The organism is Chthoniobacterales bacterium (genome assembly GCA_036569045.1).
In the GTDB taxonomy this organism is placed as follows: Bacteria; Verrucomicrobiota; Verrucomicrobiia; order Chthoniobacterales; family JAATET01; genus JAATET01.
Window position 1 is genome coordinate 1 of record DATCRI010000065.1, and the last position, 50,402, is coordinate 50,402.

47 protein-coding genes are annotated in these 50,402 nt (G+C 64.8%); 18 read left to right on the forward strand and 29 right to left on the reverse strand.

Annotated features, from left to right (window positions below; genetic code table 11):
- The first annotated feature begins 320 nt into the window (after positions 1–320).
- Together VIM61_12305 and VIM61_12310 are read left to right on the forward strand one after the other, a co-directional pair.
- The gene (locus VIM61_12305; protein ID HEY8901185.1) at positions 321–2,504 is read left to right on the forward strand and encodes an autotransporter outer membrane beta-barrel domain-containing protein; all 2,184 of its coding nucleotides are present in this window, start codon (positions 321–323) and stop codon (positions 2,502–2,504) included.
- 64 nt (positions 2,505–2,568) lie between these two features.
- Positions 2,569–3,408: a class I SAM-dependent methyltransferase gene (locus tag VIM61_12310; GenBank protein HEY8901186.1), complete on the forward strand. Its 840-nt coding sequence runs from the start codon at positions 2,569–2,571 to the stop codon at positions 3,406–3,408.
- A gap of 11 nt (positions 3,409–3,419) precedes the next feature.
- Here the strand turns inward: VIM61_12310 and thiH are convergent, their stop codons facing one another.
- Together thiH and VIM61_12320 are read right to left on the reverse strand one after the other, a co-directional pair.
- Positions 3,420–4,544, reverse strand: a complete 1,125-nt coding sequence (gene thiH, locus VIM61_12315; GenBank protein HEY8901187.1) for a 2-iminoacetate synthase ThiH — start codon at positions 4,542–4,544, stop codon at positions 3,420–3,422.
- Between the two features lie 67 nt (positions 4,545–4,611).
- On the reverse strand, positions 4,612–6,363 hold the full coding sequence (locus tag VIM61_12320; protein ID HEY8901188.1) for a hypothetical protein: 1,752 nt from the start codon (positions 6,361–6,363) through the stop codon (positions 4,612–4,614).
- 129 nt (positions 6,364–6,492) lie between these two features.
- Between VIM61_12320 and VIM61_12325 the strand changes: the two genes are divergently transcribed.
- Positions 6,493–7,764 (forward strand): valine--pyruvate transaminase, encoded by a 1,272-nt coding sequence (locus tag VIM61_12325; protein HEY8901189.1) that lies wholly within the window; start codon positions 6,493–6,495, stop codon positions 7,762–7,764.
- Positions 7,757–8,830, forward strand: coding sequence for an OpgC domain-containing protein (opgC, locus tag VIM61_12330; protein ID HEY8901190.1), 1,074 nt, complete (start codon positions 7,757–7,759; stop codon positions 8,828–8,830). The genes VIM61_12325 and opgC overlap by 8 nt, the downstream gene beginning before the upstream one ends.
- On the opposite strand, the gene VIM61_12335 is transcribed toward opgC, so the two are convergent.
- From VIM61_12335 to tmk, 7 genes are read right to left on the reverse strand one after another with little or no spacing between them, the layout of a single operon-like run.
- On the reverse strand, positions 8,827–9,774 hold the full coding sequence (locus tag VIM61_12335) for a glycosyltransferase family 9 protein (protein HEY8901191.1): 948 nt from the start codon (positions 9,772–9,774) through the stop codon (positions 8,827–8,829). The genes opgC and VIM61_12335 overlap by 4 nt on opposite strands.
- 10 nt (positions 9,775–9,784) lie before the next feature.
- A complete protein-coding gene (locus VIM61_12340) occupies positions 9,785–10,507 on the reverse strand; it encodes a metallophosphoesterase family protein (protein ID HEY8901192.1) in 723 nt (240 codons plus the stop codon).
- A gap of 9 nt (positions 10,508–10,516) precedes the next feature.
- The gene (locus tag VIM61_12345; protein HEY8901193.1) at positions 10,517–11,290 is read right to left on the reverse strand and encodes a hypothetical protein; all 774 of its coding nucleotides are present in this window, start codon (positions 11,288–11,290) and stop codon (positions 10,517–10,519) included.
- Positions 11,287–12,183 carry an ABC transporter permease subunit gene (locus tag VIM61_12350; GenBank protein ID HEY8901194.1) on the reverse strand — a complete coding sequence of 299 codons (897 nt, stop codon included), beginning with the start codon at positions 12,181–12,183 and terminating at the stop codon, positions 11,287–11,289. The genes VIM61_12345 and VIM61_12350 overlap by 4 nt, the downstream gene beginning before the upstream one ends.
- The gene (proB, locus tag VIM61_12355; GenBank protein HEY8901195.1) at positions 12,180–12,965 is read right to left on the reverse strand and encodes a glutamate 5-kinase; all 786 of its coding nucleotides are present in this window, start codon (positions 12,963–12,965) and stop codon (positions 12,180–12,182) included. Before proB ends, VIM61_12350 begins: the two co-directional genes overlap by 4 nt.
- Positions 12,962–13,918 carry an AAA family ATPase gene (locus VIM61_12360; protein ID HEY8901196.1) on the reverse strand — a complete coding sequence of 319 codons (957 nt, stop codon included), beginning with the start codon at positions 13,916–13,918 and terminating at the stop codon, positions 12,962–12,964. The genes proB and VIM61_12360 overlap by 4 nt, the downstream gene beginning before the upstream one ends.
- Positions 13,890–14,552, reverse strand: coding sequence for a dTMP kinase (gene tmk / locus VIM61_12365; protein ID HEY8901197.1), 663 nt, complete (start codon positions 14,550–14,552; stop codon positions 13,890–13,892). Before tmk ends, VIM61_12360 begins: the two co-directional genes overlap by 29 nt.
- Before the next feature lie 60 nt (positions 14,553–14,612).
- Between tmk and VIM61_12370 the strand changes: the two genes are divergently transcribed.
- Both VIM61_12370 and VIM61_12375 read left to right on the forward strand, forming a co-directional pair.
- Positions 14,613–15,638, forward strand: a complete 1,026-nt coding sequence (locus VIM61_12370) for an NAD(P)-dependent oxidoreductase (GenBank protein HEY8901198.1) — start codon at positions 14,613–14,615, stop codon at positions 15,636–15,638.
- Positions 15,639–15,642: 4 nt separating this feature from the next.
- Positions 15,643–16,062, forward strand: coding sequence for an EVE domain-containing protein (locus tag VIM61_12375; GenBank protein HEY8901199.1), 420 nt, complete (start codon positions 15,643–15,645; stop codon positions 16,060–16,062).
- Positions 16,063–16,066: 4 nt separating this feature from the next.
- On the opposite strand, the gene VIM61_12380 is transcribed toward VIM61_12375, so the two are convergent.
- The 10 genes from VIM61_12380 to VIM61_12425 all read right to left on the reverse strand — a co-directional run bounded on the left by VIM61_12380 (position 16,067) and on the right by VIM61_12425 (position 25,317).
- Positions 16,067–17,110: a S1C family serine protease gene (locus VIM61_12380; GenBank protein ID HEY8901200.1), complete on the reverse strand. Its 1,044-nt coding sequence runs from the start codon at positions 17,108–17,110 to the stop codon at positions 16,067–16,069.
- Positions 17,088–17,510, reverse strand: coding sequence for a hypothetical protein (locus VIM61_12385; GenBank protein ID HEY8901201.1), 423 nt, complete (start codon positions 17,508–17,510; stop codon positions 17,088–17,090). The genes VIM61_12380 and VIM61_12385 overlap by 23 nt, the downstream gene beginning before the upstream one ends.
- A 9-nt stretch (positions 17,511–17,519) precedes the next feature.
- The gene (locus VIM61_12390) at positions 17,520–18,107 is read right to left on the reverse strand and encodes a sigma-70 family RNA polymerase sigma factor (protein HEY8901202.1); all 588 of its coding nucleotides are present in this window, start codon (positions 18,105–18,107) and stop codon (positions 17,520–17,522) included.
- Positions 18,108–18,182: 75 nt separating this feature from the next.
- Positions 18,183–18,974 carry a purine-nucleoside phosphorylase gene (locus VIM61_12395; protein ID HEY8901203.1) on the reverse strand — a complete coding sequence of 264 codons (792 nt, stop codon included), beginning with the start codon at positions 18,972–18,974 and terminating at the stop codon, positions 18,183–18,185.
- 48 nt (positions 18,975–19,022) lie between these two features.
- Positions 19,023–19,829, reverse strand: a complete 807-nt coding sequence (eutC, locus tag VIM61_12400; GenBank protein HEY8901204.1) for an ethanolamine ammonia-lyase subunit EutC — start codon at positions 19,827–19,829, stop codon at positions 19,023–19,025.
- Positions 19,826–21,220, reverse strand: a complete 1,395-nt coding sequence (locus VIM61_12405; protein ID HEY8901205.1) for an ethanolamine ammonia-lyase subunit EutB — start codon at positions 21,218–21,220, stop codon at positions 19,826–19,828. The genes eutC and VIM61_12405 overlap by 4 nt, the downstream gene beginning before the upstream one ends.
- 138 nt (positions 21,221–21,358) lie before the next feature.
- Positions 21,359–22,093 (reverse strand): DNA alkylation repair protein, encoded by a 735-nt coding sequence (locus VIM61_12410; protein HEY8901206.1) that lies wholly within the window; start codon positions 22,091–22,093, stop codon positions 21,359–21,361.
- On the reverse strand, positions 22,083–22,994 hold the full coding sequence (locus VIM61_12415; GenBank protein HEY8901207.1) for a 2-dehydropantoate 2-reductase: 912 nt from the start codon (positions 22,992–22,994) through the stop codon (positions 22,083–22,085). The genes VIM61_12410 and VIM61_12415 overlap by 11 nt, the downstream gene beginning before the upstream one ends.
- Positions 22,991–23,911, reverse strand: coding sequence for a histone deacetylase (locus VIM61_12420; protein HEY8901208.1), 921 nt, complete (start codon positions 23,909–23,911; stop codon positions 22,991–22,993). The genes VIM61_12415 and VIM61_12420 overlap by 4 nt, the downstream gene beginning before the upstream one ends.
- 104 nt (positions 23,912–24,015) lie before the next feature.
- Complete coding sequence (locus VIM61_12425) at positions 24,016–25,317, reverse strand: NAD(P)/FAD-dependent oxidoreductase (GenBank protein ID HEY8901209.1); 1,302 nt, start codon at positions 25,315–25,317, stop codon at positions 24,016–24,018.
- A gap of 80 nt (positions 25,318–25,397) precedes the next feature.
- On the opposite strand from VIM61_12425, the gene nuoD reads away from it, so the two are divergent.
- Entirely contained in the window at positions 25,398–26,645 is a 1,248-nt protein-coding gene (nuoD, locus tag VIM61_12430; GenBank protein ID HEY8901210.1) for an NADH dehydrogenase (quinone) subunit D, read from the forward strand.
- A 12-nt stretch (positions 26,646–26,657) separates the two neighbouring features.
- Here nuoD and VIM61_12435 read toward each other — a convergent pair whose 3' ends face one another.
- A complete protein-coding gene (locus tag VIM61_12435; GenBank protein ID HEY8901211.1) occupies positions 26,658–26,858 on the reverse strand; it encodes a hypothetical protein in 201 nt (66 codons plus the stop codon).
- 30 nt (positions 26,859–26,888) lie between these two features.
- Positions 26,889–27,041 (reverse strand): hypothetical protein, encoded by a 153-nt coding sequence (locus tag VIM61_12440; GenBank protein ID HEY8901212.1) that lies wholly within the window; start codon positions 27,039–27,041, stop codon positions 26,889–26,891.
- A gap of 243 nt (positions 27,042–27,284) precedes the next feature.
- Between VIM61_12440 and VIM61_12445 the strand changes: the two genes are divergently transcribed.
- The 7 genes from VIM61_12445 to VIM61_12475 all read left to right on the forward strand — a co-directional run bounded on the left by VIM61_12445 (position 27,285) and on the right by VIM61_12475 (position 37,736).
- Entirely contained in the window at positions 27,285–27,824 is a 540-nt protein-coding gene (locus tag VIM61_12445; protein HEY8901213.1) for an NAD(P)H-dependent oxidoreductase subunit E, read from the forward strand.
- A 6-nt stretch (positions 27,825–27,830) separates the two neighbouring features.
- On the forward strand, positions 27,831–29,177 hold the full coding sequence (nuoF, locus tag VIM61_12450; GenBank protein HEY8901214.1) for an NADH-quinone oxidoreductase subunit NuoF: 1,347 nt from the start codon (positions 27,831–27,833) through the stop codon (positions 29,175–29,177).
- Positions 29,178–29,376: 199 nt separating this feature from the next.
- Positions 29,377–30,954, forward strand: a complete 1,578-nt coding sequence (gpmI, locus tag VIM61_12455) for a 2,3-bisphosphoglycerate-independent phosphoglycerate mutase (protein ID HEY8901215.1) — start codon at positions 29,377–29,379, stop codon at positions 30,952–30,954.
- 190 nt (positions 30,955–31,144) lie between these two features.
- Positions 31,145–35,143, forward strand: a complete 3,999-nt coding sequence (locus tag VIM61_12460) for a S8 family serine peptidase (GenBank protein ID HEY8901216.1) — start codon at positions 31,145–31,147, stop codon at positions 35,141–35,143.
- Between the two features lie 84 nt (positions 35,144–35,227).
- Positions 35,228–36,679: a lysine--tRNA ligase gene (gene lysS, locus VIM61_12465; GenBank protein HEY8901217.1), complete on the forward strand. Its 1,452-nt coding sequence runs from the start codon at positions 35,228–35,230 to the stop codon at positions 36,677–36,679.
- 8 nt (positions 36,680–36,687) lie between these two features.
- Positions 36,688–37,110: a hypothetical protein gene (locus tag VIM61_12470; protein ID HEY8901218.1), complete on the forward strand. Its 423-nt coding sequence runs from the start codon at positions 36,688–36,690 to the stop codon at positions 37,108–37,110.
- Positions 37,107–37,736 carry a phosphopantothenoylcysteine decarboxylase gene (locus tag VIM61_12475; protein ID HEY8901219.1) on the forward strand — a complete coding sequence of 210 codons (630 nt, stop codon included), beginning with the start codon at positions 37,107–37,109 and terminating at the stop codon, positions 37,734–37,736. The genes VIM61_12470 and VIM61_12475 overlap by 4 nt, the downstream gene beginning before the upstream one ends.
- A 9-nt stretch (positions 37,737–37,745) precedes the next feature.
- Here the strand turns inward: VIM61_12475 and can are convergent, their stop codons facing one another.
- On the reverse strand, positions 37,746–38,405 hold the full coding sequence (can, locus tag VIM61_12480) for a carbonate dehydratase (GenBank protein HEY8901220.1): 660 nt from the start codon (positions 38,403–38,405) through the stop codon (positions 37,746–37,748).
- Positions 38,406–38,442: 37 nt separating this feature from the next.
- Between can and VIM61_12485 the strand changes: the two genes are divergently transcribed.
- Both VIM61_12485 and ilvB read left to right on the forward strand, forming a co-directional pair.
- Positions 38,443–38,646, forward strand: coding sequence for a hypothetical protein (locus tag VIM61_12485; GenBank protein HEY8901221.1), 204 nt, complete (start codon positions 38,443–38,445; stop codon positions 38,644–38,646).
- Positions 38,647–38,721: 75 nt separating this feature from the next.
- On the forward strand, positions 38,722–40,500 hold the full coding sequence (gene ilvB / locus VIM61_12490; protein ID HEY8901222.1) for a biosynthetic-type acetolactate synthase large subunit: 1,779 nt from the start codon (positions 38,722–38,724) through the stop codon (positions 40,498–40,500).
- 42 nt (positions 40,501–40,542) lie between these two features.
- Here the strand turns inward: ilvB and VIM61_12495 are convergent, their stop codons facing one another.
- From VIM61_12495 to dltC, 7 genes are all read right to left on the reverse strand, one after another.
- Positions 40,543–41,043, reverse strand: coding sequence for a hypothetical protein (locus tag VIM61_12495; protein ID HEY8901223.1), 501 nt, complete (start codon positions 41,041–41,043; stop codon positions 40,543–40,545).
- A gap of 1 nt (position 41,044) precedes the next feature.
- Positions 41,045–42,448: a M12 family metallo-peptidase gene (locus VIM61_12500; protein HEY8901224.1), complete on the reverse strand. Its 1,404-nt coding sequence runs from the start codon at positions 42,446–42,448 to the stop codon at positions 41,045–41,047.
- Between the two features lie 451 nt (positions 42,449–42,899).
- Complete coding sequence (dltB, locus tag VIM61_12505; GenBank protein ID HEY8901225.1) at positions 42,900–44,195, reverse strand: D-alanyl-lipoteichoic acid biosynthesis protein DltB; 1,296 nt, start codon at positions 44,193–44,195, stop codon at positions 42,900–42,902.
- Complete coding sequence (gene dltA / locus VIM61_12510; protein HEY8901226.1) at positions 44,192–45,658, reverse strand: D-alanine--poly(phosphoribitol) ligase subunit DltA; 1,467 nt, start codon at positions 45,656–45,658, stop codon at positions 44,192–44,194. The genes dltB and dltA overlap by 4 nt, the downstream gene beginning before the upstream one ends.
- Positions 45,659–45,662: 4 nt before the next feature.
- A complete protein-coding gene (locus tag VIM61_12515) occupies positions 45,663–45,797 on the reverse strand; it encodes a hypothetical protein (GenBank protein ID HEY8901227.1) in 135 nt (44 codons plus the stop codon).
- Positions 45,769–47,001 carry a D-alanyl-lipoteichoic acid biosynthesis protein DltD gene (gene dltD, locus VIM61_12520; GenBank protein HEY8901228.1) on the reverse strand — a complete coding sequence of 411 codons (1,233 nt, stop codon included), beginning with the start codon at positions 46,999–47,001 and terminating at the stop codon, positions 45,769–45,771. Before dltD ends, VIM61_12515 begins: the two co-directional genes overlap by 29 nt.
- A gap of 8 nt (positions 47,002–47,009) precedes the next feature.
- Entirely contained in the window at positions 47,010–47,285 is a 276-nt protein-coding gene (gene dltC / locus VIM61_12525) for a D-alanine--poly(phosphoribitol) ligase subunit 2 (GenBank protein HEY8901229.1), read from the reverse strand.
- 167 nt (positions 47,286–47,452) lie between these two features.
- Here dltC and priA point away from each other — a divergent pair, with 167 nt between their 5' ends.
- Both priA and VIM61_12535 read left to right on the forward strand, forming a co-directional pair.
- Positions 47,453–49,654 (forward strand): primosomal protein N', encoded by a 2,202-nt coding sequence (priA, locus tag VIM61_12530; protein HEY8901230.1) that lies wholly within the window; start codon positions 47,453–47,455, stop codon positions 49,652–49,654.
- 30 nt (positions 49,655–49,684) lie between these two features.
- Positions 49,685–50,402: hypothetical protein (locus tag VIM61_12535; protein ID HEY8901231.1), on the forward strand; the 718-nt coding region annotated here is incomplete at its 3' end.

The window sequence follows — 50,402 nt, forward strand, 5'->3', positions numbered from 1 at the left end:
GGCCGGCGCCGATCTCCGCGAAGGTGCCGTAGATCCGGCCGTCCATGTTGATCTGGAAGGCCTTCTTGTTCGTTTGCAGATCGAGTTTTCCGTCCATCGTGTCGCAGAATGGCCGAGGATTTCGAACGGATGAAGACCCAAATGCGCGTCGACTGGCTTATCCGGGCTTGCCGTCGTCGAGAGGCGGCTCATGAGGAGGTGAGGGGCGGAAGATCGAGGGCAAATGGAAACGGAGTGCAGGAATTTTATCCTGCTTGCCAGTGAGAAAGTGGGCTTCTAATGCATCGGGCATGCGAAGAGTTGCGAGAGTTGCGGCGTGGGTGGGATTGGTGATTGGAGCGGGTAATCCGCTTCCGGCCGTCACGATCTCGGGTGAAGGAAGTTTTTCCAGTAATGGCGGTCTGACGATCTCCGGCACAAATGACCAATACGGCATTCTTGCGGTGAACGGACCGCAGGTGAACATCACGGGAGCCGTCATTTCGGTCCGCAATCCCGGCGGCCCAGGCCCCATCGGTCTTGTCGCGAGAGACGAGGGAACGGTCGTTCACTGGAACGATTCGCGTATCTTTACGCCGGGTGCGACGAGCGGCGGCGCCTTCGCCGACACGGGAAGCGTGATCGCGCTGCGCGGAGGGTCGATCCGGACGGATGGCTATGGGTTGAAAGTGCGCGATGCTACCCTGTCCGCGACGAATGCCGATATTCGCGCGGCGACGGGAGTCGGGGCGACGATTTTCGACACGCCGGCCAGTCGACCAGCGAGTCTGCGCATCTCTGGGGGAAGTCTCTCGGCCGGTGACGATGCCTTTCGCGTGGTGAACGCGGCGGCCACTATCATCGTCGAGAACGGGGCTCGAATTTCCCCCGGAGCGGGAAGCGACCTGCTCGACGTGCGATCCACGGACACGAAAAGTGCCGTCCGATTCGTGGCGAGAGCCGTGAACCTTTCCGGAGATGTGGTCTCGGACACCAAGAGCGCGACCGCCGTGAGCCTGGCAGATCGATCGGTGCTGACCGGGCGCGTCCAGGAGGCCTCGCTCCAGATCGACGGGACGAGTGCATGGACGATGACGGGGGCGTCGGTGCTCCGCTCTCTCGCGGTGGCGCCGGGCGGGTCGGTGCAGTTTGCACGGCCGACGGGAGGCGGGTTTTCACGTGTCGTGGTGAAGGATTCGCTTTCCGGGCAGGGACATTTCGGAATGAATGTCGACCTCGGCCGCGGTCGCGGAGATGAGCTGGTCGTGGAGGGTAAGAGCTCGGGGACGCACACCCTGGCGGTGACGAATCGCGGTTCGGCGGCTGCGGCCGGTAGCGCTCTTCGGGTGGTCGACACCGTGGATGGCGGGGCGCGGTTCAAGCTGGCGGGGGAAAAGATCGAGTCCGGCATGTTTACGTATCGGCTGGTGCAGGGGAATGGCGGGACGTCCACGGAAAGCCCGGCCGACTGGTATCTGGCCAGCCTGGCGAAGGGCGCAGGTTCCGGCGAGGCGACCGCGCCAGAGTTGAGCGCAAGTGGCCGGGCAATCGTGAATACCGCCGGAGCTCAGGCGCTGACCTGGCTGAGCGAGCTGGACACGCTGAATCAGCGAATGGGAGAGCTGCGTCTGGATCTGGCAATCCCGCGGGAGATGTCGGCGGAGGTCTCTGCGAAAGGGGCTGCCGAAGGGAAGGCCAAGGCGCCTGTCGAAGCCGAGGCGAAGCGAACCGGCGACGTGTGGGTGCGGGGTTTTGGTCGACGGATGAATGCGGACACTGGCCTCACCGGCGAGGGCTTCTCCCAGTATGTTTACGGAGTCGATCTGGGCTTCGATCGAGGCTTCCGTCTCGACGGCTCCTGGCTGGTGACGGGTCTCTACGGCGGCTGGGGCGGGGCCAGCCGGTTTTTCGACGCGGGCGGCACGGGATTGACGGAGAGCATCCACGGCGGCGTGTATGCGACATGGGTGACCGATTCCGGCTGGTATCTCGATGGCGTGGGCAAGCTCAACTATTTCGATAACCGCTTCGACGCGGTTTCGAGCTTCGGCGAGCATTCGAGAGGGCATTACGGGAACTGGGGCTTTGGTTTTTCCCTCGAAGGTGGCAGGCAATTCGAGCTTGGAAGAGGGTGGTTCCTCGAGCCGCAGGTGCAGGCAGCCTACACGCATCTCTCCGCGGCAAACTATGACACGAGCGACGATGTGTCGGTGGGATTGGGCGCGACCGAGGTCTTTCAAATGCGGGCCGGTTTGTCGGCGGGGCGCCGGTTTATGACCGCCTGGGGAGTCGTGCAACCCTATGTGAAAACGTCCTTCGTCGAAACCCTCAGCGACGGGGGAAAACTCGACGCCCAGGGGTATTCCGAGCGACCGAACCTCGACGGGGCCGGAGTCGAGGCCGGGGCGGGCGTGATGATGCAAGTGAGCGCGCGGGCCCAGATCTACGGGGAGTATCAATTCGCGGCGACCGAGAAATACACGCAGCCGTGGAGTGTCAACGGAGGCTTCCGCTGGCAGTGGTAGTGGCGCAAATGAGTTGCGAGGCCGAAGGGGTGGGCGAACGTTGGCGATGCCTCGAGCCTCCTCCATGCCCCAAGCGGAAATTGCCTCGTTCCAATCCCTGTGGCCGGGAGGGTATTACGAAGGCGACCCGCTCGATCCGCATCGCGCCGGATCGACCTATCGCGGCACGGGATTTGTAAGCGCGCTTTACGCGACGTATCTGGCGTGCATCCGGCCCTACATCACGCCGGAGACCGTGGCGTTGGAGATCGGTCCCGGCCGCGGGGCGTGGACGCGCACGATGCTCGACGCGAAGGAGGTGTGGGCGCTCGACGCGCTGTCGGCCGAACACAACGGCATCCGCGAGTATCTCGGCGATCCGGCGAATCTCCGTTACCATCAGGTGGAGGATTTTTCCGCCTCCATGCTGCCGGACAACCATTTCGACTACATGTTTTCCTTCGGCTGCCTATGCCATGTGTCGTTCGAGGGCATCACTGCCTACGCGAGGAATCTCCGGCCGAAGCTGAAGCCGGGTGCGCAGTGTTTCTGGATGGTCGGCGACGAGGAGAAGTTCAACGCCGCCAATCGGGACACGAGTCCGGAGGGATGGTGGGACAATGTGATTCCCAATCGCCCGCGTTATGCCCTGTTCAAACGGCTGTTCCTGGAACTGGCGAGCCGGCACCGGCGGGGGCCGGTCAAGCTGAGCGCGAGCAGGAAGCCGAGCCCCGGTCGCTGGTATCACGCGGGCGCTCAACGCACGGCGGAGATGCTGACGGAGCTGGGCTACCGCGTGCACGCCGTGGATGTGGGCTCGTGCCTGCGCGACCCGATCGTGCATTTCCAGCGGCTGGTGATCGCGCTGGCCGTGTGGGGAATGGGCCTGGCGGACTGGGGAGCGTTCGGCGCCGGTGTGGCCTGACCGGTTGCCGATCAACCCGGCTGGCCGGTAATCGCGGGGTCCCAGTCCTTCCAGACGGGATCGAGCCCCAGGCGAGCAAGGCGATGGGCGACTTCGGCGGGAGAGCGATCGTCGGAGATGGAGAATTGCTCCGTGGCAGCGGTGGCGGGGCCGTCGCAGGCGACCTGCCGGCCCTTGACCGTGAGGTGCAGGCTTTCCGTGCCCTGGCCGGTGTAGCCGCCAGGTTCCGTGTGGCTGCCGGCGCTCATCATGGTGATGCCGATTCGCGCGGCGGCGTCGCGCAGCGGGGCGGGCTCGCGGGTGCTCATCACGATGCCGATGTGCGGGAACGTGAGTCGCAGCGCGCAGATGAGCTGGAGAAACTCGCGGTCGGGCAGCGGCTGGCGGGGCTCGAAATCTCCCGCGGCGGGTTTCAGGCGCGGCAGGCTGACGGTGATCTGGGCCTTCCAGCAGCGCTTCATCAGGTAGTCGATGTGCGTGGCGAGGGCGACGGCTTCATCGCGCCAGTCCCAGAGCCCGAACAAGGCGCCGACGCCGAGACGGCGGAAGCCCGCGTCGTAAGCGCGCTCGGGGCAGTCGAGTCGCCAGTCGAAATTCTTCTTTGGCCCGTGGACATGCATCTCCGCGTAGGTCGCGCGATGGTAGCTTTCCTGATAAACGACGAGCCCCTCGGCGCCCGCGGCGACAAGCGGGAGATAATCGGCAGTTTCCATCGGGGCGACCTCGAGCGAGATGCCCGGGACGATCGGGGCGAGGGCGCGAATGCAGCGCTCGAGGTAGCCGTTCGAGACGAACTTCGGATGCTCGCCGGCGACCAGCAGGATGTTGCGAAAGCCCTCGGCCGCGAGGTGGCGCGCCTCGGTGAGCATCTCGTCGATCTCGAGCGTCACGCGCAGGATGGCGTTCTCGCGCGAGAAGCCGCAGTAGCTGCAGGAGTTAATGCACTCGTTCGAGAGATAGAGCGGCGCGAAGAGGCGCATCGTGCGCCCGAAAAACTTGCGCGTGGTCGCGGCGGACTCGGCGGCGAGCCGGTCGAGCTGCGCATCGCTGACGGGGTCGAGCTGGCGGCGGAAACGCGCGGCGAAGGGCGATTCCAGGCTGGCTTCGAATTGGGACGAGAACGACATCGCAGTCATTTTAACGGCGATTTTTCGAATGAACAGGGGGAGAAATTTTCTCCCGATGAGGGGCTCGATTCCGGAGCTATTTGCCCAGCGGGAGAGGCTGGCCGGGTTGGAAATGCGAGAACGGGCTGTCCTTCAACGCGAGGACGGTCTCGCCGGTGGCGTTTTGCGCGCGAATCTCCACCTGCCCGGGCTTCACGCCGTCGGGCAGCGTGGCGCTCCAGCGGTAGTCCTCGACGCGGGCGTCGATCGGTTTGCCGCCGCTCACGATCGTGACCTTCGAGCCGGGGGTGACTTCGCCGGAAATGAGCTGCCCGTCCTGACCGACCCAGGCGATGAATGGCTTCAGGTCGTAGAGGCTCTGGTGGTAGGCGACCTGAGCGGCGAGAGCCTTTTCGGAGAGCGGGGCATCGCTTGGGCCTTCGGCCATCTGTTTGATGTCGGCCGCGAGGACGGGATAGGGATGGTAGGACCGCTTGCCGTAGAATGATCCGAAGGGGCCGTGGCAGCGGGCGCAGTTGGCGTTGAAATAGCTGATCGCGGCGAGTTCGGGGAGTTCCGGAGCCTTCGATGTCGGGGCGGACAATGTGGCGGCGGCGCGCCGCGGCGTCGAGGCCGGCACGGGAGTCCCGGGATTGGCCGGAGCGCCCGTCCAGGTGATCCGATAGATCCGCTTGCCGGAGTCACTGCTGAAAAGCACGGAGCCGTCGGGCGCTTCGACGCAATCCACGGGGCGATCGAGGACATTGGTGCCGTCCGGGGCAAGCGTGCTGACGATGCACTGCGCGCCGCAGGGATCGCCGGTGAAGGGGTCGAACATCACGCGCTCCACGCGGTAGCCCACCTTCACGCTGCTGTTCCACGAGCCGTGAAGGGCGACGAATGCGTCTCCTCGTTGAGCGGGAAAGGTGTCCTTCGTGAGAAACGTGAAGCCATTGGGCGCCCAGTGCGCGCCGAAGGACCAGGCCGGCGGGATGGTCTTTGCGGCGAGTTCGAGGATGTCCGGACGTTTCTGGAATTCGATCCGGGGAACCCGGTTGCCGACGATGAACGGATGCCCGTAAAAGCCGCCCAGAACGTAATGATTGAACTCGCAGGGCGGGTTGAAATCGGTGACGGGTTGAAACTTCTGGCCCTTTCCGACTTTCTCGCCCAGCGGGCCGCCGAAATTGTCGGAGCCGTGATCCACTCCCCACACCTCGTTCGTGCCCGGGCGCAGGCGGAGTTTCTCGGTGTTGCGAATGCCGGAGGCGAAGAGCGCCTTGCTGCCGCCTTTCAAATCGTAGTGCCAGATCTTCTGGCGGTCGGTCGCGGATTCGTCGTTCGTGTTGCCGGAATCGCCGATCGATGTGTAAAAGCCGTCGTCGGTGACAAGCAGCGAGCGCCACCAATGGCCGCCGCCGCTGGGAAGATTGGCGAGCACCGTGACGACTTCGTCTGCCTTGCCGTCGCCATTCGTGTCGCGAGCCTTGAGGATGGCGCCCGTTTGCGCGAACCACAGCCAGCCGTCGTGGAAGGACATCGCGTGCACCTTGGGCAGGTTCGTCACGAAGGGAGTGACGGTCTCGTAAACGCCGTCGCCATCCGTGTCGCGCAGGGCCTGGATCGCGCCGGCAGCCGGTTGCGAGAGATAGAGCGTTCCCTTGTCGTCGAATTCCATCGCGCGAGCCTCGCCGAGCTTTTCTGCGGCCAGAGTCACGCGATAGCCGGGACGCACCGAGAACGGAGGAACGCCGGGGCCGACCTCGCCGCCGCTGGGGAGATTCTCCGCGCCGAGATTGCAAGAGGTGAGGGCGAGGATCGCGGCGACCAGAGTCTTCCGGGGGGACATGACGGAAAACAGAGCCGGGGAGGATCGAGTTGTCCATTCGGATTTCGCGGAACATCCGCCTCTGGCTCTCGTCGGGGGCATGTGCTTTGATGGCGGAAGGTTGTCATCGTCGTTTCGCTCTCCTCTTCCATGCCTTTTGAAAAATCCCTCTTCGCGGAGCGCCTCACCGGCGGCAGCGGCATCGAAACCCTCATGGACGATCTGGGCCACGCCCTGGCCGAGGGCGGCGCGGGGATTCGGATGCTCGGTGGTGGAAATCCGGCGCTGATCCCCGACGTCTGCGAGATCTGGCGGACGCGGATGGCCGAGCTGCTGGCCGAGGGCGCGCGGTTCGATCGCATGCTCGCGGTCTACGATCCGCCGAAGGGCAATCATCGCTTTGCCCTCGCGCTCGCCGGCTTTCTCCAGCGTGAATACGGCTGGAACGTCGGCGCGGAGCACATCGGCATCACGTGCGGCGGGCAGTCGGCATTCTTCTACCTGTTCAACCTGCTCGCGGGAGAGTTTGGCGGCGGTCGGCGCAAGCGGGTGCTGCTGCCGGTTGTGCCGGAATACATCGGTTACGCAAACCAGGGCCTCGGTCCGGATTTTTTCCGCGGGGCGATGCCCGAGATCGAGCACCTCGGTGGGCACGCCTTCAAATACCGCGTCGATTTTCGCCATCTCGAGATGACGCCGGACATCGGGGCAATCTGCGCGTCGCGGCCGACGAATCCCTCGGGCAACGTCCTCACCGATGCCGAGGTCGCGCATCTCGATGCGCTCGCGCGGGACGCCGACGTGCCGCTCATCCTCGACAATGCCTACGGCGAGCCATTTCCCGGCATCGTGTTCACCAGGATCCGGCCCGTCTGGAACGAAAACATCATTCTCACGCTCAGCCTCTCGAAGCTCGGCCTGCCGGGCACGCGCACGGGAATCGTCGTGGCGCATCCGGACATCATCCGCGCGATCACGTCGATGAACACGATCGCCGGGCTGGCGAATGGCACCGTCGGCCAGGCGCTGGTCACGCCGTTGCTCGAGTCGGGCGGCATTCGCGATCTCGTCGCCGCGCACGTGCGGCCGTATTACGAGCGCAAGGCCGCGAATGCCCGCCGGTGGATTGCGCAGTATTTCGACGACGCGCTCGATTACCACGTCCACGCGAGCGAGGGCGCGCTGTTTCTCTGGCTGTGGTTTCGCGGCCTGCCGATCTCCGCGCAGGCCCTTTACGAACGGTTGAAACATCGCGGCGTGCTCGTGGTGCCGGGTCACCATTTTGCGATTGGCTCGGCCGAGGCGGAACGCCACGCGCGCGAGTGCATTCGCGTGAGCTTCGCGATGGAGGACGCCGTCGTGGAGGAAGGCATTTCCTTGATCGCGGACGAAGTGGCGCGCGTTTACGAGGGGAATGGATAAATCGCCGCGCGGCGCTCGCGACACGCGCATCGACACGCTTCGAGGGCTCTTCCTCGCCGTGATGGCGGTGAACCATATTCCGAGCGAGCTGCATCCGTGGACGGACCATTCGCTCGGCTTCTTCAGCTCGGCCGAGGGCTTTTTCTTTTTGTCGGGATTGCTTGCGGGGCGCGTTTACACCCGCCGTCGCGACCGCGATGGCGCTCCTGAGGCGCGCGTTGCCTCGTGGAAACGCGCCGCGGTGATTTACGGTGCGCACCTGGTGACGTTCTTCGTGGTCTTTGCGGGAATTCTCACGTTTGCCCGGCTTACGGGCACCGCGCCGGGCCACGCGCCCGCGCTGCTGCTCGAGCATCCCTGGCAGGCGGCCGGTGCGGCGCTGCTGCTCGCGCTGCAACCGCCGCTCTTCGATATCCTGCCGCTTTACGCCGGCTTCATGCTGCTTCTGCCGGGGCTGCTTGCTCTCTACGCCCGGGGTTGGCAGTTCGTGGTCTTCGCGGCGAGCGTGGCGATCTGGTTCGTCGGGTATGCGTGGGTGCCTCCGGTGCCGGCGGATGCCTTCGCCACACACGCCTTCCCGTGGACGGCCTGGCAGCTCCCGCTGGTCGTGGGAAGCGTGTGCGGAAATTTCTGGGCGACCGGCCGCACCGGACTGTTTGTGATCCGGCCGGGGCTGCTGGTCACGGCTGGCCTCGTCTGCGCGGGGTGTTTCATCGTGCGGCATGCCTATGTTCCGCCGCCGGTGCCGATCCCGATCCTCGAAGCGATCTCGAGCAAGAATTTCCTCGGGCCGCTGCGCGTGCTGAACGTGGCGGCAGCGTTTTATCTGCTCCTTGCCGCGGCGCGTTGGCTGCCGCGCTTGCTGGAAATTCGTCCGCTCGCCTTCCTTGGCAAGCATACGCTGCCGGTCTTCTGCGCGCATATCGTGGCGGCCTATGTGATTTACGCGTTTCCCGGGACATTCGATGAATCCGCGGGCGGCCGCTGGCTGGGCACCGGGGTGATCCTTGCGGTGATGTTCGTTGCCGCATGGGCGCACGAAAGTTGGAAGAAACGCGGCGCTTAGGTCGCCCAGGCGGCGATGGCGTCAAGGTCGCGAGCCGCGAGCGGGCGCTCGGGGAGCGCGGAGGCGGAGAGGTTCTGAGGGCGGAGTTCGCCGCCCTGCCAGATCCAGGCATTTTCGGAATACGGGCCGACCTTTTGGGGATCGCTCCATGTGTGAATCGAGAGAAGGCGGGCGCCCACGGCGGCGGCGAGGTGCATGGGGCCGCTATCCACGCTTACGACCGCGCGGGTCCGCCGCAGCAGATGGATGAGCTGAGGAAGCGTGGTGCGATTCGTGAAATCGACGACGTTGGCCGGGAGATTCGCGGGGGCGGTCCCCACGCCGGCGAGCACGACGGTGGCGGGCGCGAGGCGCTCGGCAAGGGCGACGATTTGCTCCCCGGTGAGGGATTTGCCGGCGCCGCGGGCGTAGGGGTGGAGCAGGAGAAAATGGTCCGGGGCGTCGATCGGCTCGCCCGGGCCGAGGGGAAACCCGGGAGCGGCGGGAATGTCGAGGCCGAGCAACGGGAGGACGGCGAGGTAGCGGTCGACGGCGTGCTGGCGGGCGTGGACGGGAGCGGCGGCTTCGTAAAAAGCGGTCGCGCCCTCGCGGGCGTCGGAAAGACCAACGATGCGGCCCGGTCGCGTGGCCCGGGCGATGAGCGCGCTGCGGAGGAGGCCCTGGAGATCGATGGCGAGGTCGGGCCGGCGATTGCGCAGACCCAGGAGCCAGCGGCCGGCGCGAAGCAGGCCGGCGGGGCCGCGGTAGTTCTGCCGGTCGAACGGGAGGAGCGCGGCGACGGCGGGATTGTCAGCGAGGACGGACGCCCAGCGAGGATCGATCACCCACGTGAGCGTGGCTGCCGGCCACGCGCGATGCAGGGCGGCGGCGACGGGCAGGGCGTGAACGACGTCGCCGAGGGAACCGGGCTTGATGAGCAGGATGCTCGCCGGGGACGGCTCCATGGCTGGGCGGCTAGCGGCCGACGTTCAGGCGCTCGGCGAGTTTTTCGGGCAGGCCGGCGGCGCGAATGGCGGCCTGGGTGCCGGCGATGTCGTATTCCACGCGGCGGAGTTCGACCTCGTTGCTGACGGTGTCGTAGATGCAGTAAGAGGCGCGAGGATCCCCGTCGCGCGGCTGGCCGACGCTGCCGACATTGATGAGATATTTTTTGCCGGTCTGGAGCGGAAGAATGTCGAGGGGAAGGGAGCGCACGCTGCCGTCGCGGACGTAAGCCTTCGGCGAGTGGGTGTGGCCGATGAAGCAGAGTGTCGTGTGCTGGTAGCTAAAGCTGGTGGCGGCATCGAGCTGGTTGAAGACGTAGCCCCACTTGTGCGGCGTATCGAGGGTGGCGTGGACGATCGTGAAGTCCCGCACCTGGCGCTGGAGGCGCAGCTCGCGCAGCCAGCTGCGTTCGTCGTCGTTGAGCTGGGCGCGGGTCCATTGGATGGCCTCTTCGGCGAGGGCATTGAAGCCTTCCTGCTCGGTGATCATCGACGCCTGCTCGTCGTGGTTGCCCTTCACTGTCGGGCATTCCAGCTCGCGGACGATGGCGAGGCATTCACGGGGATTGGCGTTGTAGCCGACGATATCGCCCATGCAGACGTAGTGCGTGCAGAGCTGGGTGCGGGCGTCGGAGAGGACGGCCTCGAGGGCCTGGAGATTGGCGTGAATGTCGCCGAAGATCGCGAATCGCATCGAATGGTATTACGGAGCAGGTTGCCGGGCTGCCGTATCTTTTATGCGCTGATCGGCAGGGATACCAAGCTTCTCTTCGAGCTTCTTGAGATCGGAGATCACGCGGGGAACGCGCTGGGCTGGACCTTCGTCGTAGATGGCACGCAGTTCGTCGTAGGCCTTGCGTTCCTCACCAGGAATCTGGGCGAGCTCGTAGGCCCCCATGCGTCGGACATAGGCCCGGGCGCCGGGTTTGCTGGCGGCGGTGGCGAAGGCCTCTGCGGCGGCGGCGTGGTCTTCGTATTTGTCGCGCTCGAGGATGGCGAGCTTCTCCCAAAGGTCGGCGCTGTCGGGGTTCGAGCGCAGGCCGTCTTCGTAGAATTTTTTGCCGCGGTCCCAGTATTGCCGCTCGGCGCGTTCGCGGAGGACCTTGCTGGGCTGGGATTTATCCTCGAGGGCGGCGATGGAGGCGTTCCATGCCATGTGCCAGGCGGAGATATCCCAATAAAGGATCGATTTCGGCTGCAGGGTGGTGACGGTCTGGAACAGGCCGGCCATGCGGCCCCATTCGACTTTCTGCCAGGCGCTGTGGGCCTCGATCCAGAGCACGGCGGCGACGAGCGAGCGGAAGCCGCTGAGGGCGGCGACGAACCCCATCTGCCCGACCTGCTCGCGGAGGCTGAGGTTGAGATTCGTGGTGCGGAAGCCGGCGGCCTGCTGGAGTCGCGAGAGGTGAATCTCGAAGGGCAGGCGGGCTGCGCCGAAGAACAGCAGGACCGCGATGCCGATGGCCGCCCGTTTCATAGCTCGCGGTTCGAGAAGAAGAAGCAGGCGAGCAGGTAATACACGCCGATGTAGAGGAGGCCGAGCGTGGCGGTCTGGGTGAAGAGGGCGGCGGTGATGGGGTTTCCCGCGACGATGTCGTCGGTGAGGCTGAAGGCCTGGAGATCGGGGAAAATGAGGGCGACGAGGGCGAGAATCGGCTTCGTCCACCAGCGAATGTCAACGCCTTCGAGCCAATACTCGCGGGCGGTGGCCTGGAGGTGGCTGATGAAGTAGATCGCGATCGTGATCATCATCGTGAAGATCGCCGAGGTCGCGAAAGCGCTGATCATGAGCGTGAGCGCGGCCAGGAGCGCGGCTTTCACGAAGATGATGAGGATGCCGGGAACGAGATTCGCATTGAAGGTGACGGCCTGGATCGAGGCGACGGCGCGGGTGAGGTCCTCGCCGGTGAGTTGGGCGCGGGCGTCGGCCAGGGCGCCCTGCTCGCGAAGCCAGAGGACGGTGAGAAACAGCGCGGTCATCATCGTGATCGACAGGGCGAGCAGGAGGAAGATGCCGAGGAGCTTGCCGGCGAGGTATTCCCAGCGCGGAACGGGCTTTGCGAGGATCGTGAAGGTCGTGCGGTCCTCGAGATCCTTCGGCAGGAGCATGGCGGTCGCGAGGATCGCGAGGAGCGAGGTGAAGATCGACATCGCGCCGAGCGAGATGTCCTTGAGCATCTGGAACTCCTCCTCGGGCGTGAGGCGCGCCATGAAGAACGAATTCCCGATGACGAGGAGCGCGAAGATGAGAAGGAAGTAGAAGATCTTGAGCCGCGTGAGCTCGGTGAGGGTGTTCCAGGCCAGAGCCCAGATCCGCGCTGGTGAGAAGATCGGGGCCTGGGAAAATGCGCGCGGGGTCGCGTCGGTCATGGGACGGGGACGGGTTTGCGGGAACGTCTGGGGGGAGCGGGAAAACGGGTGCCGACGTCTTCGCCGCGGGCGGCGCCGGTGACGCCGCCAGGGAGGCGTCCATCGATGATCGTGGTGTTCACGCCACCGGTCACGGCGATCTTCACGGCCGTGAGCTTGGCGGCCATGCCGCCGACGGAGTTCGCGCCTTTTTCCGGCAGAACGAGGGCGAAGGCGGCGTCGATGTCCTTGATGACGGGCACGCGGCGGCGCTCGGCGTCGAGCACGCCGTCGGCGCTGGTGCAGATGATGAGCTGGTCGGCTTCGACGAGCAGGGCGACTTCGGCGGAAAGACGGTCGTTGTCGCCAAAGTTGAGTTCTTCGACGGCGACGGTGTCGTTTTCGTTGAAGATCGGGACGACGCTCTTCGCAGCGAGGATGCGCTCGAGGGTGTTGCGGACGTTCGTGCGGCGCTTGCGGCTGTCGATGTCGTCGTGGGTGACAAGCATCTGGGCGGGCTGAAGGTCGCTCCGGCCGAGATGGCGGGCGAACTCCCGAATGAGCAGCGGCTGGCCGATCGCGGCGCAGGCCTGCTTGCCGGGGAGGTCGGTGGGGCGCTCGGGCAGGCCGAGAGCCCCGACGCCGGCGGTGATGGCGGCGCTGCTGACGACAATGACGGAATGGCCTTCGGCAACGAGTTCGGCGAACTCGGCGGTAAGGCGGCGGAATTGATCGACGTCGAGGGAGCGACCACCGGGCTTGGCGAGGACGCCGGTGCCGAGTTTTACAACGATGCGCTTCATGCGGGGATGGTGAAAAGGTTGAGGAAACCGGCCTCGATCGCAAGGGCTTCCTGGACGTTGCGATCGAGCGCGGAAATGGTGTCGTCGAGCGCCTGGAGGCGGCGCAGGGTGGACTTCGGATCGGTGGATGCGGCCTGGGCGCGAAGGATGGGGCGATCGAACGCGGCGGCGCCGCCGTGCTGCACGCGAAGGAGATCGGCGAACCAGCCGGCGAGCGTTTGCATGAGTTCCGCGCGGGTGCGGATGGCGGCGGCCTCGGCGAGGGCCTTCAACTGTTCCTCGCGCTCCTCGAGCCAGGCGCCGTCGGTGGCCTGCTTGTAGTGCGTCTGTTCGGCCTTGAGGGCGGCGGCGGATTCCTCGCGGATGCGCTCGCGCTCGCGTCCGAGCACGTCGAGAAAGGTGCGGGCAAGGGAGAACGCGGCGCGGGTGGGGGATGCGGGTCTTTCGACAAGGCGCTCGAGAGCGGCGAGCAATTCCTCGCCGGCCTCGGTGGGCGGTTGCGGGGCTCCAGCCTGGATCTGCACGACGATGCAGCGAGAGAGGATGGTCTCGAGCAGGGCGTCTGGCGACGACGAGGTGAGAAAGAGATGCGAGCCGGCGGGCGGTTCCTCGAGCGTCTTGAGGAAGGCGTTCGCGGCCTGGGGCTGCAGGCGATCGGCCTCGTGAATGATGGCGACCTTGCGGAGTCCGGCGGAGGGCTTTGTCCGCAGCGCCTGCTCGAGGTGGCGGATCTGCTCGATGAGGATGCGGCGGGATTTCGACTCCGGCTCGGCCTGGTGGAAGTCGGGATGCCGGAGCGCGTCGTCGGTCTCGAGGATGCGCGCGGCGATCTGCTCGATCACGGCGCGCTTGCCGCTGCCGCGAGGGCCGCAGAGCAGGTAGGCGTGGGCGAGTCGACCGGAGGACTGCGCCTCGAGCAGACGCTCAAGCGCGTGCTGCGGCGGAAACGCCATCGATGACCTCCTGGACGGTTTGGAAAATCTGCGCGGCGAGGGCGTCGCGGGACCGGGCGGCGTCGAGCACGCGGAAGCGGGCCGGTTCGCGGCGGGCAAGGTCGAGATAGCCGGCGCGCACGCGCTCGTAGAAGGCGAGGGGCTCGCGTTCGATGCGGTCGGGCGCGATGGCGCCGGGGCGATTGAAGACGCGACCGCGGGCCTCGGAGGCCTCGAGATCGAGGACGAACGTGAGGTCGGGCCGGCAGGAGCCGACGGCAAAGGCATTGATGCGGGTCACGTCTTCGTCGGCGAGGCGACGGGCGACGCCCTGGTAAACGGTGGTCGAATCGAGGAAGCGGTCGGAAATGACGTCCGTGCCGGCAGCGAGGGCGGGCGCGATGAGTTCGCGGACGAGCTGAGCGCGGCTGGCGGCGAAGAGGAGCAACTCGGCCTCGGAGGTCATGCCCTCACTCTCGCGGGAATGCTGAAGAACATGGCGGATCTGTTCGCCGACGGGGGTGCCGCCGGGTTCCCGAGTGACCACGACCTGTCGCCCGGCCGCCTGGAGGGCGCGGGTGAGGCGTTCGATCTGCGTGGTTTTGCCGCAGCCTTCGGAGCCCTCGAAGGTGATGAAGATGCCGGGGCGCGTCATGGGAATCTTCCAGAGTTTCAAATTGCGCTGGCATATTCCAAGCTAGATTTGAATGCGTCCATGAAAGTCTGCTTTGTCTCAGTCGAGCCCGAGGAAAAGGCGTATTTCGCCCGCCGGCTGGCGCGGTGGAATCCCCGCTTCGAGTGGAATCTCGACGCGGTGCCCGATGACGTCGAGGTGCTCTCGATCTTCATCTATTACGGAATCGACGAAGCCTTTCTGTCGGCGCATCCGGGCCTGAGGTTCATCGCATCGCGCTCGTCCAGTCTGGACCACGTGGATCTCGAGGCCTGCCGCAGACACGGCGTGAAGGTCGCGAGCGTCGGCGGCTCGGATGGAAACAGCGTCGCGGAGCACACGTTTGCCCTGCTGCTGGCGGTGGCGCGACGTTTCCGGACGTCGGCGGCCCTGCGCGTGCAGGGCGATTTTTCGCATAACGAGCTGCGCGGATTTGAACTGCGAGGCAAGACTCTCGGGTTGATCGGCGTGGGACGAATCGGCGCGCGGGTGGCGAAGATCGCGGCGGCATTCGAGATGAAGGTCGTCGCCTACGATCCGAAGCCCGATCCCGCGCTGGCGGCGGAGGGATTGCGCTACGAGTCGCTCGATACCGTGCTCGCGGAAGGCGAGATTCTCAGCCTGCACGCGGCGTTGACCGAGGCGACGCGCCATCTGATCAACGCGGAGACGCTCGCGAAATGCCAGGAGGGCGTCGTGATCATCAACACCGCGCGGGGCGACCTGATCGACACTTCGGCCCTGATCGCGGCGCTGGATTCCGGTCAGGTCGGCGGCGTCGGACTGGATGTGCTCGAGGATGAGCGGGTGCTGCGGGCGGACGCCAAGAATGTGCTGGCGAGCGAGATCTCGCGACGCGTGCACGACAGCGGCGGTCGGGCGGAGCCGTCCGGCGACCGGCGGCAGCAGATCGAGAGACTGTATTCCAACAATGCGCTGCTGGCGCGGCCGGAGGTCGTCTTCACGCCGCACATTGCCTTCAACACCACGGAGTCGACGGAGGCCGTTGCCGGCGAGGCCGCGAGGGTGATCGAGGATTTTCTCGAAGGCCGCGAGGTGCCATGCTGAGGCGATGAGTGACAAGAAGTGCTGGCTCGTGAAGTCCGAGCCCGAGGTTTATTCGTGGGATGAATTTGTGCACGAGGGCGGCACGGCGTGGACCGGGGTGCGCAATTTTCAGGCGCGGATCAACCTGCGCGAGATGACGGTCGGCGACCATGTGCTGTATTACCACAGCGGCGGGGAAAAGGCCGTGGTGGGCGTCGCGAAGGTGCGGCGGGAAGCCTACGCCGATCCCACGGCGGAGGAGGGCGAATGGGTATGCGTGGACCTCGCTCCGGTGAAGAAATTTTCGACGCCGGTGACGCTGGCTGCCGTGAAGGCGCAAAAGTCGCTGCAGGAAATCGCGCTCGTGCGGCAGTCTCGACTGAGCGTGATGCCGCTGGATGCGAAGGCGTATCGCGAGTTGCTCGCGATGGGCGGCCTGAAGTGAGCCGCTATGGGGTCGGGGCGACCGAGGTCTCGAGCGTAAGCGTGGTAAGGCTCGGGGTCGGCTCGCTGTTGTAGGGGCTCGCGGCGACGCGGACGTTCAGCTGTTCCTCCTTGCCATTGCGCCAGACGGTGACGGGGGTTTCCGCCCCGGCGGTGAGGAAGAACGAGGCGTCGAAGATGTCGACGGGATTGTGGACGGGCACTTCGCCCACCTTGAGCAGCAGGTCGCCTTCGCGGATGCCGGCCTGGGCGGCGGGGGAGTCGGGCTGGAGGTTTGCGACGCGGGCGGTGGAAGGCTGGGAGCCGTCGGGCGCGGACTCGACGGAAATGCCGACGTAGCCGGGCTTCAGCTTGCCGAAATTCGCGTAGTCCATGCGGGTCTTTTCCGCGGCATTGATCGGAAGGACATAGCAGGAGGCGTTGCCATCGACGCCGGCGACGACGATGCCGACGACTTCCCCGCTGAGATTGAGGGCGGGAGCGCCGCCGAGGCCGGGCTGCACGGGAAGGTTCGCGCGGATGTGTGTCGTTCGGAAAAATTTGTTGAGATATTCTTTATCGAAGCCCGCGACGAGCCCGAAGCTCGGGCTGACGTTGTGGTCCGTCGGGTAGCCGATCGCGATGAGCGGCGAGGAAATTTCGAGTTTCGAGGAATCGCCGATGGGAATGAAGGGCGTCGGGGCGCCGGCAACCTTGATGAGGGCGATGCCGGTGCGCGGGTCGGCGATGAGCAGACTGGCGGGCATTTTGCGCATGCCCTGGCAGACGGTGATGTTCTTTGCGTCGCCGAGCACTTCGACGACGGTGTAGATCGTGCCGGAGGAGTCGGCGTAGAAGCCGGTGCCTTCGATCTGGCCGTGCTGATCCGAGGACTGGATCTTGACGACGGCGTTGCGGTTGAAGGTGAAGAGCTCCTTGACCCGGGCGGCAATGCTTTGCCCGAGATCTTCTTCGGCGAATGCTGAAAATGTTCCGAGCAGAACGGCCAGTCCGGCGACGGGCAGATGCCGATGGCGTGCGCGGAAGCTAGAAACTGAACGGCGCGTCATAGCTTACTGGCCGCTTCTCGAGAATGTAACTGGGAGGGAGCTTGGCGGAGGAGGAAACCTGCGCGACGGGCAGGTTCGGAGACGCGGGCGCGATTTGCGGGGCGGTCGTGGCGCCGGCCGTGAGTGCGGAGCTGGCGGCGGGGCCCTGGGAATTGACGATCACGCCGGTGACGCCGAGAGCGGCCACAAGGATGCTGGCGTAGGCGATGGCGGGAACGCGGAAACTTTCGAGCCAGAGATTGGCGCGGTCCCAGGCGATCTGCCATACCGGGCGGCGGAGCATCTCGGCCCGCTGCCGGCGCTGAAACTCGAGGAGAAAATCGTCGAAGTAATCCTCGGGCGGCTGCTCGTAACGCTTCAGCCGGATCAGCTTCTGGATGTCGGTCAATTCTTCACTCATGGCTGAATTTCAGGGTGCTCTAAACTCTTCGAGATAATTTTGCAACTGGCGATGCGCGTAGAACAGCCGGGAACGCACCGTGCCCTCGGAGATTCCAAGAATCCTGGCGATCTCGGCGTGGGGCATTCCCTGGATGTCGAACATGGTCACCACCGCTCTATGGTCATGAGACAGCTTCTGCATGACGTCGTTCAATTTTTTTTGAAGTTCGGACAGCGTGGCTTCCCGGCGCGGATCGGAGCCGGCAGTGGCCTCGATATAATCAGGGTCGTTCTCGATGTGGGCGTCGACGTCGTCGAGGCTGGGACCGCGGCGGCGGTTGCGCTTCTTGAGGAAGTTGATCGTCATGTTCGCGGCGATCGTGTGGATCCAGGTGTAGAAGCTGGAGTCGCCGCGGAAGCCCTTGATCGAGCGGTAGGCCTTCAGGAAAATGTCCTGGAGAAGGTCGTTCGTCTCCTCGTGGTTCGAGGTCATGTTGTAGACGAGACCGTAGACGCGCGGACTGTAGCGGCGCACGAGCACGTCGAAGGCGGTGGCGTCGCCGTCTTTCGTGCGCGCGACCAGCTCGTCGTCCTTGGGCTCCAGTGGCTCGTCCATGTGCAAAGGGAAAGACCGCCGATCCTAGCAGGCGAGGCGGCGCGTTGATAGCCGAGAGTTGGAATAACGGGAATCTCAGCCCACCATGCGGGGCAGCGCCCGGTGGAAAATCTCGATGAGCGCGCCGGCGGCGCCGCGGCCCGTATCGGTGACTTCGTCGTGGCTGAGGGTTTCTCCGGAGATGCCGGCCGCCCAGTTCGTGAGGCAGGAGAAGGCGGCGACCTCGATGCCGAGAGCCCGGGCCTGGATGGTCTCGGGCACGGTGGACATGCCGACGGCGTCGGTCCCGAGGGTGCGGAGCATGCGGACCTCGGCGGGCGTCTCGTATTGGGGGCCAAGGAGGCTCGCGTAGACGCCTTCGTGGAGGGGCACGCCGGCCTCGGTCGCGCTCTGGCGGAAAATTTCGCGGAGGCGCGGGCTGTAGGCGGCGGTGAGGTCGATGAAGTTCGGTCCGCCGAGGAGCGGCGTGGTGCCGGTGAGGTTGAGATGGTCGGAGAGCATCATCCACTGGCCGGGCGCGAACGCGGGATTCAGCGTGCCGGCGGCATTCGTGAGGATGAGGCGGTGAACGCCGAGGCGGTGGAGGAGGCGCACGCCGGCAGTGACCTCGCGAGCGGTCCAGCCTTCGTAAAGATGGACGCGGCCGCGGCACAGGAGCAGCGGCTGGCCGTTTACGCGGGCGAGGGCAAAGGCGCCGGCATGACCGGGCACCTTCGAGGCGGGCAGGCCGGGAATGGAGTCGTAGGGAATGGTTGCCTCGATCTCGAGCGCGTCGGCAAAGGAGTTCAGGCCCGAGCCGAGAACGATGGCGACTTGCGCGCCGCAGCCCTCGAGGGCCTCGGGCAGAAGGGGGAACTCGGAACTCATGAAAGCGTGGTCCCAGAAACGGCGGCCGGCTGCAAGACGGGACGTGCGCTATTCGGCCAGGGGGATGGCTTTGGGAATGACGCCGCCGAGCAGCAGGTCGTCGCTGTTGTCCTTCAAATCCACGCCGGTGAGCTGCCGGCGGCGGGCGTTTTCCATGAGGTAGTGGAGCTTGAAGGCGGCGGTCTCGAAGTCGAGGCCGCCGGGGCGAACGTTCGAGATGCAGTTGCGCTCGGCGTCCGACCGGCCGACGCGCGGTCGATACGTGAGGTAGATGCCGAGGCTGTCGGGTGAGCTGAGGCCGGGGCGCTCGCCGATGAGCATGACGACCATCTCGGCGTCGAAGATCTCGCCGATCTCGTCGCCGAGGGCCACGCGGGACTGGAGGGCGACGACGACGGGAGCCAGTCGCCACCCCGCGAGGCGCTCGTGCAGGACTTTCAGAAACGGGACGGCGTGACGGGACGGCGCGAAGGCGGAGAGGCCGTCGGCGACGACGATGACGGCGTCGATGGGGCCGGCAGGCCTGGCGGCAAGGAGGGCCTCGCGGCTGGCGTCATCCAGCCTGCGGCCGTAGTCGGGGCGGACGAGGTATTCGCGGCGTTCCTTCGCGGCGCTGTGGGCGCGGAGCGTGGGGAAACCGGCGTCGCCGAGTTGCGTGGCGATGGCGTCGGCGTCCATCGGGACGTGCACGGCGTCGCGGGCCTGGGCATGGGCGAGGCCGAAGTCGAGCACGGCGTCCGTCGGCAGACTTTCGCCGGTGCGACCGAGGGCGATGCGGGCGTCGGTGAATTTGCGCAGGCCCTGCCAGGGATTCGTTTCGACAGGATCGCGGCGGGCGAGGGGATCGAAACTCATGCGGCGGCGGAAAGGTTACTGGCGTGGCGGAGCAGGGGCTGGCCGGCTGACAGGCGGCTGAGGCGACCGGCGGCGTCGGTCATTTGCATGCGCTCGAGCCATTCCTCGAACTCCGGCGCGCGGCGCAGGGAGAGGGCGCGGCGGACGTAGAGCGAATCGTGGAAGGACGTGCTCTGGTAGTTGAGCATGATGTCGTCGGCGCCGGGAATGCCCATGATGAAGGTGAGGCCGGCGACGCCGAGGAGCGTGAGCAGGCTGTCCATGTCGTCCTGGTCGGCCTCGGCATGGTTCGTGTAGCAGACGTCGCAGCCCATCGGGACGCCGAGGAGCTTCGCGCAGAAGTGGTCCTCGAGGCCGGCGCGGATGATCTGCTTGCCGTCGTAAAGGTATTCCGGGCCGATGAAGCCGACGACCGTGTTCACGAGGAACGGGTTGAATTTTCGCGCGACGGCGTAGGCGCGGGCCTCGCAGGTTTGCTGGTCCACGCCGTGGTGGGCGTTGGCGGAAAGCGCGCTGCCCTGGCCGGTCTCGAAATACATGCAGTTGTCGCCGACGGTGCCGCGCTTGAGCGCGAGCGTGGCTTCGTGGGCCTCCTGCAGGAGCGAGAGACTGATGCCGAAACTGCGGTTGGCTTTCTCGGTGCCGGCGATGGATTGGAACGTGAGGTCGACGGGCGCGCCGAGTTCCGCGGCCTTGATGGTATTCGTGACGTGGGTGAGGACGCATGACTGCGTCGGCACGTCGTATTCGAGGCGGAAGTCGTCGATCATCCGCAGCAACGTCACGATGGCGGGAAGGCTGTCGGTGGCGGGATTGATGCCGATCATGGCGTCGCCGCAGCCATAGAGCAGGCCGTCGAGCATGGAGGCGGCAATGCCTTTCGCGTCGTCGGTGGGATGGTTCGGCTGGAGGCGCACGGAGATGCGGCCGGGCAGGCCCATCGTGTTACGGAAGCGCGTGACGACGCGGCATTTCTGCGCGACGAGGATGAGATCCTGGTTGCGCATGATCTTGCTCACGGCGGCGGCCATCTCCGGGATGATTCCCGGGGCGACGCGGACGAGCGTGGCGCTGTCGGCGAGGTCGCTGAGCAGCCAGTTTCGGAAATCGCCGACGGTGAGGTGGGAGATTTCCGCGAAGGCGATCGCGTCGTGCTCGTCGAAAATGAGGCGGGTGACTTCGTCGTGCTCGTAGGGGATGAGCGGCTCTTCGAGAAAGCGCTTGAGCGGCACCTCGGCGAGAGCGCGCCTGGCGGCCATGCGTTCCTCCTCGGTGGCGGCGGCGATTCCCGCGAGGTAGTCGCCCGACCGCGCGGGACTGGCCTTGGCCATCAGCTCCTTGAGGTCGGCGAAGCGATGGGTGCGGATGCCGATGGTGTGCTGATACGACATTTCGGGATTTGCCTGTTGGGTTGGTCCCGGGCGCTGCAAATCGGGCGACAGCCCCGGTCATCCGGCGGCTCGGGATGTTGGGAGACTGGCAGCACGAAGCATGCCGGAGGTTTTGTGGCGAGCGTTGCGGATTTCCTGTCAGGAAACTGGCTTCCCGATCCGCGGCCGCGCGAGATAGGCCGATCGCGTGGTGGCGGGAAGCCTCTCGATCGCGTAGCGGAGCAGGGTGCGCGGAGCCGAGGCGGCGTGTTGATCGAGAAATGTCCTCAATACGGCTTCGTCCCGGTTGCCGACTTCGCGAAGCATCCAGCCGACGGCCTTGTGCATGAGGTCGTGCTCGTCGGGCAGGAGGGTTTTCGCGAGGGCGAGGGTGGTCGAGAAATCGCCGGCGCGGATGAAGGCGAACGTCGCGAGGATGGCGATGCGGCGGTCCCAGAGACTCGGGGAGGCGGCGAGCCGGTCGAGGATGGAACGGTCGCGATCGAGCAGCCAGGGGCCGAGGAGCAACGGCGCCGAGGAGTCGACGAGATCCCAGTTGTTCACGAATTTCTTCTCGCGGAGGAAGGTCTCGACGAGGCGTTCCCGCTCGCTTGCGCGGCGTTGGTAGCGGCGGACAAGGACAAGCAGGGCGAGCAGCCGCTCTTCGTGAATCGGCGAGCGGAGCAGGGTGACAATGTCGCGCTCCGCGAGGCGGTCGCTGTCACGCGCGATCCGTCGGGTGTCGGGCACTTTCACGCCGAGGAAAATGTCTCCCTCGGCGTAGTCGCCCGGTCCGGTTTTGAAGAATCGGCGCGCCTGGATGGCGCGCTCCGGGCTGGCGGCGGCGTGGAGCGCGCCCCGGATGGCCCGCAATTCCGACGACTCAGCGGCCACGGGATTTTTCGACCGCGACGAGGCGAGCGAGAAGATTCTCGAGATGCGGCACGGGCACGTCGGCGGTCCCGGCGCGGCGAAGCGGCTCTCCCCAGATGGCCTCGATCTCGAGTTCGCGGCCGGCGAGATAGTCGACGAGCGTCGATGGCTGGTAGGCGCCCATGGCGCGGGTCCGCGCGATCTGTTCGTCGATGAATGCTTCGGGAATCGGGTAGCCGAGGGCGCCGGCGGCGGCAATCGTCTCTCGCATGAGGGCGATGACCTCGTCGAGGTGGCTGGCGAGGAGAATGTCGACGGCAACGCCGCCTTCGGCGACGGCGAGGCCGTTGAACGGGATGTTCCAGACGAGCTTCTTCCAGCGTTCCGCGGCGAGATTCTCCACGACGCGGGTTTCGATGCCGGCGCGGCGGAAGGCATCTGCGACGTGCTCCGTGCGCGGCTGCGGAGTTTGTCCGAACTCCCCGATGGAGATCGTGCCGTGGCCAAAATGGTCGACCTGCGCGGGCGAGCGCCGGGTGAGGCAGACGAAGCACAGCGCGCCGAGCACGCGGCCGGCGCCGAACTGCGCGGCGAGGGTGTCGTCGCTGCCGAGGCCATTCTGGAGCGTGAGAAGTCGCGTCTCCGGGCCGAGCAGCGGAGGGATGAGTTTCCCGAGGATGGCGTTCTGCGTGGTCTTGAGCGCCACGATGACGAGGTCGCACGGGCCGATGGTTTCCGTGTCGCGATGGGCGGCGACGGGGTGAAGGTGATAGTCGCCTGCGGGGCTGAAGACACGGATGCCATTGCGAGTCGCCTCTTCGTAGCCCGACCGCAGAAGGAAATGAACGTCTTCGCCCGCCGCGGCGAGCACTGTCCCGTAGTAGAGGCCGATCGAGCCGGCGCCGAGGATGGCAATCTTCATGAACGCGGGATGAGGGATTGGGCGGCGATGCGAATGGTCTGCGCGTGGAGGCGGGCGGTGTGATCGGTCTCGCGGTTGTAGCCTCCACCGTAGAGGACGACGAGCGGGATTCGGCGATCGGTGAAGAGGGCGGTTACAAACCGGTCACGGGTGGCGAGCTCCTGGGCGGAGAGCTGGAGCTGGCCAAAGCGGTCGTTGCGGTGCGGATCAGCTCCGGAGATCCAGAAGCAGAGGTCCGGCGCGAAGGTTTCGACCGCGTCGGGCAGGGAGCGGGCGAGGGCGTCGAGAAAGGCGGCGCCGGCGGCGAAGCGATCGAGCGGGACGTCGAGCGAGCCGGGGATCTTGCGGGACGGGTAGTTCGCGCCGACATGGATCGAGTAGGTGAAGACGCGATCGTCGTGCGGAAAAATGGCGTGCGTCCCGTTGCCCTGGTGGGCGTCGGTATCGCAGACGAAAATGCGGAGCCCGGGGTGGCTCGCATGCAGGTCGCGGATGGTGATGGCGACATCGTTGAGAACGCAGAAGCCTTCGCCGTGGTCGGGGAAGGCGTGGTGGGTGCCGCCGGCGAGGTTTGCGGCGATGCCGTGAGCGAGCGCGTGCCATGCGGCGCGGCGGGTGCCCTCGACTTCGAGCGCGCTGCGGCGATAGAGCGCTTCGCCGGGCGGCAGGCCGAGCTGGGTGGTCTCGCGCGAGGTGAGCGAGCCGGCGCGTAGTCTCTGCAGGTAGCCCGCCTCATGGACGCGGGCGATGATGGCGTCGTCGCACGGTTCGACCTCCTCGATGTCCGCGGCATCGAGATGGCCCGAGTCGAGCAGAAGGCGATGCGCTTCCGGAAATTTCCGCATGGGGAACGGATGGCCGTCCGGCAGCGGGAAATGGTAATCCGGGGAATAGAAGCAGCGCATCGTTGCCAGCATACGCGGGAGTGAAAGCCCGGAAAACGCCGAAGGCCGGCTTGCGCCGGCCTTGAAACTCGCTCCCGCCGGAAATCCGACGGGCTCGATGGCGTGAACCTCGAGGGTTAGCTCTTTCCCTGCAGATCCTGGATCGGCTCGGTGATGACGCGAGCTCCGCGCGAGAAGGTCAGGAAGGCCCAGCCCCATTGCAGGAAGACGATCACGCGATTACGGAAACCGATGAGGAAGAAAAGGTGAATGAAGGCCCAAGTGAGCCATGCGAAGGTGCCGCTGAAGCGGATGCCCTTGATGTCGGCGACGCCGGCGTGCCGTCCGATCGTGGCGAGGCTGCCCTTGTCGAGATACCAGAAAGGCTCGGTCGCCTTGCCGGCGATCTGACGCGCGACGTTCTTGCCGGCGTGCTTGCCCATCTGCATCGCGGCGGGCGCGACGCCGGGAACGGGCTTGCCCTTCTTGTCCTTCACGAAGGCCATGTCGCCAATCGCGTAGATTTCCGGGCGACCTGGGATGGTGAGGTCCTGATTGACGACGGCGCGGCCGGGGCGGTCCGTCTCGCAGCCGAGCTGCTTGACGAGCGGCGAGGCGGTGTTGCCGGCGGCCCAGATGACGGTGTGGGCGGCGAGGCGTTCACCCTTGAGCTCGACCCAGCGGTAACCCATGTCGGTGACCGGCGTGTTGACGAGCACTTCGACGCGCAGGCCTTCGAGCTGCTTCTTTGCGCTGGCGGAGAGGCTCTCGTGGAAGGGCGGAAGGACGCGCGGACCGGCCTCGACGAGGATGATGCGGGCGCTGGTAGGGTCGATGCGGCGGAAATCCCGCTTCAGCGTGGTGTGGGCGAGCTCGGCGATGGCGCCGGCAAGCTCCAGACCGGTGGGGCCGGCGCCGACGACGACGAAGGTGAGCGCGCTGCGGCGTTTTTCCTCGTCTTCGTATTTCTCGGCCTGTTCGAAGGCGGTGAGGACGCGGTGCTTGATGTCGATCGCGTCGTGCAGGCTCTTCAGACCGGGAGCAAATTCCTCCCACTGGTCCTTGCCGAAATACGAGTGGCGAGCGCCGGCGGCGACGATGAGATAGTCGTATTTGATCGTGCGGCCCGTGGTGATGACCTCCTTCGTGTCGGGACGAATCTCCCGGACCGAGGACATGGCTACCGTCGTGTTCTGCTGATCGCGAAGAATGGAACGAATCGGCTTCGCGATATCCGCCGGCGAGAGTTCCGACGTGGCCACCTGATACAGCAGCGGCTGGAAGAGGTGGTGGTTCGTGCGATCAAGCAGGATGACCTTCGCGGGCGCATCGCGCAACGCGACGGCGGCGCTCAGGCCACCAAATCCTCCTCCGATGATGACGACGACGGGTTGGCTTGCATTTTGGGGGCCGGCTGTGGATGTTGGCGATTGATTCACGGGCGCCGTGAAATTTTCATAAAGCGCGCTTCGGATCAAAGCTGAAATCGAAATCTTCGTTCAATCCCCACCCGGAATCCATGGCTACGACGTTCGAGCAACCCGACACCCTGGCGCGAAGTTTGAATGGCCTCCACTCCGCTCAGGAGGGCGGCGAGCTTCTGGGGGAAACGCTTACGTTGAACATGGGGCCGTCGCACCCGTCCACGCACGGGGTGCTGCGGATCATTCTCGAACTCGACGGCGAGCTCATCACCAAGGCGGATGCGGACATCGGTTATCTGCACCGCGGCGACGAAAAGATCGCGGAAAACATGCAATACAACCAGTTCGTGCCCTACACGGACCGGCTGGATTACCTCGCGCCTCTGGCGAACAACGTCGCCTACGCCCTGGCCGTGGAGAAGCTCATGGGCTGGGAGCTGCCCGCGCGCGGCAAGGCGATCCGCGTGATCTGCTGCGAACTCGCCCGCATTTCCGCGCACCTGCTTGGCCTGGGAGCCTTCGCAATGGATGTCGGCGCCGTGACGATGTTTCTGTGGACCTTCACGGAGCGTGAGAAGATCTACAACTTGATCGAGTTGCTCACCGGGGCGCGCTTCACGACGAGTTACACCCGCGTGGGCGGGCAGACGCGCGACCTGCCGCCGACCTTCATCCCGGCGTTGAAGGATTTCATCACGAGCTTCCGCAAAGTGCACAAGGACCTCGACGCGATGCTCACCCGCAATCGGATCTTCATCGATCGCACGAAGGACATCGGCGTGATCTCGAAGGAAGACGCCATCGCCTACGGAATTTCGGGCCCGAATCTTCGCGGCAGCGGCGTCGAGCACGATCTGCGGCGCAAGCAGCCGTATCTCGATTACGAGAAATACGATTTCGAGATTCCCGTTGGCACGGTGGGCGATTGCTTCGACCGCTACCTCGTCCGCATGGAGGAGATGAAGCAGAGCTGCCGAATTCTCGAACAGGTCATCGATTCTCTCCCGGGCGGTCCGATCAATATTCACGATCCGAAGAGCACGCTTCCGCAGAAGGAAGCCGTGCTGACGAAAATGGAGGAACTCATCCACCATTTCATCGTCGCGACCGAGGGAATCGAGGCCCCGGCGGGCGAAATTTACTTCGGCGCGGAAAACCCGAAGGGCGAACTCGGCTTTTACATCTACAGTCTCGGCGGCGGCGTGCCGTATCGGCTGAAAATCCGCGCCCCGTCCTTCGTGAATCTGAGCATTTGCGCGAAGCTGATGCCCGGCCACTTCGTCAGCGACGTGGTGAGCATCCTCGGCAGCATCGATTTCGTCATGGGCGAGTGTGACCGGTAGCGCGGCCCCGACTCATCGCCCAACCTGCAAAAAATACGCGCCGACGGTGGCGGCGACGGCCCCAAGGCCGACCGTGATGGCGCGGCTGATGCGCTGGAGGGCGATTTCCCGGCGGTGCGGGGCGACGTGGGCCATCGAGCATTCGTAGCGATCCATGAAGAGCTCGATCGAAGGATCCAGCGCGGCGCGGCGGTTGGCGGAAGAAGCGTTCATCGGATGGAAAAGGTGATGGATTGTCTGATTCTAGTAGGTGGTCGTCTGGGAAACCGTGGCGCTGGCCGCGGGAGTCACTGTGGTCGAAGAATGCGTCGTCGTCTCCGGTTCATCGCGATGCACAGTGACGCACCCGGTGAGAGTGAGAAGAGCGGCGGCGAACAGGGAGGACAGCAGTTTCATGGTTCCCTGAATCCGCAGTCCCTGTGCCAGAGGGGCATTGCCGAGACGGAAGTGCTTGTCGGGAAGAGGGATGCGGGATTTGGTCGACGACGGGGAGAGATCCCCAATGGGAGCGAATTGCATGATCATCGCGATCAGTGATTGCATTTTGCCCGGGTGGAGAAGGACGCAGGGCACGTTCGGCGGCGCGGAGGAATTTGAGCATCGACGCGCGCGAGAATTTCTGGCCACTCTTCGGGCCGGATGATGACGAGCGACGTGACCCCTCCGCAAGCCGACGCCATTCCCGCCGAACTGCTGGCGGAAATCGAAGAAAGCATCACGCATTACCCGGTCTCCAAGCGCAGCGCCTCGCTGCCGCTGCTGCACCTTTGGCAGAATCATTTTGGCTACATCGACGACTCCGGTATCGAATGGATCGCCGCAAAACTCGAGCTCACGCCGGTCAACATCTACGAGCTCGTCACGTTCTACCCGTGGTTCCGCCGCGAGGCCGCCGGGAAAACGGTCATCCGCGTCTGCCGCACGCTGGCCTGCGCGATGGCGGGCGCCTACGGCATCCGCGAAAAATTCTGCCAGGCGACCGGAGTGGACGTCGACCACGAGTCGCATGGCTTCGGGCATGCTCCGCCGACGAGTTCGGACGGAAAATTCAGCGTCGAATTCGTCGAGTGCCTTGCGAGTTGCGGCACGGCGCCGGTGGCGTTGATCAATGACGACCTCGTCGAGAACATCACCCCCGAGGACGTGCCCAACATCGTCAAGGAATACGACGTCAACTGACCTGTCATGGTTTCGCTCATCCCCCAGCCTCATCCCCGCGAACGGCGCATCATTTTCGAGAACATCAGCCGGCCCGGCTGGTCGAACGACATCGATACCTACGTGGCCCACGGCGGCTACGAGCAGCTCAGGAAGGCGCTCGGCATGCAGCCGTCGGAGATCGTCGACGCGGTGAAGGCGGCGAACCTGCGCGGACGCGGCGGTGCGGGATTTCCCTGTGGCGTGAAGTGGAGCTTCATCAAGCGCGACGACGGCAAGCCGCATTACATCACGGTCAACGGCGACGAATCCGAGCCCGGCACGTTCAAGGATCGCTACATCCTTCACAACGATCCGCACCAGCTCATCGAAGGTGTGCTGATCGCGGCGTGGGCGCTCAACGTCAATCTCGCCTACATCTACATCCGCTGCGAATTCCCGCATGCGGCGAAGATCGTCTGGAATGCGATCAAGGAGGCGAAGGCGAGGGGGCTCGTCGGAAAAAACATCTGCGGCAGCGGGTTCGACTGCGACATCTATGTCCACCAGGGCGCGGCGGCCTACATCTGCGGCGAGGAGACCAGCCTCATCGAATCGCTCGAGGGCAAGCGCCCGTATCCGCGCATCAAGCCCCCGTATTTCCCCGCGGTGCTCGGCCTCTACATGTCGCCGACCATCGTGAACAACGTCGAGACGCTCTGCCACGTCGTCCACATCCTCCGTCTCGGGGCCGAGGAATACGCGAAGATGGGCACGCCGGGCGACGGTGGCACGCGCACGATGTGCGTGAGCGGCGACGTGATGCGGCCCGGCTATTACGAGCTGCCCGCCGGCGCGGTGACGCTTGGCGAACTCATTCACGACATCTGCGGCGGCCTGAAGCCCGGCCGGAAGTTGAAGGCCGTCATTCCCGGCGGCAGTTCGGCGAAGGTCATGCGCGCGGGCGAGGTCTACAAGATCAAGGTGAAGGCCCAGGACGGCACCATGATCGACAAGGAAGTCGCCATGGAGGACGTCGTGATGGATGCCGCCAGTCTTGCGGCCGTTGGCACGATGGTGGGCAGCGGCGGCGTGATGGTGATGGACGACAGCCGCGACATGGTCTGGGCGCTCAATAATCTCAACCAATTCTACGCCCACGAGAGCTGCGGCCAATGCACGCCCTGCCGGGAGGGCAGCCTGTGGATGTCGAAGATGACCACGCGCATGATGGCTGGCGGCGGCAGCGCGAACGATCCCGCCACGCTCAAGAATGTCGCCGACAACATCGCGGGCCGCACGGTTTGCGCCTTTGGCGAAGCGTGCTCCTGGCCGACGCAGAGTTTCCTCGCCAAGTTTCCCGAGGAATTCGCCGCGCGAAGCGCGAATGGATAGAAGATAGAAGGGACCCACCCTTGAGCGGGGCGGAAGGCCAGCTTGCCGCCGTTGCCGGTGGCAAATGAGGCACGACTGTTTTTTTGAGGTCGCGGTGGCGACCAATTTGTGCCGGTCGCTCGAGAAATTTTGCGGAAAACGCGTCCGGGGCAGTTCCCGGGTTTGACCCGCGTCGCGCGCTCGGGAATGATGCCGAGCCATGTCGAAGCCGGTAATTTTGATCATACGTGACGGATGGGGCATCAACCCGAATGGGAAGGCGGGGGCCGAAGCGGATGGCAATGCCACCCTGCTCGCGAAGACGCCGTTTCACGATCATCTCTACGCGACGTATCCCGGCGCGACGCTCAGCGCGAGCGGCATGGATGTCGGCCTGCCGGACGGCCAGATGGGCAATTCCGAGGTCGGGCACCTGAATCTCGGCGCGGGCCGCATCGTTTACCAGGATCTCACGCGCATCAACAAGGCGATCGCCGACGGCGAACTTGCGAAGAATCCCGTGCTGCTCGAGGCGTTCGAGAAGGCGAAGGGCTCGCGACTCCATTTCATCGGCCTCGCGTCCGACGGCGGCGTGCACTCGCATCAGGATCACCTCGTCGCGCTCGCGAAAGTCGCGACGGACGCCGGCGTGAATGACATCCTCGTGCACGCGATCGCGGATGGTCGCGATACCTCGCCGACCGGCGGCGCCGGTTATCTCGCGACGATCGAGGAAGGGTTGAAGCCCAGTGGCGCGAAGATTGCCACGGTGATCGGGCGTTATTTCGCGATGGATCGCGACAAACGCTGGGAGCGCAACAAGCTCGCGTGGGATGCCATTGTTCTCGGCAAGGGAACCGCGACCGAGCTTTCCCCGAGCGCGGCGATCCAGGCCGCCTACGCGGCCGACCCGCGCGGCGACGAGTTCCTCCAGCCCCTGATCTTCTGCCACGCCGACGAGCAGCGCATGCGCGACGGCGACGTGCTCATCTGGCTGAACTTCCGCGCCGACCGCGCCCGCCAGCTCACCGAGGCGTTCATGGACCCGGCGTTCAACCATTTCGAAACCACGGGCAAGCCGAAGTTCGCCGGCTACTACACGCTCACCGAATACAAGGAGAGTTACACCGACTTCGGCGTGAAGGCGATCCTCCAGCCCGCGAGCATGGAGAAGATCCTCGGCGAAGTCGTCTCGGCAGCCGGCCTGAAGCAGCTGCGCGCGGCGGAGACCGAGAAATTCCCGCACGTCACCTTCTTCTTCAACGGCGGGGCGGACACGCCATTTGCCGGCGAGGACCGCTACCTCACGCTCAGCCCGAAGACCTACAGCAAGGACGGCAAGGAGGCGCCCCTGCCGACCTACGACCTCATGCCGCAGATGAGCGCGCCCGATCTCGCCTTCGAGGTCACGCGCCGCCTCGAGAACTACGACATGGTGATCGTGAATTTCGCGAATCCCGACATGGTCGGCCACACCGGCGTTGTCGAGGCGGGCATCCACGCTGTCGAGACGATCGACCGCGGCGTGAAAATGCTCGTCGAGCGCGCGCTGGAACTTGGCGGAAAACTCATCATCACGGCCGATCACGGGAACTGCGAGCTGATGCGCAACCCCGACGGCTCGCCGAACACCGCGCACACGACGAATCTCGTGCATTGCCTCTACGTGGCGAACGATGCCGCCGATTGCAAGGTCGAGGACGGCATCCTCGCTGACATTGCGCCGACGCTTCTCGCGCTGCTCGGAGTCGCGCAGCCGCCGGAAATGACCGGCCACAGCCTCGTCTCGAAAAAGTAGAGGCGGTAGCCGGTTGCGCCTCGTGTCACCGGTTCGCGGTGACACGTTGGGCGCGAACGTGGGGGTTTCTGGCTATCAACGGATGACGAATCTCGGGTCGGCACGGTGAGTGCTGGGTGCTGGCCCACCTTTTCAAGACGTTGAAACCCCCTTGCCATTTCGCTGCGGCTGCCGGACGGCCTTTCTCCCGATGAAATCCCGACCCTGGAAATATGGGGTCGCGCTCGTCGTAGCCGGTCTCGTCGCCCTTGTCGTTTTGTTGTGGGGTCGCGCCGAAACGGGGGCATCTTCCCCGAAAGATCCGACTTCCGTTGCCGTCGCTCGGGCGTCCGCGGCGCCGGCTCCCGTCCCAGCCAGGGCGGTTGCGGGCGCGACACCGCCACCCGGTGCGCCTGCGGCTCCGGCGGCGCCTGCCGTCACGCCGGAGGGGCGCCTCGTTCTGGAGGATGGCGGACAGGAGCGTTCGTTCACGATTGCGCGGGATGAATTCGTGCGGCGCAGTCCCGAGGGGATCGAGCAGAGTGTTTCCGTGCCGCCGGTCGCGGATTTGCGGGGTTTGCACGATCAATGGACGCAGCTTTCCGCGAAGCAGGACGGCGAACTTTTTCTCGTCGCCTACGAAGATGGCGTCGCGCGCAGCCTGACGACGCGGCGACTGATCCTGCCGCAGATCCGAGTGGAACTCGAGGAGGGCGTGGGCCTTGCGGCGGCGATCCCGAATGCCGTGCAGGTGGAATTCCCCGAATACGCACCCGGCTTCGCCGTCGTGAAGCTGCGGGATTCCTTTGCGGCCCTTGATGCGTTGAGCACGGTGCGTGCGACGAATGGCGTGCGCCGGGCGGATGTCCTTCTCGCGAAGCAGCAGACGCGCCGCGCGCTGCCGAACGACCCGCTCATCGGCAGCCAGTGGCACTTGAAAAATACCGGCCAGAGCGGCGGCGCCGCGGGCATCGATGTGAATGTCGAGCCGGTCTGGAACTACGGCGGCACGGGATACCGCGGGGCCGGTGTCGTGGTGGGCGTCGTGGACGGTGGCCTGCAAACGGCCCATCCCGATCTTGCGGCCAACGTCCTTACGGATATCGACCATGATTGGAACGACTCGACGCCCGACGACCCGAATCCCCCGACCGGGGACGGGGTGGACGGAGACAATCACGGCACTTGCTGCGCGGGCAACGTGGCCTCCGTGGGCAATAATTCCCTCGGCGTGTCGGGAACGGCACCCGAGGCGAAGGTGGTCGGGTTGCGCCTGATTGCGGGCTCCTCGAGCGACTCCGACGAGGCCGAGGCCATGGCCTGGCGCAACGACGTCATCGCCATCAAGTCGAACAGCTGGGGACCCGACGACGACGGCGCAACGCTCGAGGCCCCAGGCTCGCTCATGAAGGCGGCGTTGAAAACAGCCACGACAAGCGGCCGGGGCGGCCTTGGGAGCATCTTCCTGTGGGCCGGCGGAAACGGCCTCGATGTCGGCGATAATTCCAACTACGACGGCTACGCCAACTCCATTTACACGATCGCGATCGGCGCTTTCTCGAACCGGTCGACCCAGGCTTACTACAGCGAATCCGGGGCGAATCTCGTCGTCGTGTCACCGTCCGGCGGAGATTCCAGCGCCGGCGAGTTGGACATCACGACGGTCGATCGCACCGGGTCGGATGGCTACAACAACTCGTCCATCACGAGCGACTTGTCGGACCGAAACTACACGAAGACTTTCAACGGCACGTCCTCGGCGACGCCGACCGCCGCGGGCGTGGTCGCCCTGCTCCTGCAACGCAATCCAAATCTCGGCTGGCGCGACGTGCAGGAGATCCTCATGAAGTCCGCGCGGAAGGTGAATCCCTCCGACACGGACTGGACAACGAACTCCGCCGGTTTCCATTTCAATCACAAGTTCGGCGCGGGGCTCATCGATGCGAATGCCGCCGTCGCGCTGGCCGCGACGTGGACAAATCTCGCGGCGCAGATTTCCGCCGTTTCCACGCAGTCCGGCCTCAGTGTCGCGATTCCGAACAACAACTCCACCGGCATCACCCGCAACTTCGATCTCAATGCGAGCAACCTGCGTGTCGAGCACGTCACTGTGCGCGTGACGATCAACCACACCGCGCGCGGCAACCTCGCGATCACGCTCACGTCGCCATCCGGCGTGGCCAGTCGCCTCGCCGAGGTGCACAGCGACACGGGCGACAATTATTCCGACTGGACGTTCATGACCGTTCACGATTGGGGCGAGAATTCGGCGGGCACGTGGACGCTGAAAATCGCCGACCTCAGCAGCATCGGAAATTCCACGGGCGGCACGCTCACGGCCGCGGAGCTCACCGTCTTCGGCACGGCGGCCGCGGCCGCGAACAAGGCGCCGGTCGTTCAGCTGACTTCGCCGCAGGACCAGAGTTCGTTCAGCATCGGTGCGCCGATCGCGCTCGCCGCGACCGCGACCGACCTCACGGCCGAGGGCTCCACCGGCGTGGTGACCAAGGTCGAATTTCTCTCCGGCAGCACGGTCATTGGGACCGACACGACTGCGCCCTATACCTCCTCGTGGACGCCGTCCGCGGCTGGCAGTTACACGCTCAGCGCCCGCGCCGTGGACAGCGAAGGCGCGACCGGCACTTCGGCGACCGTTGCGATCACGGTCGCGAATCTGCCGCCGAGCGTCACCGCGGGATCGATCTCGCCCGCTTCCCAGGCATTCAGCGACCAGACGCTCGAGCTGACCGGCGTCACTGCGAGCGATCCCGAGGGCGCCTCCGTTTCGCTGACCTGCCAGTGGCAGTCGAGCACCGACGGCGTGACCTTCACCGACGCCTCTGGCTCCACGGCGGCTACGCTGCCCGCCGCCGCGGCAAATGCCGGCAAGGTCTGGCGTTGCGTCATCACGCCAGGCGACGGCGTGAACACCGGCGCCGCGTTTCTCACCGGCGCCGTGATGGTGCTCACGCGGCCGGAGACGAATGCGTCGATCGGCGATGCGTATACCTACGAGAGCGATCTTGTCCTGCGCGGCACCGCGACCACTTTCACGCGCGCGGCCATCATCAACGAATTCAGCCAGGGCCCCAGTGGCGGCACCGCGGAGTGGGTGGAGATCCTCGTGCTGCGGGCGGGCAGTCTGCGTAACTGGAAGTTCGACGACGCCACCGCGAACGCGTCGGTCGTGACCTTTGCCAACAGTGCCGTGTGGGACAACATTCCGGCCGGCACGCGCATTGTGATCTACAACGGCGCGTCGAAAGATCCGTTGTTGCCTGCCGACGATGCCGACGTCGCCGACGGACGGCTCGTGCTGGCGTCGAACAACACGACTTACTTCACCGGCAGCTGGCCATCGCTCTCCAACAACGGGGACGCCCTCGTGCTGAAGGACGCGACGACTGCCGTGATGCACCAGATCGGCTACGGCAGCAACGCGACGGTCACGCCGAATATCGGCTCCGTCGGCGGCGGCTCGGCGGCATCTTTCACGGGCGATACCGAGGACGCCGCGGCCACCACGGCGGGATGGCGCGTGAATTCCGCGACGACTGCCGGCAGCACCACGGTGGTCGGTGTGACCCCCGGAGCCGGCAACACCACCGCCAATGCCACTTTCGCTGCGAATCTCGCATCGGGCTATTTCAGTCAGCCCGCGCTCTTCCGCCTCGGCGCCGCCAGCCAGACTCCGGCCGGGCTTTCGATCGATGCAAACACCGGTGTCCTCGGCGGCACGATTCCGAATGCTCCCGGTAACTACGCCATCGTCGTCGAGCGCTACAATGGGCTGAACGAAGTCGTCTCGCTGAGTTACACGCTCACGATTCTCGAGCCCGGCGTCACGCCGACCCCGACCCCGTCGCCCACGCCCGATCCTTCGGCGACGCCAACTCCCTCGCCGACGCCCGAGCCGACAGCGACTCCGTCGAAGGATGAGCCGCCGGCCATCCGAGTTTTCAGGAAGAAAGTCGTGTCGGAGGGGACGGCCATCGTGATCCGCGGTCGCGCGGAGGGCTCCGGGACGGTGAAACTCACCGCGAAAAACGGCCGCGTGAAGCAAACCCTCAGCGTGGAGACCGGCAGGACGTGGTCCCTCCGGATCAGGCTCCATGTCGGACGAAACACGATCATCCTCCGCAGCATCGACTCGCAGGGAGTTTCCGCGAAGCCGGTGCGCGTGCGGGTGAGCGTTCCGCCGGCCGGCTGAGGCGCGTCGCGACAAGGGGCGCACCGAATCGACTTTTCCATTGAGGAAGGCCCGGCTCGCGGCGCATGGTATCTCTCTTTGACTGTGGAACCGACCTCACTTTCCGAACTGCTCGCCATTCGCCGCCAGAAACTCGACGCCCTGCACGCCGCGGGCGTCGCTCCCTATGGTCGCGGCTATGAAACCGATGGCGATATCGCCGGCGTGCGCGCGAAGTTCGCCGAAGGCGCTCCGCTGCGGGCGGCGGGCCGCATCACCGCCCACCGCGACATGGGCAAGAGCCAGTTCCTCGATCTGTCGGACGCCACGGGCCGCATCCAGATTTTCCTCCACGCGAAAGAGATCGGCGAAGAGGCCTTCGCGATCTTCAAGCACCTCGACCTCGGCGATTTCGTGGGAATTGCCGGCGAGGGCTTCATCACGCGCACCGGCGAACCGACGATCCGCGTGACGAATTTCGAGGTCCTCAGTAAATCGCTGCGCCCGCTCCCCGACAAGTGGCACGGCGTGCAGGACACCGAGATCAAATACCGCCAGCGCTACCTCGATCTCATCGCAAATCCCGAGTCGCGCGACGTTTTTCAAAAGCGCATCGCCATCGTGCGGGCGATCCGTCGTTTTCTCGAGGATCGCGGTTTCCTCGAGGTCGAGACACCGATGATGCAGGCCGTCGCCGGCGGCGCCGCGGCGGCCCCCTTCCAGACGCACCACAACGCGCTCGGACTCGATCTTTTCCTGCGCATCGCGCCGGAGCTTTACCTCAAGCGCCTGCTCGTGGGCGGCTTCCCGAAGATTTTCGAGCTCAATCGCAACTTCCGCAACGAGGGCATCTCTCGCCGGCATAATCCCGAGTTCACCATGCTCGAGGCCTACTGGGCCTACGGGGATTTCGAGAAGATGGCCGACCTCGTCGAGGAACTCGTCTGCCATCTCGCCGAGACGATTTGCGGAGGTCTGCAGATCGAGCATAGGGATGCCGAGGGCAACGTCACGAAGACGATCAATCTTGCGCGCCCGTGGCGCCGGGCCCGCTACGCCGACCTCGTCGAGGCCGCCGTGCCGGGCTGGTATGCGCTCTCGCCCGAGGCGCGTCGCGAACGCTGCGCCGAGTTGCGGCTGGATATCACGCATTGCGTCGCGGACTTCGAAGTCACCCAGCATGTCTTTGAAAAGCTCGTCGAGGAAAAGACGATGGACCCGCTTTACGTCACGCATTGCCCGAAGGAGCTCGTTCCGCTCGCGAAGCAGAATCCGGACGACCCGTCCGTCGTCGACGTTTACGAACTCGTGATCAACGGCCAAGAGATCTCGCCCGGCTACTCGGAGCTGAACGACCCGATCGTCCAGCGCCAGCGGCTCGAGGAGCAAAGCGGCGGCGAGACGCAGAAGATCGACCACGATTTCATCGAGGCGCTGGAATACGGGATGCCGCCGGCGGGTGGCATCGGCATCGGCATCGACCGGCTGGTGATGATGCTCACCGGCGCGGAATCGATCCGCGACGTGCTGTTCTTCCCGCACATGAAGCCGCGCTAGGGCTCCCGATGAAGACTCGCGTCCTGCTAGCCGCGCTTCTGGTGGTGCTTGGCGCGGCGCCGCTGCACGCCGCGAAATCCCGGGACGAGCTGCTTTTCCAGATCAATGCCGCGCTCCTTGCCGGCGATCGCGCCGCCTTCACGCGATGCATCAATTTTGCCGGCTCGGACAAGGCGACGCGCGCTTCGTTCACGAAGATTGTGGAGCAGATCTTCCGCTGGCCGACGCATTACGTCTTTGCGACCGACCGCAAGGATCACGACAACCCGCGTATCGAGCAGGGAGGGAAATTCTATCGCCTGAATGGTGACTGGAGATTCCAGGTGCACATTTTTCTGTCCAAGAAAACGAGCGCCGGCTTTGTCTTTCCGGCCGGATCGGTGGAAGGTAAATATTTCGTCCTCGTGGCCGTGCCGGAGAAGACCCCATGAATCGCGTGCTCATCACCTGCGGCCCGGCGTATGCGCCGATCGACAACGTCCGCCGCATCACGAATTTTTCGACCGGGGAACTCGGGGTGATGCTCGCGAATGCCTTCGCGGCGGCCGGGAGGGATGTCGTGTGCTTCAAGGGTGAGGCGGCCACCACGCCGCTCGCCGCGGCGACGGGAGTGGACCTGCGCGCGTTTTCAACGAACGAAGATCTGCTTCGCCAGCTCGAGGAGGTCGACTTCGTGAGGGACGTTTTCCACACCGCGGCTCTCAACGACTACGAGGTCGAGAGCGTGCGCGATGAATACGGCACGATCCTTTCCGCGGCGAAGATTCCGAGTCGGGCGGGCGAGCTGAACGTCATGCTGCGGCCGGCGCGCAAGCTGTTGCCTGAACTGCGGAATCTTTTTCCCGGTGCGCAAATCGTCGGCTGGAAATACGAGCTGAACGGCGAGCTGGCCGATGCGCTGCATGCCGGCGCGCACCAGCTCGAGGATTGCGGCACGGACTTCTGCGTCGTGAATGGCGCGGCCTACGGCGACGGCTTTGGCCTGCTCGATCGGCAGGGGCGCGTGCGGCATTTTGCCGGCAAGGCGGAACTCTGCGCCGGCCTCGTGAGCCGGTGAGTCGCGCGGTTAGCTGAAGCGAGCCACGACGGCGCGCAGCGCGCTTTCGACATTCGTTTCGACCTCTTCGAGGCTAGAGATCGTGACGCCGAGATCGTGCACGAGGCCGTCACGGAGGCCGTAGATGCAACCGTGCACGTTGAGTTTCTGCCCCCGCTTCCAGGCGTGGCGGATGAGCGAATTCTCGCAGAGCACACGGACCTGCTCGATGACGTTGAGTTCACAAAGCCGGTCGAGCTGGTCGGCCTTGTTTGGCGCGGCTTCGAGGAAGGCGCGGTGTTTTTTTGCAAGCACGCTCACGGAGTGCAGCCAGTTCTCGACCAGCCCGAATCCCAGATCGTCTTCGGCGAGCGCAGCCTGCACGCCGCCGCAGCCGTAGTGGCCGGTGATGAGGATGTCCTCCACCTTGAGCGCTTCCACCGCGTATTGGACGACGGAGAGGCAGTTGAAGTCCGTGTGCATGACGAGGTTCGCCACGTTGCGATGGACGAAAACCTCGCCGGGGCGCAGACCGATGATCTCATTGGCCGGCACGCGGCTGTCGGCGCAACCGATCCAGAGATATTTCGGCGTCTGCTGGTGGACGAGCGATTGAAAGAAGGTCGGATCCTCCGCCTGAACTTCCGCGGCCCATTTACGATTGTTCTCGAAGAGTTGTTTCAGCCCCATGCGCGCACGCGTTTAACGGGAATCCGGGCGCGTGTCGATGCGCGGACTTCCGGCCCGCGCGGCTTTCTGCTCTGCTGACGCCATGAACGTTCGCCTGTTCCTTCTCGGCCTGCTCCTCGTCACCCTTGCCGGCTGCGCCTTCGACGAGCCCGCCCCCGCGCCGACGCCGGCCCAGTCGGGGCACGCGCATGTCGACCAGGCTGCCCCGGTGACGGGCGGCGTGCTCTTCAACGGCAATTGATCCGTTCCGGTTCTCGGGCGGACCAATCGCGGCTTGCTTCGGGGTCGGAGTTCTGGCATTTTTCCCAGTTCTCTTATGGCCACGAAATCGTCCCGTCGCACTCCCGCTAAAGCTGCCGCTCCCGACCGCGGCAAGAAAATGAACGGCGCGGACATTCTCGTCAGCTGCCTCGAGCGCGAGGGCGTCGACACGATTTTCGCCTATCCCGGCGGTTGCTCGATGCCGATCCATCAGGCGCTCACCCGTTCGAAGAAGATCCGCACGATCCTGCCTCGCCACGAGCAGGGCGGCGTGTTTGCCGCGGAAGGCTATGCCCGCGCGACCGGCAAGGCCGGCGTTTGCATGGGGACCTCGGGACCCGGCGCGACGAATCTTGTGACCGGCATCGCCGACGCGTTCATGGACTCCACTCCGCTGGTGGCGATCACCGGCCAGGTGCCGCAGTCGATGATCGGCCGCGGCGCGTTCCAGGAGACGGACATGTTTGGCATCACCCTGCCGGTGGTGAAGCACAGCTACCTCGTGTGGGACATCAACGACATCCCGCGCATCGTGAAGGAAGCCTTCCACATCGCGACGACCGGCCGGCCGGGCCCGGTGCTCATCGATATCCCGAAGAACATCCAGCAGGAGGAGACGCAGCCGATCTATCCGACGAGCGTGAACCTCCGCGGCTACCGGATCGACTACAAGGCCGACGACGTGGCCTTGAACGAGATGATCGGCCTCATCAACAATGCGAAGCAGCCGATGATCTATTGCGGCGGCGGCATCATCACCGGTGAGGCGCATCGTGAGCTGCTCGAGTTCGTCGAGCGCACGCAGATTCCCGTGGCAACAACGCTGATGGGTATCGGCTGTTTCCCGGAGACGCACCCGCTCTCGCTCAAGTGGCTCGGCATGCATGGCACCGTTTACGCGAACAACGCGGTGAACGAGGCGGACCTCCTGCTCGCAATCGGCGTGCGCTTCGACGACCGCGTGACCGGCAAGGTCGAGAAATTCTGCGAGCACGGCACGATCGTCCACATCGACATCGACAACTCCGAGCTGAACAAGAACAAGCTCGTGAAGCTGCCGATTCACAGCGACGTGAAATACGCGCTGCGTCGGACAAATCAGATCCTCGAAAAGGGCGGGTTCAAGCGCGTGAAGTCCGCGTTCAACCGTTTCCCGGCCTGGTATAAGCAGATCGAGGGCTGGAAGAAAAGTTTCCCGCTTACGTTCAAGGACACGCCCGACGTGATCCAGCCGCAATACGTCATTCGCATGCTCAACGACATGACGAAGGGGCAGGCCATCATTGCGACCGGCGTGGGCCAGCACCAGATGTGGGCCGCGCAGTATTACAATTTCACGGAGCCGCGCACGCTCATCACCTCGGCCGGGCTCGGCTCGATGGGCTACGGCTATCCGGCGGCGATGGGCGCCAAGATGGGCCGCCCCGACAAGCAGGTGATCGACATCGACGGCGACGGATCTTTCCTCATGAACGTCCAGGAGCTCGCCACCACGCACGTGGAAGGCATTGCGGCCAAGGTGATCATCCTGAACAACCAGCATCTCGGCATGGTGGTGCAATGGGAGGACCGCTTCTACGGCAGCAATCGCGGGCACACCTTCCTCGGCGATCCCAAGGATCTCGGCCGCATCTACCCCGACTATGTGGAGATCTGCAAGGGCTTCGGGGTCACCTGCGAACGCGTGACCCACAAGAAGGATCTGCCGGGGGCCATTCAGCGCCTGCTCGATTCGAAGGAGACTTACGTCCTCGACGTGATGACCCCTTACACCGAGCACGTGCTGCCGATGATTCCCACGCAGATGACTTACAAGGACGTCATCACGGAGTAGAAGTTTCCAAGCCGCGAGGGGGAAGCTCTCGCGGCTTTTTGTTCAAAAGTCTTGCTCGAGCTTCGCGGGCAGGTCGGCTTGCGGCTGGGTCACTTCGACGAGAGCCCAGTCCCATGGCATCCAGCTTTCTTTGCGCCACTTGAAGGAGAAGGGCGCGGTGAGATTCTCGGATTCCTGCATCACAAATTGTGCGATCGGGCCACCCGAGCCCACGATGCGAATTCTTTCCTGAACGACGAGATTTCGGTCATCCCGGAAGAGAATTTCCTCCTCCGGGATCACACCGAGCGCGAGAAAATCCGCAAAGATTTGCGGGAGGTGTTTCAGAATCTTCGGCTTCGTTTGGCCCCACGGGTCTTTGTAGTTCGCGGAAATGAACCCGCCAACCGTGACCCATTTTCGATCCTCGACGGCGCGGAGAAGATTTTTTTGATGCAGGCGCACCTGCCGACCGGGCAACCAATGAAGGGTCGCGAGAAGCAAGGCGACCGCGGCGGAGCCGAGGATGATGCGATCTGCGGAAAGTCGAGGCAACGTGATCACCTTAAGGCGTGCGAAGGATGATCACCTTCACGGGAGAAGACTCCAGATTGGAAAGATCCACCGCGATGATTTTCACGACAGTGCGGCCAATTCGCGGCCGCAGGGTGAGCTTCCATTGTTTGGTTCCCTTGGCGATGGCGAATTTCTCCTGGCCGGTCACCTTGTAGATAACGCGATCGAGGCCCGAGTCGTCACTGGCGGTTCCGCGGAGGATGATACGAGCGCTGTGGGTCTGGAGCTGCGCGCGGCCTCTCAGAGTGAGCTTGGGAGGAGTGATGTCAGCTTTGGGGAGCGATTCGTCGGGGAGGGGGCTGGGGCTGGCGCTGGGAGTGGGCGTCGGGGATGGAGTTTCGGGAGCGACTCGGAAGTCCGCGATGAGGATGGACGTATCCCGGATGGTGGCGGCGTTGTTCGCGGTGCCTTCCTGGCCGGTGGGGGTGCCGAGGTAGTCGAGATTGGGATCGGAGAACCGCAGAATGCGGGTCGCGCTCTTGCGGGAGGCGTCGCCGGTGGAGGCGACAACGGTTACGAAGGCGGCGCCGCTGCTGAGGAAATAGTGGGCGAAAGAGTCGGCGTAGTAGGATGTGGGCGTCGAAGAATAGCTGTCGCGCAGATGGCGGCATCCGTGATTGTGGCCGACTTCGTGGACGAAGGTGCTGGTGGGATTTTTCGCGCGAACGACGTTGAATGCGTTCCTGAGGCCAATGGTGGACTGGTAGTTGACGTTGGAAAGGCCGCCATCGACGTTGCTGTCGATCCACAAGGAAACGATGTCGGCCCCCACCTGGTCGCGGTAGGCGTGCACCTCGTCGATCTTCCCGTCGGCGGTGCTGCGGAGTTCTGCGAGGGCGCGATCCATTCCTTCGCTTGCGGGGTAGTCATAGTCGATCGGGTTGACGGCCACGGCCCGAAGGGTGACCGCGATGTTGGAATCGGAGAGCGCGGTGTTCCCGTCTGTGATGGAGGTCTGGATCTTTGCGCGAATATCAGCGTCGTCGGAGGGAACTCCGACGGCGCCACCTACCGAGACTCGTGCCTGGTCGTTGAAATAGATGGCGATGTCTTCGACGACATTTGCGGGAGCGGCGCGCGCAGTGCGAGAGGTGCTCGGCGGGGTCGTAGACGATGAGACGGTGGTGTCGGAGTCGGTGTCGGAACCACTCGCGCGATCGGCAGCGCATGGAAGGTCGCTGGCGGCGGTGAGTTTCTCGACCCGGATGTTGCCTCCCGGACCGCGGCGGATCTCGAAGTTTCCCAGCTGCGCACCGTGGATCGACGCGTAAATCGCGTCGCCGTGCACGCTGATGGCGACGCGTCCCAGCGGAACTCCATCGATTCGGCCGGCGAGGGCGTGCGCCTTCGTGGCGCGGTCGAGCGATTGTGAGGAGGTGATGGTGACGGGCACAGCGAGATCTGGGGAAAGTTGCAGGGTGATCCGGTCGCCCCGGCGGTAATTCGGAATCGGCCTGGTTCCAAAGACGAGTTCGCGAGTGACTCCCTGATAAGTTGGTGCGGTGGGGGGAATCGGAGAAAGGATCGGGGTGAGATTTGCGGATGCAACCGGGATTGGAGCCGGCGCTGCGGAGGGAGCGGCGGGCAATGGCAGGGCGCGCGCCGAAATGGGGGAGGGAGCTGCGGGGGAGAGAGCCGGCGGGAGCTTTGCGACGGGTGTCGGCGATTCGAGGAGATGAAAGGCTCCGAGGGCAATGGCTGCACCTCCAACCAGCCCGCCAAGAATTTGACCGCCCTTCATCCGGTGGGAGACTTACGTTGCCGGATGCCCCAGGGCAAGGCGCCGAACGATGATGGGATAATTTTCTCGGCGGTCGATAGCCCGTGCGAGCTTGGTCGGCGCGTCACGCGGCCGCTGTGCGCGGAGATGTTTCCTCGCTGGCTTTTCTCGATTTCCGGGGGTGGGCGGCCGGTTTCTTTTTGGAGCCGGCGGCGGCGTGCAGGCCGGCCTTGACCTTCGGATGGGCGGTGCCCGGGCCGAGGAAAACGTGGCCGGAGAAGATCAGGAAGCCGAGGCAGACGGCGTTGATCGTGGCGAAGCGGGCGACACCTTTGCCGAGCCAACCGTCGCCGAGCAGACGGTGTTTCTGGTTCCACGGCTTGAAGAGGTCGTAACCGATGAGCAGGGCGGCGTGGTAGAAGCCGTAGATCAGGAAATTCGGGGCGAAGCCGTGCCAGAGGCCCATCAATCCGAAGCTGAGGCCGTAGCCCAGGTGGGAGGCGTGCTGCGGGCGGGCGAGCCACTTGCGCTTCGTCGCGGTGAGAACGAACCGCATGTAGACGTGATCGCGAAACCACGTGGACAGGCTGACGTGCCAGCGATTCCAGAAATCCTTGATGTTGATCGCGGCAAACGGGCGATTGAAATTTTCCGGCGTGCGGATGCCAAAGAGCAGGCTCGCGCCGACGGCGAAGGCGCTGTAACCGGCGAAGTCGAAGAACAGGAAGGCGCTGTAGGCATACATGTAGGAGGCGATGCCAGGCAGTCCGGCCTGCTCCGTGGCGGGGTCGAGCCAGTATTTCTTGATGAGATACGCGAGGATGAATTTGTAGAGCAGGCCGCGAAAGAGATGGCGCACGGCTTCATCGAGGTCGGCGAGCACCGGCGTGCGGGCGGCGTTGGCGACCCAGTCCTTCTGAAAGCGGCGGTAGCGATCGATCGGGCCGGAGGAGAGCGGCGGGAAGAAAAAGAGGAAGGTGAAGAGCTGCGCGGCATCGAGGGTGGCGATGAGGCCGTCGTCCAGACCGAAGACGACGTCGAGGCTGCGAAAGGTGACGTAGGAAATTCCGAGGAAGCCAAAGGTGCTGTTGCCGGCGAGCCAGGGGAGCATGCGGCAGAGCACAAGCGGCGCGAGGGCGAGCGCGATGGCGGCGTAGAATCCCCAGCGTCGTCGAGCGGAGGAAACGGGCGCGGCGGCGCGGAAGCGAAGGAAACCGTAGGCCACGGCGCCCTGCCAGGCCGCAAAGCCGAGGAAGGAAAGCACGAGATGCGACGATGTGCAGAATTGCAGGACGATCATCACCGCGGAGCAGGCGAGCAGCCAGTAGCGGATGTCGCGCCCGAGGCTGCGAAGAAGCAGGACGGGAAGGGCGAGCGCGGCGAGGGCGCCGAAATAGCCGAGATCGGTGTAGGGAATCACAGGAGTTGGGCGAGCTGGCGGCGGTCGGCCTTGCCGTTGGCGGTCATGGGAAAGCTTTCGAGAAAGCGGAACTTCTTCGGGATCATGTAGGAGGGCAGCCGTTCGCCGAGAGCGCTTCGCAGGGCGAGGAGCAGATCGAGATCGGTGCGGCCATCGCGCGAACGGGGAATCACGAAGGCGGCGAGCAGATCGGGCGTTCCCTGCCCGGTGACGGGGAGGACGACGGCGTCGCAAACGTCGGGCAATTCGCGCAGGTTTGCCTCGATGTCGCCGAGTTCGATGCGGTAGCCGTTGAGCTTGATCTGGCCGTCCATGCGGCCGGTAACGAAGAGCAGGCCGCGCTCGTCCAGCGAGCCCCAGTCGCCCGTGCGATAGGTGCGCAGGCCGTTCGCGAGGCCGAAAACCCGGTCGCTGAGGTCGGGGCGACCGAGGTAGCCGACGCTGACATTGTCGCCGTGGATAACGATTTCGCCCGCCTCGCCGGGAGGAAGGGCTGCGCCGGATTCATCCCGGATCTCGACGCGACCGCCGGGCATGCAAAAACCGACGGGCAGGGCGGGATGGTGCGCGAGGACTTCGCGATCGATGGCGATGGAGGTCATGGCCACGGTGGCCTCGGTGGGACCGTAGGTATTCCACACGGCGGCGGTCGGGAAGCGGGCGAGAAGTTCCGCCGCGACAAACGGGGGCAGCGTTTCGCCGCAGAAGAGGAAGCGACGGACGTCGGGGAGTAGCTCCGCGGAAAAGCGGGGATCGGCCAGGCACATCTGGGCGAACGATGGCGTCGAAACCCAGATCGTGATGCGGGAGCGGGCGAGCGTGTCGGCCAGACGGCGGAGATTCGCGATGTCGTCCTTCGAGATGCTGAAGAGGGTGCCGCCGGTGGTGAGGCTGAGGTAGAGGTCCATCACCGAGAGGTCGAAGGAGAACGGCGCCTGATTCAGGAAGACCTCGCCGGCGGGGGAGAAGCGTTGTTCGGTCGTCATCCACTCGAGGAAAGTGGCGAGGTTTCGCGACGTGATCACGACGCCCTTGGGTTCGCCGGTGCTGCCCGAGGTGAAAATGATGTAGTGCGGATCGTCCGGGCGGCGGACGGGAAATGGGATGGCGGCCGGAGCCGGCTGGGCGAGGATCTCGCGGATGCCTGCTGGTGTGAGGACGAGCGCGCAGGCGGAGGTTTTTTCGACCTGGGCCACGCGGGCCTCGGGCCAGGAAACGTCGATCGGGATGTAGGCGCGCCCGGCTTTCAGCACGGCGAGGAAGGCGACGAGCATCTCGGGCTCCTTGTGCCCCCGGACGACAACGGGAGCTTCTCCCTCGGGGAGGGAGTGGAGGAGGTGCCGGGCGAGATGATCGGAGGCGGTTCCCAGCGCCCCGTAGGTCAACGTTGCGTCTCCACTGAGGTGAGCGGGCCGGTCTGGAGTGCTCCGCACCCAATGGGCGATCTCGGCGAGGATGTCCATGGCCTCAGAACCCCTGATAAATAAAGGCAGGCGTCTTGAAGGAGCCGGAGGAGTAGATGAGGAACACTCCCAGCAGGATGAGGAGGTAGTAAAGCGCGAGCAGGGCGACCCTAGTCCAGCGTGGCGGGAAGTTTGTCATGGTAAAACTGATCGATCAGGCGATTGAAATACATCCAACCCTTCGCGCTCGGGTGGCCCATCTCGTCGTTGAAGAAGGACGGGTCGGTTTCGTGGGTCTCGAAGGTCTCGAAGGGAAAGTGGTAGGGGCGCAGTTTGTCGCGCAGCATCGCGTAGTAGAGTTCCCGATCCACGGGCTTCACGCCGGCCGTCGCGAAAGAGGTCGCGTTGATGGGAATGCTGATGATGAGCGGCTTCACGCCAAGCTCGCGCATCGTGCGCAGGAGGAGGTCGAGGTGATACCACTCGTCCGATCTCTCGAGCATGACCTGAAAGGGCTCGGCTTTCTTGCCGCCGAGTTTGAGGGCGAGTTTCTCGGCCGAGGGACCATTTCCGTCGGGATATTCTTCGGCGAGATCCGCGCTGGAATGCCGCTCGCTGGCGGATTTCGTGAGGTCGTCCCACGCCGGTTTTTGCTTCGGCGTTTTTGCGGGAAGCGAAAGTCCGGTCGGGTGTTGAACGATCTTCGGAGAAAGCGCCAGCGTGGTGGAGCATTCGTCGATCGCATTGAGAAAATCCCCGACGTAGCCGCCCAGGCCGAGGGCGATCCTGTCCTCGAGCGATGGAGTCCTGTCCGTGAGGCGTTTGAGTTCGAAGCGGAGGAATTCGTGTCCGGCGAGAGCCTTGGGATACTTCAGGAACTCCGTTGCGAAGGCGCGCTTCAAATCCGGCGAGAGCGAGCTTTTGAAGATGAGCTCCTCGGCCTGGAGGGCGGAGAAATTTCCCTCGTAGAAGCCAACGCCTTCCTTTTCGGAAAGAAACCAGGTGGGCGAGAGAATGATGACGACTTTGCGACCGCGAATCGCGTCGCCAAGGGCGCCCAGACGATGGGCGATGATGAGCGTCTTCGAGCCGGCCTTTCCGACGATGAACAGACCGAAACCCGTGGGATGCGTCGCGAAAAACATGCGACCGGCGTAGGGGGAATCATTTCGGAATTCGGAGCTGCCGTAGATGGGGAGGAGGTCCTTGTCGGCGAAAGCCTCGCGTTGCAACGCGAGGCCCTGATCCTTGACCTCGAGCATGTCCGAGGCCGTGAGATGGGCCAGCCGTCGGTCGAAGTGAAGGGCGGAGAGCAGCCAGAAGAGTCCGCCGGCGAGCGCCACGGCGAGGGCGCCCGCCGAAAGATGCGGGGCGCGAATCCAGAACGGTGCCGTGGTCGACATGCCGGAAATCAGGGCGTGGGGGAGGCGAGCTTGCGGCGGACGAATTCCTCGATCGCGCGAGGCGTGGCGACATTTTCCTCCTCGATCTCGGTGGGGGCGACCTCGACCGAGAAGCGCTCGCTCAACCCGAGGATCAGGCTGACGATTCCAAGGGAGTCGAGAATGCCCGTCTCCCGGATTTTGAGGTCGGGCGCGGTGCGGAGCTCGTCGACACCGGTGATGGAAATGAGAAGGTCGAGAACTGCGGCGTGCAGTTCCTCGTCAGACAGCGGTCCGTGGATCATGCAAGGATGAGAATGCCACCCGGCTGACCGAATGGTGGCGGCAATGTAGACGCGACTTTTTCGGTCACAACCGGAATTTTTCAGCGACGGAAACTTTCTTTCGAAGCGGTCGCGGCGGTGATTTCTGCGCTGTTCATCCCCGGCAAATCATCTGTTAGTTCTGGACGATGTCTCGATTTGCGCGCGTCCTGCTGGACCAATCCGCCGGCAAGCCGCTGGATTACGGCATCCCGGCGCATCTGGCGGGCCGGGTGCACGCGGGCTCGCGGGTCCGGGTGCCGCTGCGCACGCGGGTCGTCCTCGCGACGGTGCTGACGGTGCTTGAAGAAAGCGATGCCCGGGGAGTGCGCGACGTTGCCGAATTGGTGAACGACGAGGCGCTGGTGCGGCCGGTGCTGATGCGGCTGGCACGCTGGATGGCGGACTACTATTGCTGCGCGGAGGAGGTCGCCATGCGGGCGGTGTTGCCGGTCGTGATTCGCAAGGCGGAACTCGCGCACAAGGAGCAGCTCTTCGTGACACTGGTGCGGCCTCCGGACGAGACGGAGCGGGCAGCCATGGCACGCAAATCGCCTCGACAGCTCGAAGTGATCGCGCGGCTGGAGGAGGCCGGAGAGCCGGTCGAACTGGCGGAACTCGCCGGCCCCGCGGCGCGCGCCCTCGAGAAACGTGGCCTGGTGAGCATCGGGAAGCAGCGCATCGCTCGCGACCCCGAGGGCGAATACCTCCCCTCGAGCGATTTGGCCTTGAATTCCGAGCAGGCCACGGCGTTGCAGGCCGTCTGCGAAGCGATCGACGCCGCGGGCAAGGCGAAGCCGGTGCTCCTTCACGGCGTCACCGGCAGTGGAAAGACGGAGGTCTATTTGCAGGGGCTGCGCCACGCCCTCGATGGCGGGAAAACGGCGCTCGTGCTCGTGCCGGAGATCTCGCTCACGCCACAGGCGGTCGAGCGGTTCAAGTCGCGCTTTGCGTCGATTCAGGCGCACATTGCGGTGCTGCACAGCCACCTCTCGGAGGGAGAGCGGCACGACGAGTGGCACAAGATCCATTCCGGAGGCGCGCGTATCGTGATCGGCGCCCGCAGCGCGATCTTCGCGCCGCTCGAGAACCTCGGGCTGATCGTCGTCGATGAGGAGCACGAGAATTCCTACAAGCAGGACGAGGCGCCGCGTTATCACGCCCGCGACGTGGCGGTGTATCGCGCGTCGCTCGAGAAATGCGCGGTCGTGCTCGGCAGCGCGACGCCGTCGCTCGAGAGCTACCACAATGCGAAGTCCGGCAAATACCGCCTCGTCGAGATGCCATCGCGGATCGACGATCGCAGCATGCCGCTGATCCGCGTGGTCGATCTGCGCCTGCAAAATCGCCAGAAGGGCCAGCAGCAGGTGCTCTCCGCGATGCTTTGCGTCGCCATCGAGCGCCGGCTGGCCGCGGGCCAGCAGACCATCCTTTTCCTCAACCGTCGCGGCTATTCCTCCGCGCTGCAATGCCAGGCCTGCGGCCATGTCGCTCAATGCCCGAACTGCAGCGTGGCGCTCACGTATCACCGCAACGACGAGCGCATTCGCTGCCATCTTTGCGGGCATGCCGAGCGTTCGCCGAGATCGTGCCCGTCATGCCGCGACCCGGGAATTCGGCATTCCGGCTTCGGCACGCAGAAGGTCGAGGAGGCCGTGCGAAAGGTTTTTCCCGCGGCGCGGGTGGAGCGGATGGACGCGGATTCCATGACGCGCAAGGGCGCCTATCGTGAGGCGCTGGATCGTTTTCAGGCCCGCAAGATCGACATCCTCGTCGGCACGCAAATGATCGCGAAGGGTCTGCATTTTCCGAACGTCACGCTGGTCGGCATCGTGAACGCGGACATCGGTCTGCACATGGCGGATTTCCGCGCCGGTGAGCGCACGTTCCAGCTGCTCACGCAGGTCGCCGGTCGCGCGGGACGCGGCGAGGCCGAGGGCGAAGTGCTGGTGCAGACCTTCACACCCGGACATCCGGCGATTCAGCATGCCCGGCACCACGACTTTCTGGGATTCTGGGAGCACGAATCCGATTTTCGTCGGGTGTTCGGTCACCCGCCGTTTCAGCGCTTCGTCCTCGTGACCGTCCGTGGGCCGCACGCCGAGCGCACCGAGTTCACCGCGCAGACGCTCGTGCGGAGGTTGCGCGAAAGTGCCGGGCCGGAGGTTGCGATTGGGGATCCCGCCCCGGCCCCGCTCGCGCGAGTGAAGAACGAGCACCGCTTTCATCTCGCCCTGCGCGGTCCCAGCGCCGTGCGGATGAGCCGGATGGTGCGGGCGGCATTGCCCAAGCTCTCGGCGCCGCGCGAGATCCGCATCTCGGTCGATGTCGACGCGCTGCACTTGCTCTGAGTTCGTGGTTGAGGGTTGATAGCAGACAACATGCAGCGCGTTTTTCGATTTTTCGGCAAAGCCCTCGGCGCGCTCGTGATTCTGGGGATCCCCGCGCTGCTCGTTTATCTCCAGTTCGTGGGGTTCGGCGAGGAGTGGCGCGCCAGGGTTGCCGCTGCGCTGGGCGGCACGAATTTCCAGGTCGAGATCGGCCGGCTGACCTTCCATCCCTTCGAGGGAATCGTCGCGGAGGGCATCACACTGCATCGGAAGGTCGAGCCCGATCGGCAGCTTGCGGAGATCGATCGCCTCATCATTTCGCCGAACCTCGCCGACCTTCTGCGAGGCCGGGTGACCATTGACCGACTCTCGCTCGACAATGCCTCGGCCAACATTCCGTTTGCTGACGACGGTATCCGCCCGGACGTGATTCAGCTTCGCGACATCGGTGCGGATATCTGGAACACGAATGGCCAGATCACGATCAGCCGGGCCGAATGCCGGGTGGAGAATATTCACGTCACCCTTCACGGCCATCTGCTGATGCCGACCGGCGGTGGCCCCTCCAACCCGAGCACGCCGGAGCACCGCGCCTCGCGGGCGGCCTCCCTGCGCGGCGTCCTCGAGATCCTGCGCAAGTTCGAGTTTGCCGAACCGCGGCCCGAGCTCGACATCGCGGTGAGCGGCGATCTGTCGCGCCCGGATTCTCTCGGTGGCGACGCGATCACTTTGCGCACCGGCGGCGTCCGCTACGGCAATCTGAGTTTCG

Excerpts from the sequence above, each read along its gene's own strand:
- VIM61_12310 (HEY8901186.1), top strand. The coding sequence starts at position 2,569 with ATGCCCCAAGCGGAAATTGCCTCGTTCCAATCCCTGTGGCCGGGAGGG.
- thiH (HEY8901187.1), bottom strand. The coding sequence starts at position 4,544 with ATGACTGCGATGTCGTTCTCGTCCCAATTCGAAGCCAGCCTGGAATCG.
- VIM61_12320 (HEY8901188.1), bottom strand. The coding sequence starts at position 6,363 with ATGTCCCCCCGGAAGACTCTGGTCGCCGCGATCCTCGCCCTCACCTCT.
- VIM61_12325 (HEY8901189.1), top strand. The coding sequence starts at position 6,493 with ATGCCTTTTGAAAAATCCCTCTTCGCGGAGCGCCTCACCGGCGGCAGC.
- opgC (HEY8901190.1), top strand. The coding sequence starts at position 7,757 with ATGGATAAATCGCCGCGCGGCGCTCGCGACACGCGCATCGACACGCTT.
- VIM61_12335 (HEY8901191.1), bottom strand. The coding sequence starts at position 9,774 with ATGGAGCCGTCCCCGGCGAGCATCCTGCTCATCAAGCCCGGTTCCCTC.
- VIM61_12340 (HEY8901192.1), bottom strand. The coding sequence starts at position 10,507 with ATGCGATTCGCGATCTTCGGCGACATTCACGCCAATCTCCAGGCCCTC.
- VIM61_12345 (HEY8901193.1), bottom strand. The coding sequence starts at position 11,290 with ATGAAACGGGCGGCCATCGGCATCGCGGTCCTGCTGTTCTTCGGCGCA.
- VIM61_12350 (HEY8901194.1), bottom strand. The coding sequence starts at position 12,183 with ATGACCGACGCGACCCCGCGCGCATTTTCCCAGGCCCCGATCTTCTCA.
- proB (HEY8901195.1), bottom strand. The coding sequence starts at position 12,965 with ATGAAGCGCATCGTTGTAAAACTCGGCACCGGCGTCCTCGCCAAGCCC.
- VIM61_12360 (HEY8901196.1), bottom strand. The coding sequence starts at position 13,918 with ATGGCGTTTCCGCCGCAGCACGCGCTTGAGCGTCTGCTCGAGGCGCAG.
- tmk (HEY8901197.1), bottom strand. The coding sequence starts at position 14,552 with ATGACGCGCCCCGGCATCTTCATCACCTTCGAGGGCTCCGAAGGCTGC.
- VIM61_12370 (HEY8901198.1), top strand. The coding sequence starts at position 14,613 with ATGAAAGTCTGCTTTGTCTCAGTCGAGCCCGAGGAAAAGGCGTATTTC.
- VIM61_12375 (HEY8901199.1), top strand. The coding sequence starts at position 15,643 with ATGAGTGACAAGAAGTGCTGGCTCGTGAAGTCCGAGCCCGAGGTTTAT.
- VIM61_12380 (HEY8901200.1), bottom strand. The coding sequence starts at position 17,110 with ATGACGCGCCGTTCAGTTTCTAGCTTCCGCGCACGCCATCGGCATCTG.
- VIM61_12385 (HEY8901201.1), bottom strand. The coding sequence starts at position 17,510 with ATGAGTGAAGAATTGACCGACATCCAGAAGCTGATCCGGCTGAAGCGT.
- VIM61_12390 (HEY8901202.1), bottom strand. The coding sequence starts at position 18,107 with ATGGACGAGCCACTGGAGCCCAAGGACGACGAGCTGGTCGCGCGCACG.
- VIM61_12395 (HEY8901203.1), bottom strand. The coding sequence starts at position 18,974 with ATGAGTTCCGAGTTCCCCCTTCTGCCCGAGGCCCTCGAGGGCTGCGGC.
- eutC (HEY8901204.1), bottom strand. The coding sequence starts at position 19,829 with ATGAGTTTCGATCCCCTCGCCCGCCGCGATCCTGTCGAAACGAATCCC.
- VIM61_12405 (HEY8901205.1), bottom strand. The coding sequence starts at position 21,220 with ATGTCGTATCAGCACACCATCGGCATCCGCACCCATCGCTTCGCCGAC.
- VIM61_12415 (HEY8901207.1), bottom strand. The coding sequence starts at position 22,994 with ATGAAGATTGCCATCCTCGGCGCCGGCTCGATCGGCCTCTACTACGGG.
- VIM61_12420 (HEY8901208.1), bottom strand. The coding sequence starts at position 23,911 with ATGCTGGCAACGATGCGCTGCTTCTATTCCCCGGATTACCATTTCCCG.
- nuoD (HEY8901210.1), top strand. The coding sequence starts at position 25,398 with ATGGCTACGACGTTCGAGCAACCCGACACCCTGGCGCGAAGTTTGAAT.
- VIM61_12435 (HEY8901211.1), bottom strand. The coding sequence starts at position 26,858 with ATGAACGCTTCTTCCGCCAACCGCCGCGCCGCGCTGGATCCTTCGATC.
- VIM61_12440 (HEY8901212.1), bottom strand. The coding sequence starts at position 27,041 with ATGAAACTGCTGTCCTCCCTGTTCGCCGCCGCTCTTCTCACTCTCACC.
- VIM61_12445 (HEY8901213.1), top strand. The coding sequence starts at position 27,285 with ATGATGACGAGCGACGTGACCCCTCCGCAAGCCGACGCCATTCCCGCC.
- nuoF (HEY8901214.1), top strand. The coding sequence starts at position 27,831 with ATGGTTTCGCTCATCCCCCAGCCTCATCCCCGCGAACGGCGCATCATT.
- gpmI (HEY8901215.1), top strand. The coding sequence starts at position 29,377 with ATGTCGAAGCCGGTAATTTTGATCATACGTGACGGATGGGGCATCAAC.
- VIM61_12460 (HEY8901216.1), top strand. The coding sequence starts at position 31,145 with ATGAAATCCCGACCCTGGAAATATGGGGTCGCGCTCGTCGTAGCCGGT.
- VIM61_12470 (HEY8901218.1), top strand. The coding sequence starts at position 36,688 with ATGAAGACTCGCGTCCTGCTAGCCGCGCTTCTGGTGGTGCTTGGCGCG.
- VIM61_12475 (HEY8901219.1), top strand. The coding sequence starts at position 37,107 with ATGAATCGCGTGCTCATCACCTGCGGCCCGGCGTATGCGCCGATCGAC.
- can (HEY8901220.1), bottom strand. The coding sequence starts at position 38,405 with ATGGGGCTGAAACAACTCTTCGAGAACAATCGTAAATGGGCCGCGGAA.
- VIM61_12485 (HEY8901221.1), top strand. The coding sequence starts at position 38,443 with ATGCGCGGACTTCCGGCCCGCGCGGCTTTCTGCTCTGCTGACGCCATG.
- ilvB (HEY8901222.1), top strand. The coding sequence starts at position 38,722 with ATGGCCACGAAATCGTCCCGTCGCACTCCCGCTAAAGCTGCCGCTCCC.
- dltA (HEY8901226.1), bottom strand. The coding sequence starts at position 45,658 with ATGGACATCCTCGCCGAGATCGCCCATTGGGTGCGGAGCACTCCAGAC.
- VIM61_12515 (HEY8901227.1), bottom strand. The coding sequence starts at position 45,797 with ATGACAAACTTCCCGCCACGCTGGACTAGGGTCGCCCTGCTCGCGCTT.
- dltD (HEY8901228.1), bottom strand. The coding sequence starts at position 47,001 with ATGTCGACCACGGCACCGTTCTGGATTCGCGCCCCGCATCTTTCGGCG.
- dltC (HEY8901229.1), bottom strand. The coding sequence starts at position 47,285 with ATGATCCACGGACCGCTGTCTGACGAGGAACTGCACGCCGCAGTTCTC.
- priA (HEY8901230.1), top strand. The coding sequence starts at position 47,453 with ATGTCTCGATTTGCGCGCGTCCTGCTGGACCAATCCGCCGGCAAGCCG.